Here is a 50,158-nt window from a genome sequence, read left to right as displayed (position 1 = left end):
CGGACTTCACATCGCGGGCATCTTCCTCTGGTCCGCCCGCTGATCCAAACGAAACCGCCTAGGGCCTGTCCGGCCCCGGCCCCCTCACCAGCGCACCGGCAGATGCCGCACGCCCCGGATGAGCATGCCCGGCAGCCACTGCAACTCGTCGGTCTGCACGTCGAGTTGGAGGTCCGGGGCCCGCTCCAGGAGGGTGCGGACGGCGATCCGGCCCTCCATCCGGGCGAGCGGGGCGCCCAGGCAGAAGTGGATGCCGTGGCCGAAGGCGAGATGGCTCTGCGGGGTGCGGCGGATGTCGAAACGGTCCGGCTCCTGGTGGCGCTCCGGGTCGCGGCCGGCCGAGGCGAGGGCGACCAGGGCGACCGCGCCGGCCGGAATGAGCGCGTCGCCGATCCGGACGGGCTCGCGCGCGAAGCGGTACGTGGAGGTCTCGACCGGGCCGTCGTAGCGCAGCATCTCCTCCACGGCGTTGTCGATGAGGCCGTCGAAGTCGGCCCGCAGCGCGTCCAGTTGGTCCGGATGGCTCAGCAGCGCGCGGACCCCGTTGGAGATGAGGTTGACGGTCGTCTCGTGGCCCGCGACGAGCAACAGGAAGGCCATGCCGATGAGTTCGTCCTGGGACAGCTGGTCGCCGTCCTCGTGCCGGGTGCGGATCAGGGCGCTCAGCAGGTCGTCGGCGGGGCCGGAGCAGCGCTTGTCCTCGATCAGCTCGGCCAGGTACACGCCGATCTTCCCGACGGCCTCGGGGCCTTCGGCGCCGTCCCGCGGCGCCACGGCCTGGTTGGACAGCACGCGGAAGGCCTCGCGGTCGAGGTCGGGCACGCCGATGAGCTCGCTGATGACGGTCATGGGAAGCGGGAAGGCGAGCGAGTCGATCAGGTCGGCGGCGCGTCCGGGGGCGGCCAGCATGGTGTCGAGGAGGCCGTCGGTGATCTCCTGGACGCGCGGGCGGAGCGCCTCGATCCGGCGCGGGGTGAACTCCCGCGCGACCAGCTTGCGCAGCCGGGTGTGCTGCGGCGGGTCGGTCTCCAGCATGTTCGAGCTGGCCGGCAGTTCTTCGTAGCCCGTCTCGGCCAGCGGCCGCCAGTCCTTCGCGAGGCGGGGGTCGGCGAGCGCGGCGCGCGCCGCCTCGTGGCCGACGATCAGCCAGACCTCCTCACCCATCGGCGTACGGACCAGATGTGCGGGGCCCGCGGCGCGCAGCTTGGCGTACACCGCATAGGGATCGGCGTTGAATTCCTCGGCGTGCTCGCTCAGATCGACCACCGTCATGGTCCCGCCCTCCGTTCGGTTGCCGTTCAGCCTACGTCGCCGTCCGGTTCGTCGAGCAGCCCGGCGTCGTGCACCAACAGGGCGATCTGGACCCGGTTGTTGAGGCCGAGCTTGGCCAAAACGCGCGAGACGTGGGTCTTCACGGTGGGCACGCTCAGATAGAGGCGTGCGGAGATCTCCGCGTTGGAGTGGCCGCGCCCGACGGCGACGGCGACCTCGCGTTCGCGCTCGGCGAGCAGCGCGACCCGCTCGCGGGCGCGGGCCGCCCGGTCGCCGGGCGCGGCCGTGCCGCCGGACACCTGGGTCATCAACTGCCGCATGACGGCCGGGGAGAGGACCGGGTCACCGTGCGCGACGCGGCGTACGGCGGCGACGATCTCGGCGGGCGGGGTGTCCTTGAGGACGAATCCGGCGGCTCCGGCGCGCAGCGCGCGCAGCACCTGTTCGTCGGCGTGGAAGGTGGTCAGGACGATCACCTCGGGTGCGTCGGGGCGGGCACGCAGCGTCTCGGTGGCGGTGAGGCCGTCGACGCGCGGCATGCGGATGTCCATGAGCACGACGTCCGGGCGCAGTTCCAGGGCGAGTTGGCCGATGCCGTGGCCGTCGGCCGCCTCGCCGACGATCTCGATGTCCTCGGCGCCGCCGAGCATGAAGGTGAGGCCCGCGCGGACCAGGGGGTCGTCGTCGACGATGAGCAGGCGGATGGTCATGAGGGCCACGGTAGCCAGGCCACCACCGCGAAGGAGCCGTCGGACCCGCGCCCGTGGTCGAGCCGGCCGCCGGCCAGGGTGGCGCGCTCGGTGAGCCCGATGAGCCCCTGCCCGGAGCCGGGGACCTCCGGGACCGGGCCCGGGGGCGGCGGGTTGCGGACCTCGACGGTGAGCCCGTCGCCGGGACGGCCGGTGACGGTGACGGTGACCTCGGCGCCGGGCGCGTGCTTGCGCGCGTTGGTGAGGGCCTCCTGCGCGATGCGGTAGGCGTTGCGGCCGGTGGCGGCGGGCACACCGTCCGCGTCCGGGATCCGGCTGTCCAGGGCGACCTTCATCCCGGCTTCGCGGGATTCGGCGACCAGCGCGTCCAGGGTGGCGAGGGTGGGCTGGGGCCGGTCGTCGGCGCCCTCTCCGGGGCTGCGCAGCACGCCGATGATCTGCCGCAGGTCCTGGAGCGCCTCGTGCGCGCTGTCCCGGATGACCCCGGCCGCGCGGGCGACCTGCGCGGGCGGCGCATCGGGCCGGAATTCGAGGGCCCCCGCGTGCACGGAGAGCAGCGTGAGCCGGTGGGCGAGCACGTCGTGCATCTCGCGGGCGATGGCCTCGCGGGCGAGCCGCTGCGCGTTCTCGGCCCGCAGCGCCGCCTCGGCCTCGGCGCGGGCGGCCCGCTCGCGCAGCGCGACGACGAGCTGGCGCCGGGAGCGTACGAGCATGCCCCAGCCGGTGGCGAGCAGGATGAGCACGGTGCCCACGACGGCGTTGGTGAGCAGGCTGGTGGTCGGGTCGGGGCGCAGCACCGGCTGGAACACCGAGCTGACCACGGCGGCGGTGCCCACCGCGAGCACCAGGGGCTTGAACGGCCGGTGCACGGCGAGGCTGAACAGGGCGACCAGGAACGCCCCGGAGGCGACCGGCGCGACCAGGGACACCGCGGTGAGCGCCAGCGCGAGCCCGGCCGGCCAGCGCCGGCGCAGCCACACCGCGCAGCAGGCGGCGGCGCCGACCAGCTGGTCGAGGACCATCACGGTGTCGGAGTAGCCGGGTGATTTGCCGAGGGTGTCCGCGGTGAGCATGCCGATGAGGGCGGCGGCGAGGAAGGCGCAGATGTCGACGGCCCAGTCGCGCACGGTGCGTCTGGGCCGGGCCCGGTCGCCGGGCAGCTCGGGGTCGGCCACCGCCGAGGGCAGCAGCCAGCGGAACTCGGGTCCGGCTCGTGTCATGTCGGCAAAGTTACGCAGCCGGGCGGCCCGGCGGCGCTTCGCGGGCGCGGGTCGCTACCAAAGTCGCAAGGCCGGAGACTTTGGACGCGGACGCGGTGTGCCGAAGGCCGAAGCGCCGGCGCGACCGGTTCGCACAGGCTCGGGACATGAGGAAATTCCTGGAGGTCGCCGGATTCCTGCTCCTCGTCCAGGGCATCGGCGGTCTGGTGCACGAGTGGACCGGGTGGTTCGACCTGTGGACGGTGGTGCACCGGCCCGACGCGCTTGAGGGGCACGAGGTGTTCGCGAGCATCGTGCTCGCGGTGGCGGGTGTGGCGGTGCTCATCGCGTCGGACCGGGTGGCGGAGAAGTAGCCGGCCGCGTGCTCGGTCCCCGGCCCTGCGTACCCGGCCGGTGCCGGCCGACGGGGGCTACGCGGCCCGACCGTCCGGAGCTGCGCGGCCTGACCGCCCCCGGCGCTCCGCACCGGAGCCCGCCCTCGAACGAGGGGGGGGGAAGACGGGCCGGGAAGAGAACGACGCGGGACACCCCGGTGCTGTCGGGTCGGGGTGTCCCGCGTCGGCGGGCGGGTGTCGTGCCGCCCTGTTCCGGGGAACCGGGACGGGGCCCGGTTCAGCGGACCGCGAGGGGCAGCCCCGCGATCCGCAGCGCTCAGCCGCCGAGTTCCTGGTGGCGGGCGATCAGACGGGACGCGCCCTCGGGGGTCAGGGAGCCGAAGAGGCGCAGGCGCGAGATGCCGCCGTCGGGGAAGATGTCGATCCGGACGTGCGTGCCGACGGCCGGCGCGTCCAGCAGGAAGCGGTGGTTCGTGTCGGGCTGCAACCGCGTACGGGGCAGCACCTCCACCCACTCCCCCGACTCGCCGTCACGGATGGAGAGCGCGGCCCAGCCGGCCGAGTTGCCCTTCAGATACGCCGTGTCGATCTCGACCGCACGCACCTCGGACTGGGCCGCGAGCCGGTAGCGGATCCAGTCGTTGCCCTTGTCGCGGCGGCGCCGGGTCTCCCAGCCGTCGTCCATCTTGCGGGAGCGGCCCGGCTGGATGGTGTTGGTGGCGGGCGAGTAGAAGCGGTCGGACGCGTCCTCGACCTGGCCGCCGTTCTCCAGCGCCGCGAGGTCGAGCGTGCCGAGCGCCGCCACCCAGCGCGGGTCGGGGGCGACCTCGCCGTAGACGCGCAGCCGGGCCACACCGCCGTCGGGGTGCTGGTTGAGCCGCAGGTGGGTGAAGCGCTGCTCCACGTCCACCGCGAAGCCGTTGGCCGCGTGGCCGCCAACTGCCGTACGGGGTATGAGAGTTGTCCACTTCACGTCGGCGGCGAGCAGCTCCTCGGGCGAGGGCGAGCCCGGCACCGAGGCGGCCTCGACGGAGACGGCCTGCGGGTAGTTGCCGCGGAAGTGGGCGGTGTCGACGACGATGCCGCGCACCACGCCGGGCGCGCCCAGGCGGATGAGCGCCCAGTCGTGGTCCTCGTCGGTGGGGTGCGGCTGGGCGGCCGAGACGCCGCGGCGGCGGCGGGTCTCCCAGCCGTCCATGATCTTGCCCTTGTGCCCGAAGTGCTCGGGGTCGAACTCGGCGGCCTCGGGCTTGAGCAGGTTCTCGCGCTCGGCGAAGAACTCGTCGTTCGCGGCGATCACACCCGCGCCCAGGCGCCGGTCGGCGAGGTCGACGTACTGGGTGAAGGAGAAGTCCGCGCTGCGGTAGTCCGCGTACGGGTCGCCGCCGCCGTAGGGGCTGGCGTCACCGGTGAAGGAGGGAAGGGTGCTCACGGTGTCAGTTGTTCCTTTCGAGCAGGCGGCCGGTGGGCTCGGCGATGACGCCGTGGTGCTGGATGCGCTCACCGCGCAGCCACGTGGACTTGACGACGCCGTGCAGCGTCTTGCCCGCATAGGCGGTGACGCGGTTGCGGTGCTGGAGTTCGGCCGGGTCCACGGTGAAGGTCTCGTCCGGGGCGAGCACCGCGAAGTCGGCGTCGCGGCCGGCCTCGATGGCGCCCTTCTGGGTCAGCCCGACGAGGTTCGCGGTCGCCGTCGACATCCAGCGGACCACGTCCTCCAGGGTGTAGCCGCGCTTGCGGGCCTCGGTCCAGATCGCGGGGAGGCTGAGCTGAAGGCCCGAGATGCCGCCCCAGGCGGTGGCGAAGTCGTCGGTCTTGAGGTCGGCGGTGGACGGCGAGTGGTCGGTGACGATGCAGTCGATGGTGCCGTCGGCCAGCGCGTCCCACAGCAGGTCGCGGTTGGCGTCCTCACGGATCGGCGGGCAGCACTTGAACTCGCTGGCCCCGTCCGGGACTTCCTCGGCGGTCAGGGTGAGGTAGTGCGGGCAGGTCTCGACGGTGAGCTTGACGCCCTCGCGCTTGGCGGCGGCGATCAGCGGCAGCGCGTCCGAGGACGACAGGTGCAGCACGTGCACCCGGGCACCGATCCGCTTGGCCGCGTCGATCAGGCCCTCGATCGCGGTGTTCTCCGAGACGCGCGGCCGGGTCGCCAGGTAGTCGGCGTACTTGGGGCCGGTCAGGTGCGGGGCGGCGTCGAGCTCGTGCGGGTCCTCGGCGTGGATGATCATCAGGCCGTCGAACCCGGCGATCTCGGCGAGCGACTGCGCGAGCTGCTCCTGGTTCAGCTCCGGGAACTCCTCGACGCCGGACGGCGAAAGGAACGCCTTGAAGCCGAAGACGCCGGCCTCGTGCAGGGGCCCCAGGTCCTTGACGTTGTCGGGCAGCGCGCCGCCCCAGAACCCGAGGTCGATGTGCGCCTTGGTCGCCGCGACCTCCTGCTTGACCCGCAGGTTCTCGACCGTGGTGGTCGGCGGCAGCGAGTTGAGCGGCATGTCGACGATGGTGGTGATGCCGCCGGCGGCCGCCGCGCGGGTGGCCGTCCAGAAGCCCTCCCACTCGGTACGGCCGGGGTCGTTCACGTGGACGTGGGTGTCGACGATGCCGGGCAGCAGCACGTCGTCGCCGAAGTCCTCCAGGCGCGCGCCGGCCGGGACCTCGGCCTCGTACGGCAGTACGTCCGCGATCTTCCCGTCGGCGACGGCGACCGTCGCCGGGCGCGTCCCCTCGGGGGTGATGACGCGCGTCGAGCGCAGTACCAGGTTGACGTCGGACACCCGAGCCCTCACTTCCCAGCGGAGTCTTTCCGTGCACCGGAACTTTTCCGTACACCGGAATTCAACGATCTGTTGAAGGAGTTTGCGCGCTGGCCGCGGAAACCGTCAAGGGTGGCCGAGGCGTGACGGCCGACACGGACGCGAGTCTTGGAGGTTTCCACAGAATGGAATTAGAATTTCGCCAAGCAGAATGTAGTTATCACCACGGGGCGCTGCCGACGAACGGACAAACCGCCTCTGACCGGCAGGGACACCTGACCTGTCCAGGGTAGGACGGACAACCGCCCGATAGGCTGCTCCTTCGCCTGCCAGTACCGAAAGGAACGCGCCGTGCCGACGTCAAGCGCCAGCACCACCGACGCCTCCAAGCCCTCCGCCGCCAGCGGAGGAGTCCAGTCTCTTGAGCGCGCCTTCGATCTCCTTGAGCGGATGGCCGACGCCGGGGGCGAGGTCGGCCTCAGCGAGCTCTCCGCGAGCAGCGGCCTGCCCCTTCCGACCATCCACCGGCTGATGCGCACCCTCGTGGCCTGCGGTTACGTACGCCAGCAGGCGAACCGGCGCTATGCGCTCGGCCCGCGTCTGATCCGGCTCGGCGAATCGGCGTCCCGTCTGCTCGGCACCTGGGCGCGGCCGTATCTGACCCGGCTCGTCGAGGAGACCGGCGAGACCGCGAACATGGCGCTGCTGGACGGCGACGAGATCGTGTACGTGGCGCAGGTGCCGTCCAAGCACTCCATGCGGATGTTCACCGAGGTCGGCCGGCGGGTCCTGCCGCACTCCACGGGCGTGGGCAAGGCGCTGCTCGCGCACACCCCGCCGGAGGAGGTGCGCGCGCTGCTCGCCCGAACCGGCATGCCGGCCGCGACGGAGAAGACGATCACCACGGCGGACGGTTTCCTCGACGCGCTGGAGCAGGTGCGGCGCGCCGGGTACGCGGTCGACGACAACGAGCAGGAAATAGGAGTGCGCTGCCTCGCGGTGTCGGTGCCCAACTCCCCCACCGCCGCGGCCATTTCGATCTCGGGCCCGGCCGGCCGGGTCACCGAGGCGGCCACCGACCGGATCGTCCCGATCCTCCAGGGCATCGCCCAGGAGCTCTCGACGGCGCTGGCCAACACGGGCGCCCAGACCTGAGCCGAACCCCGGCCCCGAAGCGACGAGGACCCCGGCGGTGCGGCACACCGCCGGGGTCTCGCGCGTGCGGGCCCTGGGTTCGGCCGAGTCGGACCGGGGTTCGGCCGAGTCGGACCGGGGTTCGGCCGAGTCGGACCGGGGTTCGGCCGAGTCGGACCGGGGTTCGGCCGAGTCGGACCGGGGTTCGGCCGAGTCGGACCGGGGTCAGACCGCTGCCGTGCGGGCCGCGCTCAGACGCCCGTCGGCCATCGTCACCACCGCGTCCATCCGCTCCAGATGCGTGCGGTCGTGGGTGACCAGCACCGTGGCCGTGGCCCGCTCGCGGGTGAGGGTGAGCAGCAGATCGAGCACGGCGGCCCCCCGCTCGTGGTCGAGGGCGCTGGTGGGCTCGTCGACGAGGAGCACGGCGGGCTCGTTCATCAGGGCGCGGGCGATGTTGATCCGCTGGCGCTGACCGCCGGAGAGCTGGTGCGGGCGGCGGTGGGCCTGGTCGGCGAGGCCGACGGCGGCCAGGAGCTCCCGGGCGCGCTCCCGTACCTCGCGCGGCTTGCGGCCCGCGAGGTGGGCCATCACCTGGAGCTGCTCGGCGGCCGTGAGCGCGGGCAGCAGGTTGGGCTGCTGGAAGACGATGCCGATGGAGTCGCGGCGCAGCGCCGCCTTCCGGGCCGGGCCGAGCCCGGCGGTGTCGGTACCGGCGACCACGACGCGGCCGCCGTCCGGGGCCACCAGGGTCGCGGCGACGGCGAGCAGGCTGGACTTGCCGGAGCCGGACGGCCCGACGCAGGCCGTCACCGTACCGGCGGGGACCGCGAGGGACACCTCGTCCAGGGCGGTGAGCCGGCCCTCGCCGTCCGGGTAGGTCAGGGTGACGCCGTCCAGGAGCAGGACCGGGTCCGCGGCGCGGGCCGGATTCGGGGCGGGGATCGGGTTCACAGGAGGGATACGGGGGGTCATCGGGCACTCCCGAGCGCGGTCAGCGGGTCGACGGCGGTGATGCGCCGGATGGACAGGGCGGCGCCGATCACGCCGAGGACGATCAGGACGGCGCCGGGCCCGAGCGTGGTGGCCGGGTCGAGCACGAAGGGCACCGCACCGCCGACCAGCGCTCCGGCGAACGCGGCGAGCCCGGTGCCGAGCAGGGTGCCGGCCGTCAGCATGACGACCGCCTGCCCGAGCGCGTCCTTGAGCAGATAGGGCGTCGAGGCGCCGAGCGCCTTCAGTACGGCGATGTCGCCGCTGCGCTGGATCGTCCACACCGTGAAGAACGCGCCGACGACCAGCGCCGAGATCACGAACAGGAAGCCGCGCATCAGCTGGAGCGAGCCGTTCTCGGCCTGGTAGGAGGGCAGCGCCGCGAGGGCGTCGGAGAGCGTCAGGCTGCGGGTGCCCAGCTCCTTGTCGAGGGCCGCCGGGTCCGCGCCGCCGGTGAGGCCGAGCGCGACGACGGTGGCGGGCGCGTCCTGCGCGAGCGCGGTCCACACGACGGGGGTGTGGCTGTAGGAGTCGGAGCCCGCGACCGCCGACACGGTCAGCGTACGGCCCCCGAGCGTCAGGGTGTCACCCGCCCGCGCGCCGAGGTCGTCGGCCGCACCCCGGGAGAGCACGACGGATCCGGCGCGCACCGCGGCCGGGGCGAGGTCCGAGCCGGGCGGCACCGCGAAGGAGGACACCGCGGCGGTGCGCTCGCCCGCCTTCGCGTTCAGCGTGGCGATGCCGAGCGGCTGGGCCTCGCGCACCCCGGGCGCCTGCTGCCACTTGTGCCAAGTACCGCTCGACACAACGGAGTTGGTGAAGGAAGCCGACTGCCCCGAGGGCGGCGCGGCGAAGGCGAGCCGGTCGGCCGGCAGGCCGCTGACGGCCGAGGTGTTGTCCCGGGCAAGACCGGCGGTCAGCCCGGAAAGCAGCCCCACCAGCAGGGTGATGAGCACCACCACCGCACCCATCAGCGCGAACCGGCCCTTGGCGAACCGGAGGTCTCTCCATGCGACGAACATGGGCTCAAGCCTGGTCGCGCGGGCCCGTCGCCACATCGCGCCGGAGCATGCTCCCCGGTATCGAAGGATGCATCCGCACATCAAACTTTCGGTTGACCGGGGCCGCCCACCTCCCCCGTACGCTGGAAGCCCTATGGATTCCGTACGCCCCCACACCCCCGTCGCCGCCCTGCTGCGCCTGTGTCTGCACGCGCTGCTCGGCGGGCTGCTCGCGCTGGCCGTGGTCCGCTCCCTCGGCGATCACGCGCCGCACGCGGGGGCCGTGCTCGTGGCGGCCATCGCCATGGCCGCGGTGTACGGCGTGGGGGTCGCGCTGCCCTCGGTGCGGCCGCGTACCGCGGCGGGGGCGGTATGGCTCGGGGCGCTGGGCGCGGCGTGGCTCGCGCTGCTCGTGGTCTCCCCCGACGCGCTGTGGGCGGCCTTCCCGCTCTACTTCCTGCTGCTCCACCTGCTGCCGCTGCGCTGGGCGCTGCCCGCGGTCCTCGCCACGGCGGGCGCGGCCATCACGAGCTTTCTGCTGCACGGGCAGCAGGTCACGCCGGGTGCGTTCATAGGTCCGCTGCTCGGCGCCGCGGTCTCCGTCGCCACCGTGCTCGGCTACGACGCGCTGTACCGGGAGAGCGAGCGGCGCCGCGAGCTGATCGACGAGCTGGTGGCGACCCGGGCCGAGCTCGCGGAGGCCGAGCGCACGGCCGGCACCCTGGCCGAGCGCGAGCGCCTGGCCCGCGAGATCCACGACACCCTCGCCCAGGGCCTGTCGTCGATCCAGCTGCTCCTGCGGGCCGCCGAGCGCGCGCTGCCGGCCGGTGACCCGGCCCGCGAACACGTCGAGCAGGCCCGCCGCGCCGCCCAGGACAACCTGGCCGAGGCCCGCCGCTTCGTGAAGGCGCTGACCCCGCCGGACCTGGAGCAGGGCTCCCTCTCCGGCGCCCTGGAGCGGCTGTGCGCGGCGGCGCCGGGCCCCGGCCCCGCCGTGCAGTTCGGCGTGAGCGGCACCCCGGTCGCGCTGCCGACGCCCTACGAGGTGGCGCTGCTGCGCATCGCCCAGTCGGCGCTCGCCAACACCGTGCAGCACGCGGCGGCCGGCCGGGCCGAGATCACCCTCAGCTTCATGGACACCTCGGTCGCCCTGGACGTCGTCGACGACGGGCGGGGCTTCGATCCGGCCGAGCCGCGGCCCCAGGAGACCAGCGGCTTCGGCCTGCCCGCGATGCGCTCGCGCGCCCACTCGCTCGGCGGCACGCTGAGCGTGGAGTCGGCGCCCGGCCAGGGCACAGCCGTCGCGATCACGCTGCCGCTGCCCGTGGCGGGTGCCCGATGAGCGCGGCGCCGATCCGGCTGCTGCTCGCCGACGACCACCCGATCGTGCGGGCGGGGCTGCGCGCGGTCCTCGGCACCGAGCCGGACTTCGCGGTGACCGGGGAGGCCGCCACCGCCGAGCGCGCGGTGGAGCTGGCCTCCTCCGGGGCATTCGACGTGGTCCTCATGGACCTCCAGTTCGGCGCGGGGATGCACGGCGCCGAGGCGACCGCCGCGATCACCGCCCGGCCGGGCGCCCCCCGCGTCCTGGTCCTCACCACGTACGACACGGACGCGGACATCCTCGCGGCGGTGGAGGCGGGCGCGGCGGGCTACCTGCTCAAGGACGCCCCGCCCGAGGAACTGGCGGCCGCGGTCCGCACCGCGGCCTTGGGCCAGTCGGCGCTCGCCCCGGCCGTGGCACACCGGCTCATGGACCGGATGCGGACACCCGCGGAGGCGCTGACCCGGCGCGAGCTGGAGGTGCTCCAACTCGTCGGCGACGGACTCTCCAACCAGCAGATCAGCAAGCAGTTGTTCCTGAGCCAGGCGACTGTCAAGTCCCATCTGGTGCACATCTACGCCAAGTTGGGGGTGGACTCGCGCACATCGGCGGTCGCCGCCGCCAGCGCGCGCCGTCTGATCCGCCAACCGGGCTGAGTGCTCCCACCACTTCCGACCGCGTCCCGCAAGCGCGGGTCGGCGGCACCCCGGGTCCGTCATGCTGCTGGCATGTCCCAGGCATGAACCGGACACTGTGGAGGCCCTCATGCCCCAGACCTGCCGCCAGTACTGGTGGAACCTGCAAGGGCGGTGCAGGCTCAACTTCAACTGGGCCGCGATCAACCACGATTCGACCGTCGTGGTGACCGCGTCCGAATACAGCGTGGACGGCAACGACCCGCGCCACAGCCCGCGTTTCATCGGCGCCGCGACCGTCACGGTCGAGAACATCAGTCCGCACTCACCGCCCTACGACCCCAACCACGGCGTCACCTTCGTCGTCAACGTCGACTGGGGTGCGCCCCTGCACATCGTCACCGACATCACGGTCCTGGACGGGCCGCCGGTCGACATCGAGTACCAGAGCGGCTGAGGGGGCCCGATGCCACGCACCGTGCGCCAGTACTGGCACGGCCTCAGCGGCCGTACCGTACTGAATTTCAACTGGAACGAGATCGACCACGACTCGACGGTCTGGGTCACCGTGTCCGAGTACTCGGTGAACGCGGCCGACGTGAAGCACAGCCCGCGCTTCGTGGGCGATGCCAACGTCCGGGTCGGCAACATCAGTCCGCACTCACCTCCCTACGACCCCAACCACGGCGTCACCTTCGTCGTCAGCGTCGACTGGGGCGCGCCCCTGAACATCGTCACCGACATCACGGTCCTGGACGCCAAGCCGGACTACCGCCTCTGGGACTACCAGCGGCTCGCCTTCAACATGCAGGCCCAGACCCAGAGCAACTGGTGCTGGGCGGCGGTGGCGACCAGCATCGCGCTCTACTACAACGCGGCCAGCACCTGGACGCAGTGCACGGTCGCCAACTCCCAGACCGGGCAGACCAATTGCTGCACACCGGCCGGCGCGGCCGGCACCGCCTGCAACAGCCAGCAGCCGCTGGACAACCCGCTGCGCATCGTCGGCCACCTGGACCGGATGGTGGGCAACCGGGTCGACTTCGCGGAGGTGGAGAACGAGGTCAAGGCGGGGCGGCCGCTCTGCATCCGGATCGCCTGGGCGGCCGGCGGCGGGCACTTCTGCACCGCCATCGGGGTGGACGCCCCGGCCGACCAGGCGATCGTGGCCGTGGACGACCCGATCTACGGCAAGTCCGACCAGGTGTACAACACCCTCGCCACCAGCTACCAGGGCAGCGGGACCTGGACCCACAGCTACTACACGAGGGCGTGAGGACCGACCATGGCACTCCAGTCACCACAGCCCCCCGAGCAGTCGCGCGAAGCGGCCGAGGCGGGCCTCCAACTCCTCGCGGGCCTCGGCCGGGTGCGCACCGCGACCCTGCTCCCGGCCGCCCCCGAGGACCTCCGCCTGGCGGACCCGGTCCCGATGTACACGCTCGCCCCCACCGGTTCGCTGGCCGACGCCCAGCCGGTCTCCTGGCGCTATCTGGTCCGGCACGGCGGTGAACCGGTGGCGCTCGCCGAGACGGTACGGGACGCGGCGGGCGAGCACGTCTTCAGCCAGCTGAACTACGGGCCGTTCGTGGCCGGTACGGCGGCGGCGCTCGATTCCGCACGCGCCGTCGCGGGCGAGCGGGCCGGGGATGCGGAGGTGCGGCTGCTGCACGTGCCGGCCGTGCATCTGATCGCGGTGTGGCTGCACGGCGACTTGGCCGACACCCTCGTTCCGGCGGCGCCGGCACCCTCGGGCATCGAGCCGGGGCGCCCCTACCCGGCGCCCCAACTCCTCTCCCTGGTGGCCGAGTTCACCCCACCTCTCCTGTCCCCCGACGACGACCGGGGAGGTGGCTGAGCCCCCACGCCAGGCTGGGCCGCCCCTGTGGTGCGGCCCAAGGCCTAGAGGCCCAAGGCCTAGAGGGGCGCGGGGAACTGCGTGAGCAACCACGCACGGCCCGCGACCCGCAGATCCGCAGATCCGCAGATCCGCAGCCGAACCACCTCTCCCCCGGCGAGTTCAGGGAAGGGGCGGGGTGGGGTCGAACCGGGGCCCGGGGCGGAGCCCCGGCATGCGGCGAGCCAGCCAGGCCCCGAACCCCCGTACCCAGGAGAGCGAAACGCCCCGCGGCCGCTCCTCGCACCGCCGCTGCATCTCCCGCTCGAACCGGTCCGTGACCGTCACATCGCGTCCCATGACAACTCCCCTTCCGTGGCCACTTCACCGGGCCAATGTGCCGACAGAACAGAGTCTGTAGGCTGATTGGCCTGGACGGCATGGCCAATTCGCGGAGGTTGGTATGGCAGAGATGCGGGTGGTCCGATCCCTGGACACCACGAGCAGCGCCATGAGCGGGACCGGCGTCGCGACCGGCAACACGCGCACCCTCGGCAGCCGCCAGCTCGCCGGGCAGGTCACCGCCATCACGGGCCCGCACCCCGGCTATCGGGCCCTCGCCCAGGGGGTGCGCGCCCTGCTGCTCGACGGCCGCATCCCGCTGCACACCCGGCTGCCCGCCGAGCGTGAACTCGCCACCGCCCTGGAGGTGAGCCGGGCCACCGTCACGGCCGCGTACGACCTGCTGCGCGAGGGCGGCTACGCGCTGAGCCGGCGCGGTGCGGGCACCTGGACCGGCCTTCCCGAGGGCGCGGCCCCGGCCAGCGTGGCCGGCTACCAGGCGCCCGACGGGGTCATCGACCTGGCGATGGCCGCGCCCAGCGCCCCGGCGGAACTGGCGGCCGCGTTCGAGCTGGCCGGCCCCGAACTGGCCTGCCACGCCACCACCAACGGCTACCATCCGCTCGGCCTGCCGGAGCTGCGGGCCGCCGTCGCCGAGCGGTACACCCGCCGCGGTCTGCCGACCCTGCCCGAGCAGATCCTGATCACCACCGGCGCGCAGTCCGCGGTGTCGCTGGTGGTGAACCTCCTGGGGCGCCCCGGCGACCGGGCCGTCGTCGAGAGCCCGTCCTATCCGAACGCCCTGGACGCCGTGCGGCACGCGGGGCTGCGGATCACCCCGGTGCCGGTGACCGAGGACGGCTGGGACGTCGAGCTCCTGGAGTGCACCCTGCGCCAGACCGCGCCCCGGCTCGCCTACCTCATCCCCGACTTCCAGAACCCGACCGGCGCGTTGATGAGCACCGAGCAGCGCACCCGGCTGCTCCGTGCGGCCCGGACCACCGGGACCTGGCTGCTCATCGACGAGACCATGGCCGAGATGGCACTGGAGGGGCCCGCACCGGCGCCCTTCGTGTCACTGGCCCACCCGGGCGAGGCCGAGCAGATCGTCACGGTCGGCTCCCTCAGCAAGACCCACTGGGGCGGTCTGCGGATCGGCTGGGTGCGGGCGGGCTCCCGGCTCGTCAACGAGCTGGCCGCCCTGCGCATCCACGTGGATCTGGCACCCTCGCTCGTCGACCAGGTGCTGGCCAAGACGCTGCTTCCCGGCATGGACGACGTCCTGCGCACCCGGCTGCCGCTGCTGCGCGAGCGGCGGGACGCGCTCGCCGACTCACTGAGCCGCCATCTGCCGGAGTGGCGCTGGCAGACACCGGTGGGCGGGCTCAGCCTCTGGGTCGACCTCGGCCGCCCGATCGCGGGAGCGCTGGCCCAGGCCGCGCTCGCCCACGGCGTGAACCTCCAGCCGGGCTCCCGCTTCGCCGCGGACGCGGGCACCCACGAACACCGTCTGAGGCTGCCGTTCGTGCACGAGCCGGAGCGCACACAGGAGGCGGTCCGCCGACTGGCCGCCACCCTGGACGCGGGCCTGCCCGCCGTCACGGGCGGCCAGAACCGCCCGCACTGGGTGGCGTGAACCGGCTTGCGGCCGGCGGTAGTTCACCCATCGCCGGTCAGGTGCGGCCCGGCGGCTCGCCGAACAGCTCGACCGCCTTCCGTACGTCCGTGACCGCGGCGGCCAAGGCGCTGACCGAGCCGATCGAGCCCGCGATCAGCAGCAGCGAGCGGCGCAGCCGCGGCACCTCGGGCACGCCGCTGACGGCCATCGCGGCCAGCGCCGCCAGCTCGTCCTCGGCGACGGCCCGGTCGGGAAACTCCGCCGGATGACCGGCCAGCTCCCGGCGCAGCCGGGACACGGCCGCCCGCAGCTCGCCCACTCTGGGGTCCTCACCACTGCCGGTCACGGCTCTCTGCTCCACGCCTCGCAACAAAAGTCCTCCCCCACGCACGTCCTTGTGCAGGTGTTCACAACCCGTGCAGCGAAGGTCAACTGCCGGGATTCGCGGGCCAGTTAACGCCATACGGTGTGTCGTGCGCCACTCCGGGGACGGAATTCGCAGGAAGCCCGGGGTATATCTGGGGCCATGACACAAGCGATGACAAATGCGGCACAGGTCACCGGGCTGCTCCTCGCGGCGGGTGGCGGCCGCCGGCTCGGCGGCCGCCCCAAGGCCCTGCTCCCGCACCGGGGCCGCCCCCTCGTGGAGAACGCGGTGCGGGTCCTGCGCGAGGGCGGCTGCGGCACGGTGTACGTGGTGCTGGGCGCCGCCGCCGAGGAGGTGCGGGCCCGCGCGGACCTGGCGGGCTGCGTACTGATCGACAACCCGGACTGGTCCGAGGGCATGGGCTCCTCGCTGCGGGCAGGGCTTGAGGCGCTGGTCGAGGCGGCGGCCGAGGGCGGCCAGGACGGCGGGGGCCGCGCCGCGCTGGTCTCGCTCGTCGACCAGCCCGGAATCGGCGCCGCGGCGGTGGCCCGGGTGCTGGCCGCCCACCGTTCGGGCGACTCCCTGGCGGCGGCGTCGTACGACGGAAAGCGCGGCCACCCGGTGCTCTTCGGCGCGGAGCGCTGGGCGGACATCGCGGCGAGCGCGACCGGCGACCGGGGCGCCCGGGCCTATCTGAAGGCCCACGGGGCGGAGATCGATCTCGTCGAGTGCGGGGACGTGGCGGAGCCGTACGACATCGACACGGAGGCGGATCTGAGCCGTCTCCAGTAGACCTGGAGTAGACGGGACGACATCGGGCAGCCACCGAAAACACGGAGTGAACGGGGTGGCACCCAGCGCCATGGTCCCTCGAACCGGAGAATCTCGACATCAACAAACCATTGAACTTCCACCATGAGGAAACTAGTATCCACTGTTCAGAAGCGCCCGTCAGATCAACCGGCGCCCGCAGTCGTACCTCGGAGCCCTGGCACTGAGTGCCATGCTTGGCGACCCGGCGGCCGTCAGGGCACCGCCCGCGAAGGAGTGACAGCTCATGTCCGCACCAGCGCCGTCTCCGCTGGCCATCGTCGATGCCGAGCCCCTGCCCCGGCAGGACGAGGTCCTCACCGACGCGGCCCTCGCCTTCGTGGCGGAGCTGCACCGGAACTTCACGGCGCGCCGTGACGAGCTCCTCACCCGCCGCCAGGACCGCCGCGCCGAGATCGCCCGCACCTCCACGCTGGACTTCCGCCCCGAGACCGCCGAGATCCGCGCGGGCGACTGGAAGGTCGCGCCGGCCCCGGCCGCGCTGAACGACCGCCGCGTGGAGATCACCGGTCCGACCGACCGCAAGATGACCATCAACGCCCTGAACTCGGGCGCGAAGGTCTGGCTCGCCGACTTCGAGGACGCCTCCGCTCCCACCTGGGAAAACGTCGTCCTCGGCCAGCTCAACCTGATCGACGCCTATGAGCGTCGCATCGACTTCACCGACCCCAGGTCGGGCAAGTCGTACGCCCTCAAGGACGCGGACCGGCTCGCGACCGTGGTGATGCGGCCGCGCGGCTGGCACCTGGAGGAGCGCCACCTCCAGTTCGACGGCCGCCCGGTCCCGGGTGCGCTGGTCGACTTCGGCCTGTACTTCTTCCACAACGCGCAGCGTCTGATCGACCTCGGCAAGGGCCCGTACTTCTACCTGCCGAAGACGGAGTCGTACCTTGAGGCGCGTCTGTGGAACGACATCTTCGTCTTCGCGCAGGACTACGTCGGCATCCCGCAGGGGACCGTCCGCGCCACCGTCCTGATCGAGACGATCACGGCCGCGTACGAGATGGAAGAGATCCTCTTCGAGCTCAAGGACCACGCGGCCGGCCTGAACGCGGGCCGCTGGGACTACCTCTTCTCCATCGTGAAGAACTTCCGTGACGGCGGCGCCAAGTTCGTCCTGCCGGACCGCAACGCGGTGACGATGACGGCCCCGTTCATGCGCGCCTACACCGAACTCCTGGTGCGCACCTGCCACAAGCGCGGCGCCCACGCGATCGGCGGCATGGCCGCGTTCATCCCCTCGCGCCGTGACGCCGAGGTCAACAAGGTCGCCTTCGAGAAGGTCAAGGCGGACAAGGACCGCGAGGCGGGCGACGGCTTCGACGGCTCGTGGGTGGCCCACCCCGACCTGGTCCCGATCGCGATGGCGTCCTTCGACGCGGTGCTCGGTGACAAGCCGAACCAGAAGGACCGGCTGCGCGAGGACGTCTCGGTGGCGCCCGGCGACCTGATCGCCATCGACTCGCTCGACGCCAAGCCCACCTACGGCGGCCTGGTCTCCGCCGTGCAGGTCGGCACCCGCTACATCGAGGCGTGGCTGCGCGGCCTCGGCGCGGTCGCCATCTTCAACCTCATGGAGGACGCGGCCACCGCCGAGATCTCGCGCTCACAGATCTGGCAGTGGATCAACGCCGGTGTCGTCTTCGAGAACGGCGAGAAGGCCACGGCCGAGCTCGCCCGCAAGGTCGCGGCCGAGGAACTCGCCGCGATCCGCGCGGAGATCGGCGAGGAGGCCTTCGCGGCCGGCAAGTGGCAGCAGGCCCACGACCTCCTCCTGAAGGTCTCCCTGGACGCCGACTACGCCGACTTCCTGACCCTCCCGGCGTACGACCAACTGGTGGGCTGACCCCACGCGTTACGCACTCGGCTCCGCCCCCGGTACCGCACAGCACCGGGGGCGGAGCCGTTTCACGTGAGGGCCGCGCCCGCGGCCACGAAGGCGCAGATCAGGACGAACAGGATCGCGAGCAGCGGGGCCACGAAGCGCAGGTACTTGTTGTAGCCGACCTTCGCCAGGGCCACACCGCCGATGGTGACGGCGGTGGTCGGCACCCACAGGTTCATCCATCCGCTGGCCGCCTGCCAGGCGGTGACCATCACCGCGCGCGAGACGCCCGCGAAGTCCGCCAGCGGGGCCAGGATCGGCATCGCGAGCGTGGCGTGCCCCGAGGTCGAGGGGATCAGGAAGGCCAGCGGCAGGTTCACCACGAAGACGAGCACGGCGAACAGAGCGGACGGGGCCCCGCGCACCACGCCCTCGATGGAGTGCAGCACGGTGTCGGTGATCTGCGAGTTGTTCATGATGACGGTCACGCCCCGGGCGAGCACGATGACGAGCGCCGGGGAGATGAAGTCCGCCGCGCCCTGGATGATCGTCGAGCTCAGCTCGGCCTCGCCGAGCCGGGCCGCGACACCCACCAGGACCGCCGCCACCAGGAAGAGCGCCGCCAACTGCGGGAAGGACCAGCCCAGTTCCCAGCCGTACGGGGTGGCGTCCGCCTTGCCCGTCAGGGCGCTGGACCACGGCACCACCGAGAAGATCATGAAGGCGAAGACGAGGGTGAGCAGGGTCAGCACCAGTTTGTGGGTGCCGGTCAGCTCCGGCGGACCGTCCGTGGCGGCAGGCGGCCCCGGTGCCGGATCCGCCTCGCGGGGTCCGCCCGTCCCGTCCGCAGGCGCCGGCTGCGCGTGGTCCCGGTCCCCCGGCAGGAAGCCCGTCAGGGACTTCGACGGGTCCCGTTGTACGCGCCGGCCGTAGCGGACCACGTACAGGATCGACACCGCCGTCAGGACCAGCCACATCACGAAGCGCAGCACGATGCCGTCGCCCAGGGAGATGTCGGCGGCGGACGAGGCCACGCCCGTCGCGAAGGGGTTGACCGTCGAGCACAGCACGCCGATGCCCGCGCCCACGATGATCGTGCCGGTTGCGACGAGCCGGTCGTAGCCGAGTGCCAGCATCAGCGGCACGATCAGTCCGTAGAAGCCGAGGGTCTCCTCCGCGAAGCCCTCGACCGTGCCGAGCACCGAGAACACCGTCATCACACCGGCGATCAGCAGCGCTCCGCGCTCGCGCAGCCGGTGGGCCAGCAGCCCGATGCCCCGGTCGAGCGCGCCGGTGGCGAAGACCACGGTGATGAACGCGCCGATGGCGAGCACGAAGAGGAACACCCCGGCGCTGCCGTACAGTTCACCGGCCAGCGAGGGGCCGACCCGGCCGGTCTTGGCGTCCTGGATGCCGTACAGACCGTTCACCGGGGAGAGGAAGAGGTCGTTGAGCCGGTCCACGAAGCTCTGGCCGCTGTCGACCCGGTGGTACGTGCCCTCGACGGGCGCCCCGTCGGCGTTGCGGTCGTACGCGCCGGACGGGATGACGAAGGCCAGGATCCACACGGCCACCGTGACGATCGCGAGGATCGTCAGGGCGCTGGGGAAGCGCAGTCCCGCCCTCTTGTGCGGTGCCGGTTCCTCGAACGGCGGCTCCGGGGGCGGGACTTGGGGCGGCGCCGTCACGACCCGCTCCCGAACGCCGCCGCGTACTCCCGTAGGAAGGCCGCCTCCGCGATGACCGCGCCGCGCAGTTCGGAGAACAGGACGCGTTCGTTCGGGGCGTGCAGCGCGCACAGGCTGTCCTGTGCGCCGAAGAGCAGCACCTCCGCGCCCGGCACCGCCTTCGCGAGACCGTTGACCAGCGGGATCGAGCCGCCGCTCGCCGCGAACGCGGGCTCCGCGCCCCAGCCCTCGCGCAGCGCGGTGAGCGCCGCGCGACAGGCCGGGCCGTCGGTCGCGGGCTCGAACCCGGGGCCAGTGTCGCCCGCGGTGACCGTGAGCCCGATTCCGAACGGCCGCTGTGCCTCCAGATGGGCGATCAGCCTGCCCTGCGCCTCCCTCGGATCCTGCTCGGGGTGGAAGCGGAGGTTCAGTTTGGCGCGGGCGTACGGCACCACCGCCGAGGCAGCGTGGTCGACGCCCGGGGCGTCGATGCCGATCACGGTGATCGCGGGACCGCTCCACAGCCGTTCGCCGAGGCTGCCGGTGCCGATCAGCGGGACCCCGTCACGCACCGCCGCGAGCTCGCGGAACTCGTCCTCGGTGTACGAGGTGCCGGACCAGGCCTCGCGGCGCAGTCCGGGCACGGCCACATCGCCGTCGGGGTCGTGCAGGGTGGCGAGCGCGTGCAGCAGGGCCAGGAGCGCGTCGGGGGCCGCGCCGCCGAACTCCCCGCTGTGCCGCGCCTCGGCCAGCGTGCGCACCTCGACGAGCACTTCGCTCGCGCCCCGCAGGCCGGTGGTGAGGGTGGGTGAGCCGGGTCGGATGTTACCCATGTCGGCGATGACCATCGCATCGCAGGCGAACCGTTCGGGGTCGGTGGGCGGGTAGTCGTCGAAGGCGCTGCCGTACTCCTCCTGGCCCTCGATCACGATCTTGATACCGGTCGGCGGACGGCCGCCGTAGGCCCGGAGCATGCCGAGGTGGACGATGATGTTGGACTTGTCGTCGGCGATGCCGCGGGCCCGCAGGCCGCCCTCGACCGGCGTCGGCTCGAACGGCGGCGAGTGCCACAGCGACTCGTCGCCGGGCGGCTGGACGTCGTAGTGGGCGTAGAGCAGCACCGTGGGGGCGTCCGGGTGCGGCGGGGGAATCTCGGCGTAGATGATCGGCGCGGTGTCGGGCAGGTCGAGCCGCTCCACGTGCTCGACTCCGGCGTCCTTCAGCAGCTCCACCACCAGGTCGTGCGCCTGGCGTACCGGTTCGGAAGGGAAGCCGGGGAAAGCGATCGAGGGGATGCGGGCCAGCCGTTCCAGGTCTGCCCGCAGCCCGTCCATCAGAGCGTCGACCGTCGCTCGCAGGTCCTGGTCCGCGTCCATGGGACTCAATGCACCACGCGGACAGCGCCCGCGCATCCGGTGCTCGGCCGGGTGCCGCATCCGGTGGCACCCCTGCGCGGACCACCGCTTGCCGCGAGGATCCCGCGGAGGCGTCCGCCGGGCCGGGGCCCACCCGACTGCCCCTCACCGCCGACCCGCCTCCGGCTCAGGGAACGATCACGGTCGGCTGGGCCGAGAAGTCACCCCACTTGCCGTCCGGCAGCCTGGCCCGGATCTTCACGCTGTAGCGGGTGCCGGGCGGGTCCGTCACGGTGAAGGCGTACGAGCTGAGGCCTTCGGGCGACGGGGTGCCGGGCACGATCGTGGTCGTCGGGGCGCCGTTGAGGAAGAGCTGGTAGGCGCCGATGTCCCCGCCGGTGCGCGGGGGCACCCAGTGCAGGGTGACGTCCGTACCGTTTCCGGACGCGGCCCGCGCGGCGGACGCCCGCAGTCCGGTGGGCGCGGTGCTCGGGGGCGCGCCGGGCGCGGAGGCGGTGGTGACGTCGACCGCGCCGCTGTCCGGTGAGGAGTTGTCCGCCGCGTCCCGGGCGCGCACGGTGAAGGTGTAGACGGTACCGGGCCGCAGACCGGTGACGTGCGCCGTGGTCAGGCTGCCGCCGACGCTGTGGATCCGGGCGCCCTCCTGATAGACGTCGTACGCCGTCACCCCCACGTCGTCCGTGGCCCGGCCCCAGCTCAGGACGGCAGCGCCGGTACCGTCCGCGCGGCCGGTCAGCCGGACCGGAGCGGTCGGCGGCCGTTTGTCGTCCGGGGTCGCGGCGGGGGTGGTGAGGGATGCGGGGGCGCTGGGGGCCGAGCGGTTTCCAGCGGCGTCCAGGGCCCGCACGGTGAAGCGGTACGCGGTCGAGGCGGTGAGGCCGTCGACGTCGATCATGTCGCGACCGGCGGGGACCGCCTTGGCCGTCGTGCCGTCCCGCAGGATCTCGTACCCGGTGACGGCCCTGTTGTCGGTGGACGGCCGCCACATGACGTGCACCGAGGTGGCGCTGCTCGCCTGCGCGGTGACCTCGCCGGGCACGGAGGGGCTCGTACGGTCCCTGTCGTCCCCGGCGCCGCACCCGACGAGCAGCAGCGACAGGACGACGAGAAGCCCGCAGCTCCCCGCGGCCCGGCGGCCGGCCCGCCCCATGGTTCGGCCGCGGGCTCGGCGGCTTGCTCCTCGGCGCACGGCGGGGCCCTCCGTCCCACGGAAAAGGTCCAGACCTGTATGACACGGTGACGCGTGCACGGCAAGAGTGCGAGCCGAGATCGTGGCCCGCGCCGATCCCGCCCGGCGTCGCCGCGCAAGGGCCGCCCGATCAACACCGCACCCGCGACACAGCTCGCCCACCGGCCCCGGCCCACCGATGAGTTCCCGGCGCCCGCACGGTCTCCCCTGCATGAGCAGCCAATCCGATACCCACGCACCCCTGCCCGACCTCGGCCCGGCCGCCGACGAGCTGTGCCGTCTGCTCGGGGGTGTGCGCGACGAGCACCTCGCCGGGCCGACGCCCTGCCCCCAGTACGCACTGCGGGAACTCCTCTCGCATGTGCTCGGGCTGAGCGTCGCCTTCCAGGACGCGGCGCACAAGAAGTCCGGCCCCACGACCGACACGCCTCCCGGCACCGTGGCGCCGCCCGAGCTGCCCGAGGACTGGCGAGCCGCCCTGCCCGAGAGCCTGGCCGCGATGGCCGCGGCCTGGCGGGAGCCGGCGACCTGGGAGGGCGTGACCCAGGTGGGTGGTCTCACGCTCCCGGCCACCGTCACGGGCCGCGTCGGCCTCGACGAACTGGTCGTCCACGGCTGGGACTTGGCGAGGTCCACGGGACAGGACTTCCGTGCGGCCCCGGGCGACCTGGAGATCGCCTACGCCTTCCTCGCCCCGTCGAAGGACGACCCGGCCGCCCGGGGCTCGGCCTTCGGCCCGCCCGTCGACGTCCCCGACGAGGCCCCGATGCTGGACCGCCTCATCGGCATGAGCGGCCGCGACCCGGGCTGGACCGCGGGGACCGCCCGCTGAGCGAACCGGCCCCCCGGCCGGCCGGCCCAGCCGGTGCGGCGTCAGCCCCCGTGACCGGCTGGCGCCTGTCCGGCGGACGGCCTGCCAGGGCCGCGCGTCCCAGACGGGATCCGTCGGGCACGCCCTAGCCCAACCAGTGCGCGGGGCGCGCCAGCGACGGCGGGATCCTGGTCGTCGCGTCGCCCTTCGCCGCGTTCAGCTGGGCCTGGGTCAGGAAGAACGCCTCGGTCAGATCGGCGCCCGAAAGACGTGCGTCGCGGAAGTCCGCGCCGATCAGATCGGCCAGGCGCAGATCCGCGCCGCGCAGATCGGCGGCGATGAGGAAGGCGCCCCGCAGGTTCGCGCCGCGCAGATCGGCGCCCTTGAGCCGGGCACCCATGAGGTCGGCACCCCGGCGGTCCTTCTTCCTGCCCGGGTACTCGGCCCGCACCAACTCGCTTGCGCGCAGCAGCAGTTGGTTCACCTTGTCCCGGTGGCTCGGCACGTCGAGCCCGGCCAGGGCATCGGGGGCGAGCGCCGTGAACGCCTCGGTCTCGGCCAGGACCGCGCGCAGCTCCGCGTGGACGGGCCGCGCCTTCGCCAGGGCGAGCGCCTCGGTGACGTACCAGAGCAGCTCGTGGAGCTGCCGCATCACCGGGAAGACCTCGAACATCGCCGCGGCCGTCTCCGGCGCCGCCCGCCAGTCGCGGCCCTGGAAGGTCTCCTGCGACACCTTCTGACCGGCCCCGAAGCAGTCGTACACCGTGCAGCCCTGGAAGCCCCGGCCCCGCAGCTCGCGGTGGATTCCGCAGCGGAAGTCCTGCTGGAGGTTGGGGCAGGGCTTGCCGGCCGGCTTGTCGATCGCGAAGTCGGCGGACGCCGAGTAGGCGAGCGAGACACAGCACAGGCCGAAGCAACTGCCGCAGTCGGAGACGAGGGTGAGGCGGGTCGCGCCCGGGGACGGGACGGCTGCCCCATGGTTCTCGGACAACGTGCGGTGCTCCTTCTGGCTGGCGTGCCGACCTGCGGTGACGGCGACCCGTCAGTCTAGTCGTGCGTCCGCCGCCGCGCGGGCCGGCCGGACCGGAGCGCCTCCCGCCCCCTCAACCCCCTCAACTTCCTTGTGCCGCAGGGGTGTACGGCCGCTTCCCGTTAATGGTAGGAAAGTTTCCTAACAGAACACCGGAGCGACGAACTTCCTCATGGAGGTCCAGGTGCACACCCCCCACCACAAGGTCACCGCACGTCGTACCAAGATCGCCGTACGCGCCCTGCTCGGCACCGCGCTCCTCGCGGTCCCGGTCACGGCGTACGCCGCGGAGAACCCGGCCGCCCCCACGGCGGACAATGCGTCGGTGATCAATGCCGCCGCGACCGGGCTCGACGACCCGGCGAAGAAGGACATAGCCATGCAGCTCGTCTCCAGCGCGGAGAACTCCTCGCTGGACTGGAAGGCGCAGTACAAGTACATCGAGGACATCAAGGACGGCCGGGGCTACACCGCCGGCATCATCGGCTTCTGCTCGGGCACCGGTGACATGCTCGACCTGGTCAAGCTGTACACGGCCCGCAACCCCGGTAACGTCCTCGCGAAGTACCTGCCGGCCCTGGAGAAGGTCAACGGGACCGACTCGCACAAGGGACTCGACCCGAACTTCACCAAGGACTGGAAGACCGCGGCCTCGGAGACGGCGTTCAAGCAGGCCCAGAACGACGAGCGGGACCGGGTGTACTTCGACCCGGCGGTCGGCCGGGGCAAGTCGGACGGGGTCGGCACACTCGGCCAGTTCATCTACTACGACGCCATCGTGATGCACGGCGACGGCAGTGACCCGACCAGCTTCAGCTCCATCCGCAAGCGGGCCCTCGCCAAGGCCAAGACCCCGGCCCAGGGCGGCAACGAGACGACGTACCTCAACGCCTTCCTCGACGCCCGGGTCTGGGCGATGAAGCAGGAGGAGGCGCACAGCGACACCAGCCGCGTCGACACCGAGCAGCGCGTGTTCCTGAAGAAGGGCAACCTCGATCTGAACACCCCGCTCGACTGGAAGGTGTACGGCGACCCGTACCACATCGGTTAACTCCCCCCACAGGAAAGGCGGTTACGGCGGCGGGCTGCTGCCGTAACCGCCTCTTGTGTGCCCGCCCGGCCCATCGGGTGGCTGGAATTGACCGAGTTCGCCCAACTCGCTTTACGGAACCTTTGCAGCCCGTACTCTCTTCTTCACCAGATCATTACAAGAACCACGATCGTCCGAGAGAGCCGCCGCATGCGCATATCAAGACCAGCCGTTCGCACCCTGCTCATCTCCGGCCTGCTCGGTGCGGTCGCCCTCACCACGGCCGGCTGCCAGGACGACTCGGCCAAACCCGCGAAGCCCGCGGCGAGCAGCCCGGCCGCGACGCCCACGCAGTCGCCCACGTCCTCCCCGTCGCCGTCGGACTCGCCGAGCCCCAGCGCCAGTCCGACCCCGACGCCGACGCCGACCCACAGCACACCACCCGCAGCCGCCGCGAAGCCTCCGGTGCCCAAGGCCCCGCCGAAGCCCAAGATGACGGCCCCGGTCCCGCCGCCGCCGATGGACGGCGGGGGGAACGAGGGCGGCAGCGACGTGTACTACAAGAACTGCACCGCCGCGCGGGCCGCCGGGGTCACACCACTGCACCGCGGAGACCCCGGCTACGCCCCGCACCTGGACCGGGACGGCGACGGCATCGCCTGCGAGCGCTGAGCCTCAGGCCGCGCGCTCCTGGGTGAGCCGCCAGGTCATCCAGTCGGCGCCGTCCGCGAACTGGGCGCTGGGGAAGGCGGCCGCGCCGCTGCGCACCCGGTGCAGCCGCCCCTCCGCTTCGAGGAGCGCCAGATCGCGGTAGACCGTCATCCGGCTCACCCGCAGCTCCCGGATCAGCTCGGCGATCGAGACATGCCCCTTGTACTCGACCCAGCGCGCGATCCGGGCCCGGCGCAGATCGGCGGTCAGCACGACGGGCACCTGCGGCCGCGGCCGCCGAGCGCCATCCGGTTCCAGGTGTGGCGCCGGCCGCGGATCGCGACGGAGTAGGAGTAGAGCAGCTCCGGGTCGCACATGCCGGGGATGAAGGAGTCCCCGAAGTGATGGGCGTCGACCCCTATCTCCTTTGCGGTGAGGGCGAGTTGCGGCACGACGTTGGCGTGCGAGCCCTCCTGGCTGGTGCCGATGGCGCCCAGCACCACCGCGCCCGCGTCCTGCACGGCCGCGACCGCCTCGGCGGCCAGCTCCTTGGTGACGCCGGGCATGGTCCCGGGCAGCGGCAGCACGACCCCGTCGGCCCCCGCCTCGACGAGCGAGGTGAGCCGGGCCGCGGTGACGCGCTCGGGGTGCCCGGCGTGGTGCATCTTGCCGCTCCACAGGGCCACGTCGTCCCCAAGTCCCTTGCGCAGCTGCTCCGTTACGCGCGCCAGGCCGTCGTAGGAACCGCCGGTGCCGGGGTTGGCGGTCAGGCACAGCATGGCCGCGCCCATGTCGACGAGCCGCTTGGCGTACTCGGGCTTGGCCCGCCGGATCTCCGGTACGTCACCGGGTTCGAGGTTGACGGCGACCGGGCGCCCGATGTGCGCCGCGAGGTCGGCGATCGAGGTGAAGGTGCCGAGGCCCGGCAGCGTCAACCGGCTTCCGTCCCAAGCCCGTTCGATGAGGTTGAGGACGACGAGGTCGGCGCCGAAGGCCGCGACCAGCTCCATGTTGTGGACGCCCCGGCCGTCGTCGCCCGGGATCAGCGCGGCCCGCTCGGCGAAGACCTCGGCGACCATGGTGCGGCCCTCCGCGGCCGCTACGGCGGCGGTGAGCGCGCGTCCGCGCAGCGCGGCGAGGCCCTCGCGGTCGAGGTCGAGGATGCGGGTGACCGGCTCGGCCGAGGTGTTCCACATGGTTGCTTTCCTCCATGGACTGGGTGTTGCCACGGCTGGGAGCGCAACATCCGAACGGGCCGCGGCCCCATGAGGGAGCCACGGCCCTTCCGTTCTACCATCGCGACCAGCGGAAACCGGGGCCGAGCGGCCCGGGGACGACCTAAGGCCCGGCAGGTGGTGCCACAGGTCCCGAGGGATCCCGTGGCCTGCCGGGCCGAAGGGACGAGCCATGGTGAGAGCGGCCGGTCGGTCGACGCCCGTTCGGTCACTCGGCCACCGGGTCAGTGCAGGGCGACCTCCGGTTCGGCTGCCTGGAGCACCTCGACCTCCGTCTCCTCCCGCTGCTTGCCGAAGTGGTTGAAGGCCAGATTGAGGACGATGGCCACCACGCAGCCGGTCGATATCCCGGAGTCGAGGACGACGAGGACCTGGTCGGGGAAGGCGTGGTAGAAGTCCGGCTTGGCGATCGGTATCAGGCCGATGCCGACCGCCGCGGCCACGATCAGCGCGTTCTCGCCCTTCTCCAGGGCCGCGGTCGACAGGGTCTGGATGCCGCTGGCGGCGACCGAGCCGAACAGGACGATGCCCGCGCCGCCGAGTACCGGCAGCGGCACCAGGGAGATGACCGAGGCCGCGACCGGGGACAGGCCGATCACGACGAGGATCAGCCCGCCGGTCGCGACGACGAACCGGCTGCGCACCTTGGTCATCGCGACGAGCCCGATGTTCTGGGCGAAGGCGCTGGCCATGAACCCGTTGAAGAGGGTGCTGAGGACCGATCCGAGGGTGTCGGCGCGCAGCCCGGCGGCGATGGTCTTCTGGTCGGCCGGGCGCTCGACGATCTTGCCGAGGGCCAGCATGTCGGCGGTGGACTCCGTCATACAGACCAGCATCACGATGCACATCGAGACGATGGCGGCGACGTCGAACTGCGGGGCGCCGAAGTGGAACGGCGTCGGGAAGCCGACGACGTCCGCGTTCTTGATGGCGTCCAGGCTGGTCTTGCCCATCGGGATGGCGATGATCGAGCCGGCCACCAGGCCGAGCAGGATCGCGATCTGCTGCATGAACCCGCGCAGCAGCTTGCGCAGCGCGAGCACGATGACCAGGGTGATCGCGGCGAGCCCGAGGTTGGAGAGCGAACCGTAGTCGGAGGCCTTGTCATTGCCTCCGGAGGCCCAGTTGAAGGCGACGGGAAGCAGTGAGACGCCTATCAGGGTGATCACGGTGCCGGTGACGACCGGCGGGAAGAAGCGGACGAGATTGCCGAAGTAGGGCGCCGCCAGGAAGCCGAGCAGTCCGGCGACGATGATCCCGCCGAGGATGACGGGGATGGCATTGGCGCCGTGTTCCTTGCCGATGGCGATCATCGGGCTGACCCCGGCGAACGAAACCCCGTTCACGAAGGGCAACTTGGCGCCGATCTTCCAGATCCCGAGGGTCTGGAGGAGCGTGGCGAGCCCCGCGGTGAACAGGCTCGCGGCGACCAGGAAGGCGGTCTCCTTGGTGTCGAGCCCCACGGCGGGGCCGACGATCATGGGCGGGGCCACCACGCCCGCGTACATCGCGGCCACGTGCTGGAGGCCACTGGTGAACATTTTCAGCGGGGGGAGCGTCTCGTCGACCGGGTGCTTCTCGCCGGTCTGGGCGGAGTTGACTGCGAAGTTGCGAAACCTGGGCTGTGCGGCCACGGCGGTTCCTCCGGTCGGTTACACGTCGGCGGTGGACGCGGGTGTCTTGGAGGTGGTGCGTTGTGGTGCGTTGAGCAGCTGGAACAGGTGGTGCGAGGCAGTACGGACAGCACGGCTCGGCTGTCGGATGGTGCGGGGTGGCGCCGGACGGTTGGGGATGGGACCGAACGGGTGCGGGTGGTACGGGCGTTGCCGGCCGCCGGATGGTTCTCCGGTCGGGCGGCGATCGCCGTCGAGGGTGCCGGACGGTGCGGACGGAGCGCGCACGGCGCCTCCGGTGGTGCTGGACCGGTCGGCGCGGCTGGCGTCAACTCGCGGTGTCCGTGCGGGGGTTGGCACGTCTCACCGTTCCGGGGGGTGCGTACGTCCTTGTAGTACGCACCCCCCGGTCCAGCTGCCGTGGGCCCCGCTCGGGTCCACGGCGACCGGCCGAGGGCCGTCCCCCTCGGCCGGACTCCTTGGGGTCAGGCCTGCGCGGCGATCCGGGCGAGGCGCTGGGCCTCTTCGCGGGTCGCGACGGCGATGGCGTCCTCGTCGACCGTGGTGAGACGGCTGTTCTCGACGATCTGCTTGCCGTTCACGAACGAGGCGGTGACCGGGGCCGCCGCGCCGAAGACGAGCGCGGTGACCGGGTCGGCGATGGAGGCGTGGGCGAGGGTGTCCAGCTTCCACAGCACGAAGTCGGCGAGCTTGCCCGCTTCGAGGGAGCCGATGTGGTCGGCGCGGCCGAGCACCTGGGCGCCGCCGTAGGTGCCCAGGCGCAGGGCCTGGCGGGCGTTGAGCGCGGCCTCGCGGTGCTGGGCGTTGAGGCGGTTGATGAGGAGCGCGTTGCGCAGCTCGGTGTGCAGCTCGCCCGACTCGTTGGAGGCGGTGCCGTCCACGCCGAGACCGACCGGGACGCCGGCCTTCAGCATGTCCGGGACGCGGGCGATGCCGGCGGCGAGGCGCGCGTTGGAGGACGGGCAGTGGGCGACGCCGGTGCCGGTGCGGGCGAAGGCGGCGATGTCGGAGTCGTTCATGTGGACGCAGTGCGCCATCCACACGTCACTGCCGAGCCAGCCGGTCGACTCGAAGTAGTCGGTCGGGCCCATGCCGAACAGCTCCTTGCAGAACTGCTCCTCCTCCACGGTCTCCGAGCCGTGGGTGTGCAGCCGTACGCCCTTGGCGCGGGCCAACTCGGCTCCCTGCTTCATGAGTTCGGTGGAGACCGAGAAGGGCGAGCAGGGGGCGACGGCGACCTGGGTCATCGAGCCGAAGGAGGCGTCGTGGAAGCGGTCGACGGTCTCGGCGGTCGCGGCGAGCGCACCGTCGAGGGTCTCGACGGCGAAGTCCGGCGGCAGGCCGCCGTCCTTGACGCTGCGGTCCATGGAGCCGCGGGCCAGCGTGAAGCGCACGCCCATCTCGGAGGCCGCGCCGATGATCGCGCCGGACAGGTCGCCGGAGTTCTGGGGGTAGACGTAGTGGTGGTCCATCGCGGTGGTGACACCACCGCGGGCCATCATCGCGAGCGAACCCTGGGCGGCGACGCGGCCCATCTGCTCGTCGATGCGCGCCCACGTCGGATAGAGGGCGACCAGCCAGTTGAAGAGGTTGTGGTCGGTGGCCAGACCACGCGTGATCCACTGGTAGAAGTGGTGGTGCGTGTTGACCAGGCCGGGGGTGACCAGGTGGCCGGTGCCGTCGATGCGGCGGACCACGTTTTCCAGGCCCTTCGGGGCCTGGCCGGCTCCGATCGACTCGATCTTGTTGTCGGCGACGACCAGGTAGCCGGAGGCGTACTCGGTGTCATTCGCGTCCACGGTGGCGATCGCACAGTTCTCGATGACGATGCGCTGGGGGGCTGCCGAAGGTGCCATGGTGCTTCCTTCTCGGTTCAGTGGCGGCTGTGACTTGGGCACGGCAGGACCCTACGAGGATTTGAGTGCCGGGACCGCGACGCGGCTCCGGGTGCCGAGATGGTGGAAGAAGAGGTTGAGCAGGACCGCGGTGAGCGCTCCCGCGCTGATGCCGGACCCGAGCACGGTCTGTGCCCAGGCGGGGAAGTCGGCGTAGAAGGTGGGCGCGGCGAGCGGGATGATGCCCGCCCCGAGTGCCACGGCGACCAGGATGATGTTGGAGCTGTCGTCGAGCCCGGCCTCGGAGAGGGTACGGATACCGCTCACCGCGATCGAGCCGAACAGCACGATTCCGGCGCCGCCGAGTACGGGCATCGGGACCAGGGAGACGACCGCGCCGAGCACCGGGAAGGCGCCGAGTACGAGCAGGGCGCAGCCCGCGACGGCGACAACGTACCTGCTGCGTACGCGAGTCAGCGAGACCACGCCCACGTTCTGGGCGAACGCGCTGGTGGGGAATCCGCCGAAGACGGGTCCGAGCAGCGTGGCGATGCCGTCGGTGCGCAGGCCGCGGGCGATGGTCCGCCCGTCGGTGCGGCGCTCGCAGATCTCGCCGATGGCGAGCATGCCGGCGCTGGACTCGGTCATCAGGACCAGCATCACGATGCACAGCGACAGGACGGCCGCCGGGTGGAACTCGGGGGCACCGAAGGAGAAGGGCGTCGGCAGGGCGGCGACGGGCGCGGACTTCATGGCCGCGAAGTCGGCCATGCCGAACGGGATCGCGGCGAGCGTGCCGATCAACAGGCCGAGCAGCAGGGCGACTTGGCGCAGGAAGCCGCGGCCGAAGCGCTGGAAGAGCAGGATCACGCCGAGCGTGAAGGCGGCGAGCGCCAGGTTCTTCATGGACCCGAAGTCGGCGGCGGTCTTGTCGCCGCCCTGGGCCCAGGAGACGGGTACGGGCATCAGCGTGACGCCGATGAGCGTGATCACGACACCGGTCACCAGCGGCGGGAAGAAGCGCAGCAGCCGGCCGAAGAAGGGGCCGACCAGGAGGCAGAAGACTCCGGCGACCATCACCGCGCCGTAGATGGCGGGGAGTTGATGGCCCTTGGCGCTGGTCTCGGCTATCGCGAGCATGGGCGCGATGCCGGCCGACGAGGCGGCGTTGACGAACGGCAGCCGGTTCCCGGCGAAGTTCGCGAGGCCGATGGTCTGCAGGACGGTGGCGAGCCCGGCGATGAGCAGGCTGGCCGCGATCAGACGGGTCTGTCCCGCGGTGTCCAGGCCGACGGCCTGGCCGATGATGAGCGGAGGGGTGACGACGCCCGCGTACATGGCGGCGATGTGCTGGAGCGCGGCGGGGACGAGCCGCGAGGCAGGAAGCTTTTCGTCCACCGGGTGCACGGCACCTTCAGGTGGGGTGGGACATGGGCCGTCGGCTGGTGCCGGCCCCATTGCAGGCTGTGCCATGAGATTCCCTCCGGTCTGGCCGGCCCCCGCCCGACTGCGGGCGGGCGGGGGCGGGCTCAGTGCCGCGTCAGAGGTTGGTCATGTCGACCGGGATCTGCGGCTCGACGCCGTCGCGCAGGACGGTCGCCTCGATCAGACCGTACGGACGGTCGGCCGCGAAGTAGACCTCGTTGTCGTTCTTGAGCCCGAACGGTTCGAGGTCCACCAGGAAGTGGTGCTTGTTCGGCAGCGAGAATCGAACCTCGTCGATCTCGGACCGGTTGTTGATGATGCGCGAACCCATCTGGTACAGGGTCTGCTGGAGCGAGAGCGAGTACGTCTCGGCGAAGGCTTGGAGCATGTGCTTGCGCACCTGCTCGTAGGACTTCTCCCAGTTGGGCGCCTTCTGCTCGTCGTCGCTCCAGTTGAAGCGCCAGCGGGCGGAGACCTGGGTGGCCAGGATGCGGTCGTACGCCTCCTGGAGCGTCGTGTACTTGTCCTTGACGTAACCCCAGAACTCGGAGTTCGTCGAGTTCATCACGACCAGGTCCTTGAGGCCCGAGATGACCTCCCACTTCTCACCGTCGTAGGTGATCTGGGTGACTCGGGTCTCCTGGCCCTTGCGGACGAAGGAGTGCTTGACGTCGTCGGAGCCGATGAACTTCGAGTTGGCCTCGGAGGTCGCGATGCGCTCCCAGGAGTACTCCTCGATGCGGATGCGCGCGACCTTGATCGGCTCCTGCGAGGTCACGAAGTGCCGCGCGAGGTGGATGCCGAACTGCTCGGCGGACTCTATGCCGTACTCCTTGGCGAACGCGTACACCGTGTTCTTGGTGGTGTCCGTCGGAAGCACGTTGGCGTTCGAGCCGGAGTAGTGCACGTCCTCCATGTCGCCGGACAGGGCGACCGAGACGTTCAGGTCCTTGATGTGGTGCGTGTCGCCGTCCCGCGTGATCTTGACGACGCGGTTCTCTGCTTTGCCGTACTGGTTCTGGCCGAGAATCGTGGGCATGTCTGCTAGCTCCCTCGGTAAACGGAGTAGCCGAACGGGTTGAGCAGCAGCGGTACGTGATAGTGCTCGCCCGGGGTGACGGCGAAAGTGATCGCCACCTCCGGGAAGAACGCACCGCTGTCCCTTACGCGGGGGGCGTCCTGCTGCGCCTCGGCTTGCTTCACTGGCTTGATTGAACGCGTGAAGTACTGCTCGACCTCGAAGTCGAGCCGTACGTGGGTGGTGCCTTCCGGCAGGGCCGGCAAGTCCTTGCAGCGCCCGTCCGCGTCGGTCGCGGAGCCACCGAGCGCGGTCCACTGGGCGTCGGAGCCCGAGCGGGCCGCGAGCTTGATGGCGACACCCTCGGCGGGGCGTCCGATGCTGGTGTCCAGGATGTGCGTGGACACCGAGGCGGTGGTCGCGGTGCTCATCAGTCCTTGTCCTCTTCTACGAGACGGGTCAGCCGGATTCGGTTGATCTTCCCGAGTTCGGTGCGCACGATCTCGCGCTCCTCCTCGGCGGTGTTGCCGATCCGGGTCTTTACCGCATCGCGCATCTGCTCGCCGGTGGCACCGGTCGCGCAGATCAGGAAGACATGACCGAACTTCTCCTGGTAGTCCAGGTTCAGTTCGAGCAGCTCGGCCTTGAGAGCCTCGGAGGCCCCGGCCATTCCGCGCTGTTCACGTGCGGAGGTGGGGTCACCGGGCTTCGGCCGGCCGATCGGCGGGTGCCCGGCCATCGCCTCTTCCAGGTCCTCCGCGGTCAGCTCGGCCAAAGCGGCGTCACTGGCGCTGAAGAGGTCCTCCGCGGTGGCGTACGGGCGCTGGGCGAGCAGCTTGCTCCCCCACGCCGAACTGGCGCACACCTCGTGGAGCGCGGCGAGGGCCGCACTGTCCTGTGAGGTGTTGAACCGGGCGAGGCCCGGTGTCGAAGTCGAAGTCACGGCGGCCTCCGTGGCCTTGGTGCTGAACGGGCTGCGGATAGCTAACGCCCTCCGAAACATCCCGTCAACACTTTGTTGAAAACTTGGGGTTACAAAAACCGCCGCCCGGTGTCCGGACGGCGGTTTGTTGCGTTCGAGGGGTGCCCGAGCGGGTACCCAGCGTGCTCGTTCAGTCGCCCTTGGCGGTGTTTTCCCTGTTCAGATCCCTGTTCAGGTAGTTGTACACGGTGAACCGGCTGACCCCGAGGGCCGAGGCGACGGTCTCCACACCGTGCCGCACGGAGAAGGCGCCGCGCGCCTCCAGGGTCCGTACGGCCGACTGCTTGGCCTTGCGGTCGAGGGAGGCGAGCGGCATCCCGTGCCGGCGCTCCATGGCGGCCAGGATGTGGTCCAGGGAGTCGGAGAGCTGCGGCAGCCGCACCGCCACCACGTCCTCACCCTCCCAGGCGAGCACCACGTCGTCGGGGGCGGCGTGGCCCGGCGGCAGGATCTCGGCGCCCATGGCGTCGACGAGCGGCTTGACCGCCTGGATCAGCGGGTGCTCGCCGGAGCGGGCGGCCCAGGGCGGGCCGGCCGGAGCGGCGTGAGCGGGGGGCTCGGCCGGAGCGGCGGCCCCGGGAGGCTCGGTCGGAGCGGCGGCCCCGGGAGGCTCGGTCGGAGCGGCGGGAGTGGTGGGTTCGGTCACTTCTCGTCCTCCCCGATCACATTGACCTGGAGCGAGACCCGGGTGGCGCCGGCCGCGAGCGCGCTGCGCAGCAGCTCGTCCACGGCGGTCAGCACCTCGTCGGCGCCGCCTTCCGCGGTGTTGCCGAAGGGGCCGACGTCGACCGCGTCGAGCCGGGCCGCCTGGATCACATCGCGGGCGACCACGGCATGCGGCGGCGCCTCGTCGAGATCGAAGGGCTCGGTCGTGAACTCCACTCTCAATCGCACGCGCTCAACCTACTGCGAGCAGGACGAAATCCGGGAGGCCCCCTTGACAAGCCCGCCGGTCCCGCTGCAACCTTCCATCAAGCAGAAAACAACTTCCGCAATACGGAAGGAGCGCACACCCCTCATGGGATACTCGGACCAGCGCTTCGATGTGAACCTCTCGATCCTCTTCACGGAACTCCCGCTCCTGGAGCGTCCCGCGGCCGCGGCCGCGGCGGGCTTCACCGCGGTCGAGCTGTGGTGGCCCTGGATCGAGACCCCCACCCCCGCCCAGGCCGAACTCGACGCCCTCAAGAAGGCGCTCGACGACGCCGGCACCCAGCTGGTGGGACTCAACTTCTACGCCGGCGCCCTGCCGGGGCCCGACCGCGGCGCGCTGTCGATCCCCGGTGCGGAGTCGGACCGCTTCCGCGCCAACATCGAGGTGGCGGCCGACTTCGCCGCCTCGGTCGGCTGCAAGGCGCTCAACGCGCTCTACGGCAACCGCGTCGACGGCGCGGACCCGCAGGTGCAGGACGCCCTCGCCCTGGAGAACCTCGTCCTGGCGGCCCGCGCGGCCGACCGGGTCGGCGCGATCCTCCTCGTCGAGACCCTGAACAAGCCGGAGTCGCCGCTCTACCCGCTGGTGAGCGCCCCGTCCGCGATCGAGGTCGTGGACAAGGTCAACGCCGCGACGGGTCTGGGCAACGCCAAGTTCCTCCTCGACATCTACCACCTGTCGATGAACGGGGAGAACGTCGCCGAGGTCATCGAGGCGTACGCCGACAAGACCGGCCACGTGCAGATCGCCGACAACCCGGGCCGTGGCGCGCCGGGCACCGGCTCGCTGCCCCTCGAAGAGCTGCTCGACCAGCTCAAGAAGGCCGGTTACGACGGCTGGGTCGGCCTGGAGTACAAGGCCGCCGACGCCGCCGCGTCCTTCGAGTGGCTCCCCGCCGAGGCCCGCGCGGCCCGCTGAGGCCGCCCGCCGGGCCTCAACTTCTCGACGCATTAAAGCTTTTAGGAAGGCAGCACCCTCATGAGCAACCTCCCCAAGATCGCATGGGTCGGCCTCGGGATCATGGGCTCCCCCATGTCCGAGAACCTGATCAAGGCCGGCTACTCGGTCACCGGCTTCACCCTGGAGCAGGACAAGCTGGACCGCCTCTCGGCGGCCGGCGGCACCGCGGCCGGCTCGATCGCCGAGGCGGTCGAGGACGCCGACGTGATCATCACGATGGTTCCGGCGTCCCCGCAGGTGGAGGCCATCGCGTACGGTGAGGCCGGCATCCTGGCCAACGCGAAGAAGGGCGCGCTGATCGTCGACATGTCGTCGATCACCCCGCAGACCTCGGTCGACCTCGCGAAGAACGCCGCCGAGAAGGGCCTGCGCGTCCTGGACGCCCCCGTCTCCGGTGGCGAGGCCGGCGCCATCGAGGCCGTTCTGTCGATCATGGTGGGTGGCGAGCAGGCCGACTTCGACGCCGCGCTGCCGATCCTGGAAGCCCTCGGCAAGACCATCGTCCTGTGCGGTCCGCACGGCTCCGGCCAGACGGTGAAGGCCGCCAACCAGCTCATCGTCGCGGTCAACATCCAGGCCTGCGCCGAGGCCGTCGTCTTCCTTGAGAAGTCCGGCGTGAACCTCGCCGCCGCCCTGGACGTCCTCAACGGCGGTCTGGCCGGCTCGACCGTGCTGACCCGCAAGAAGGACAACTTCCTGAACCGGGACTTCAAGCCCGGCTTCCGGATCGACCTGCACCACAAGGACATGGGCATCGTCACCGACGCCGCCCGCAACGTGGGTGCCGCCCTTCCGGTCGGCGCTGTCGTCGCCCAGCTGGTGGCCTCGCTGCGCGCCCAGGGCGACGGCGGCCTGGACCACTCCGCCCTCCTCCGTGCCGTCGAGCGCCTCTCGGGCTCGCAGGTCTGACCCTTCCGGGTCCCCCAGATTTCCGGGCGGCGGCGGCGCTGACACCTGTCCTGTCGCGCCCAGGCGCCGCCGCCGCCCGGAAGCTCACACTTCATTTTCAACAAACTGTTGACGTTCCGTTCCGGACGAATTTACGCTCACGGAACCGCGGAACAGTCAGCGGTGCAGCTCCAGTACGGAAGGTCACGATGTCGAAGCGCGTGCTTACGACCGAGTCCGGCGCCCCCGTCGCCGACAACCAGAACTCCGCCACCGCCGGCGTCGGTGGCCCCATCCTGCTTCAGGACCAGCACCTCCTGGAGAAGCTCGCGCGCTTCAACCGTGAGCGCATCCCGGAGCGTGTGGTGCACGCCCGCGGCTCCGGCGCGTACGGCTACTTCGAGGTGACCGACGACGTCACCGGCTTCACGAAGGCCGACTTCCTCGGTGAGGTGGGCAAGCGCACGGAGACGTTCATCCGCTTCTCCACCGTGGCCGACTCGCTCGGCGGCGCGGACGCGGTCCGCGACCCGCGCGGCTTCGCGCTGAAGTTCTACACCGAAGAGGGCAACTACGACCTCGTCGGCAACAACACCCCGGTGTTCTTCATCAAGGACCCGATCAAGTTCCCCGACTTCATCCACTCCCAGAAGCGCGACCCCTTCACGGGCAAGCAGGAGCCGGACAACGTCTGGGACTTCTGGGCGCACGCCCCCGAGGCCACCCACCAGGTCACCTGGCTCATGGGCGACCGCGGCATCCCGGCCTCGTACCGTCACATGAACGGCTACGGCTCGCACACCTACCAGTGGACGAACGCACAGGGCGAGGCCTTCTTCGTCAAGTACCACTTCAAGACGAACCAGGGCGTCCGCAGCCTGTCCTCCGAGCAGGCCGCCGAGCAGGTCGGCAAGGACGCGAACAGCCACCAGACGGACCTGCTGCAGGCCATCGAGCGCGGCGTGAACCCGTCCTGGACGCTGTACGTCCAGATCATGCCCGCCGCCGAGGCCGCGGACTACCGCTTCAACCCGTTCGACCTCACCAAGGTGTGGCCGCACAGCGACTACCCGCTCCAGCGCGTGGGCCGTCTGGTCCTCGACCGCAACCCGGACAACGTGTTCCAGGAGGTCGAGCAGTCGGCCTTCTCCCCGAACAACTTCGTCCCCGGCATCGGCCCGTCGCCCGACAAGATGCTCCAGGGCCGCCTGTTCGCCTACGCGGACGCGCACCGCTACCGCCTGGGCGTCAACCACACCCAGCTGCCGGTCAACTCCGCGAAGGCGGCCGAGGTCGACAACTACGGCCGTGACGGCCTGATGGCGACCCGCAACGGCCGCCGCACGGACAAGAACTACGAGCCCAACTCGTACTCGGGTCCGGCCCAGACGGACGCCGCCCTGTCGGCCCCGCTGGCCATCCACGGCTACACGGGCACGCACGCCGCCCCGGCCCACGTGAAGGACGACGACTTCTTCCAGGCCGGCGAGCTCTACCGCCTGATGTCGGACGACGAGAAGGCGCGCCTGATCGCGAACATCGCCGGCGGCCTGTCGCAGGTCTCCCGCGACGACGTCATCGAGAAGAACCTGGCCCACTTCCACGCCGCGGACGCCGAGTACGGCAAGCGCGTCGAGGAGGCCGTCCGCGCCCTGCGCGAGGACTAGTCGTCCGGTTCAACCTCCAGACCGTGCAAGGGATTTGACGGGAGGTCAGATTCTTTGCACAGTCCGATCCGCCGACCCGGATGAGGGGTGGTCGGCGGATATGGACACCCTGAGGATCGCGGCGGTACGGCGATGCCAGTGCGGTGGTCAAGGTGTGTGCGTCCCCCTTCCTGACCTGAAGGAAGGGACCCGTCGCCCACGCCAATCGCCCACCGCCGCGATCCCAGAACCTCCCCCAAGTACTCCGCCCGGCGGTGCGAACGTCCTGTCGCGCCAGCCTCGTTCCGCCGGGCGGTAACAACTCCACAGCCAGGACGCTGGGTTCGGTTTACGGTCCCGAACCGAGCGCCCGATGATCAAGGCCCTACCTGCACGTTCAGGTGGGGCCTTGATCTTTGCCCGGAGGGCCCTCCAGTACATCGAGGACCTGGATCGGAGTCCGTGTAGGCATAGGCCGTGTCATAGGCGTGGGCGACGTTCTGAGGCAGCGACGGCGAGTCTGCCCGCTCCCAGCGCCCGTACACGGGCTGGTGCTGCGGCCGGGAAACCTCACCAGGATCGTGTTCCAGCTCGTTCCATACGTAGCACCAGGAGCAGAACCACCGCTCCTTGACTCGCAAGTCGCACGCCATTCGCGGTTCCGCTGCCGCTGCCTGCCGCATCTCGTGTCCACACACATGGCATGTCACAGCTGGATCCTGTCATGGTGACTCCACGCGTACCGTCGGCAGCAGCATCCCGAGCCAACCCGCATTCCGTTAGGGGTTCTAAGCCGCCCCGGCCGCGCCCCGGGCCCTTACCGCCGCTGCCCACTCGACAAGCAGCCGCTCGTACTCCGCGCGCTCGGCATCCGTCCACGGCCCCCGCGCCGCGAGCTCCCGCATCTCGTCATTGATCACCGAGGCAGGCCGTGCGGGGCCACGGTCGGCAGGAGTCGGAGGCATAGGCCAAGGCTACCGAGCAGCCCCCGCCCGCCACCGCCTAGGATCCGGCCATGACGATTCGCGCAGTGGTATTCGACGTAGGTGAGTGCCTCGTAGACGAGACCCGCGAGTACGGCACATGGGCCGACTGGCTCGGCGTACCCCGCCACACCTTCGCCGCCATGTTCGGCGCCGTCATCGCCCAAGGGCGCGACTACCGCGAGGTGTTCCAGGAGTTCCGGCCCGGCTTCGACCTGTACGAGCAGCGCCAGGCGCGCGCGGACGCCGGCCGGCCAGAGCACTTCGACGAGACCGACCTTTACCCAGACGTCCGGCTCGCGCTCGCGCAGCTCCGCGCCGACGGCCTGTGGCTTGGCATCGCCGGGAACCAGACCGTACGCGCGGGCGGCATCCTCCGGGACCTTTTCACCGAGGACGTTGACCTGATCGGCACCTCGGACGACTGGGGCGCCAGCAAGCCCGACATCGAGTTCTTCCACCGCGTGGCCGCGGTCGTGCCGTTCACCACCGACGAGATCTTGTACGTCGGTGACCGCGTCGACAACGACCTCCGCCCCGGCAAGCTGGCGGGCATGCACACCGCGCTCATTCGGCGCGGGCCGTGGGCCACGATCCAGTGGAACACCGAGGAAGCGAAGAGCCTGCCGACGATGCGCGTCTACAGGCTCACCGAACTCCCCGAGTTGATCGCGAAGTTCAACGCAGAGCGCTGACCGTCGTCGTCCACCCGTACAGCTTGTCGTCGAGGTCGCGGACGCACTGCTCGTGCTGGTGCGGAGCCAGCGTGCGCCGCACCTCACGGATCCGGTCCATGCCCGTGGCGTACCAGGTGATCCCGAGCTGGTCGAGGGCCAGGCCCGCATACCGGCACGCCTCCTCAGGCCGGCCGGCCGCAGCCTCCACCGCCGCGAGGTCACCGAGGATCACGGTGCGCTGCTTGTCCGACTCCGGCGGCAGGTCTTCCAGGACTCGGGTGAGCGTCTCGCGGGCCTGCGGCACGTGCCCGGCTTTCAACTGGGTGTTGCCCTTGAACGCGGCAAGACGGGCGGCACTGAACCAGTCCAGCCAGTCCGGCGACGCGTGCTCCGATCCGGCCGTAAGTACGTCCTCGCCGTGGCCGATGAGGTGCAGCGCGGTCCGCGTGTTCCCGCACAGGGTCTCGCACTCCGCCTCGACCGCGTCCAGCCAGGCCAGGAGTTCCGCGCTGGCCGGGCCGCGCCGCGCGTAGGTCCTCGCTGCGATCATCCGCTCGACGGCTTTCTCTCGCTCGCCTGCCCACCCGGGGATGAACGCAGTGTGCGCTAGGACGGCAGCGCCGAGGAGCGGATCGTCTGCCTCCCCCGCTGCCTGGAGTGCGCGCAGGAGGGTGGAGTCGGCGGAGTCCGGGGCACGCAGGTCGAAGAACTCGACGCGTCCGGCAAGGAGGTAGCTCTCGGCGAGCGCCACGGCTACCGCCCTGCGGGTGTCCCCCGCCGTCTCGGCGAGCAGGGCGCAGCCGAGCCGGGCATGAGCGAGTACCGACGGGTGCAGTTCAGCAGGGGCAACGGACCAGTACATACGGCGGTGCGACCGAGTGACGGCAGCGAAGTCGGCTGCCACGGTGGCCGGTTGCATGGCCGCCTGCGCCTGCGCCGGAACGGTGGCGAGGCCGAGCGCGGCGATCGCGCCGCCGACGACTACGCGCCGCGAGGGATCGGGGCGCGCCTCGTCGCGTCCGTCGGGCGGAGTGAAGCCGAGTGCCTGCATGTCCTGGCCCAGGAGGCGCGTGAGCGCGCGTTGGCAATCCGGGTGTGGCCAGGGCGGGTTGGTCGATTCCCAGCGTCGCAGCTGGCGGGTGCCGACCGACAGGCCGAGCTTGGTGAGGGCATCGGCGAGGGCTTGCTGTGAGTTGTATCCGGCTGCCACGCGGGCGGCTCGGAGTCGTGTGTTGCCGGCGGAGCGCGGCACGGTTCACCTCCGGTGCGTTGGTGCCTTCAGTGTCGTCACAGGTCCGGTTGATGGCTAGGTCTCACCCGGATGAGTTCACGAAGGTCCGCTTTCGTGAGCGCGAAAGCCCCTTAAAAGTCCTCGTGTTGACCCGGATCCGGGGCCACTCTGGTCTCTCGCCCGGACAGGGGACGAAGCGAGGAGCCAAACCGATGGACACCATTCCGACAGGGCCGCCCGCCGTAGGTGGGTGTGCACTCCATGCCGCGGGCGTCGACTGGGACGCGGTCCGCGTGCCTCGTGTCCTCGGCCTCACTGCTCTCGACATCATCGGACCCCGATCCGGTGCCGCCATCGACGACGGGCACGGCCCGTACTGGTTCCTCCCGTCCGGCGCGGGCCACGACTGGGACGGACAGAGCACCCGGCTCCTGGCCCGCGGCAGTTCACTCACCGTCCCCCCTGCCCGTCGGACGCAGGGGCCGGGCCCCACTGGCGGATCTGCCCGGGTGACACGAACTGGCACACCGAGCCTGCGGCTCTGCGCCGCCCTTGAGGACGCGCTCGACACGGGAACGCGTGCCAGGAGCGCGAAGCAGGAGGCGTCGTGAGCACCACAGCCGATGGCACCCAGAGAGAATCTGTCGCTACCTGGCTGGCCGAGAGCCTCAACACTCCCGGCAACGCCCACCGTCAGTGGGCGCAGACCACAGTTGCCGGCCTCGCACTCGGCCGGCGGTTCGCCGCTGTGCGGCTGGCGGATCAGCTGGTGTGCGCGGTGGCGGTACGCGCGCCGGCCATGACGACGCCATCCGCCGTACTAGGCGCCCTGGGCGGCCCCGTCATCCACGCTCCGCACAGCCGCCGGTTCTACGCCCTGGTCCCCGCCTCTCCACCCGGGCACGTCCTTGGCCCGCACGCCGAGTACCTCGGCCTCGGCTGCTTCCTCGGCGTGCCGCGGGTAGGCGACGACCAGCCCGACGAGCTCGCGAGCTACTGGTTCGTCCCCATGGCCAGGCCGGGCGCCCTGTGTGATCCGATCCGCGTGCTCGACTTGGTCGAGACGGGTACGGCCGTGCTCAGCAAGATGGCCGAGGCATGAGCCAGACACAGACACCCAGCGCCTACGTCACCCCGGAGTGCCGCGAGGCCCGCACCCTCTTCTGGCGCGACGGACACCTACTCTGCCCCGGCCCGTTCGAGGTACGGCCATCGCCGAATGCCGTCGCCATAGAGGTTCTGCGCTGCGCCTGCTCCTGCCACGACGGCAAGCACTGACTCCCCGCCCCAGCTGAAACTGCCTGGCAGGACCGTGGCCGGGACGGGGCCAAGCACCTCCCCTCAACCAACGGAGGCATCACGTGCACCAGATGACAGCACGAACCCTTCTCTCCGACGCTCAGTTCAACGAGGTCCGAGCGACGATCCTCGACAACAACCCGGGCATGGAGCCCGACCTCGCGTCCCGCATCCTCACCGACGCGCTCGCATTCGTCGCGGCTGCATCCGCACGCGGCGGCCGCGGCATGGTACCGAGCCGCGTCGTCGACGAAGGCTGGCACGCCCTGATCCTGCACACCGGCCTCTACCAGAACCTCTGCGCACTACTCGGCGGATTCGTCCACCACACCCCCGAACGCCCCGACCCGGGCCGCTTCGACTCGGCCGTTCTGGCGCGGACCATCGCCGCGATCGAGAGCGCCGGGTACAGCGTGGACACCGATCTGTGGGGCGCGCCCGACGCAGAACTCGTCTCGGTGGCTGCCAAGTGCCAGCACTCCGACGACGGCGGTCCGATCGTCATCATCCCCAAGCCCAAGGGCTGACACCCCCTACGCTGTGCGGCAGGAGGTAGGCATGGACAATCAGGAGTGGACGGACCCTCGGTACGCCGAGCTCGTCGAGGACTGGCGACGCGCCCAGCCGGATCGCCGTCCAGCCAGGAGCTGGCGACGGACGCAGGACGAAGAGCCGAGTCCTGTTCGGGGCTTCCTCGTACCGAGGTCCGAAGCCTGACGATCATCTGCCCCGGCCACTAGCGCCCACTCGGTGTGGCCGGGGATTCCTACTGCCTCACGAGGTCTGCGAGTGGGACGCCGATCGCGTCGGCGATGAGGACGAGGGTGTCGAGGACGGGGCTCGCGTGACCCTGCTCGATAGGTGGGTATCAGCCACAGATCCCCCATAGAGCGGCCCTCTTGGTCCAGCCCCCCCAGACGAACGGGAGTGGCCAACGGTGCCCCTGCCGAACGGCGGTGGCACCGGCATGTTCCCATGTGCGCGAACAGGCCGATTCGCACTCATGCGTTGGGGCGCCTGGGCACCGCCAATCCGCCGTGTTCCCACGGGAACAGCGGTCCGCAGTCGGGGGCTTCGGGCGTCATTGGACGTCATCGAACTGCACCGCGATGTCAGCGTTTTCGGCATAACCGCAGGTCACAAAGGGGTCAAAAAAATCTAGTTACGGTCCCGAACCGAGCGCCCGATGATCAAGGCCCCACCCGGTTGGTACGGGTGGGGCCTTGATCTTTGAGCGCCCGACCGCACCCGGGCACCCCCGGGGAGAGCGACCGCGTCACCACTTCGGGGTATTCCGTCGCGAGCCGCGGATGCCGGGCGTGCCGGTGGGCTCAGTCTGGTCCCCGGGGCTCACCCCACGGTGCCGCCCGTTCCGAACGACCACCCCCGGAGGGGTCTTGAAGACCGAGTCGTCCAAACGCCTTGCTCTGCCGCTGGCTTGGGGGCTGGGGGCGGCGGCCCTCGTCACCGTCGCCGCGCCCGCCGCCGCGCAACCGCACCTCGCGCCGGCGCGGGCCGCGGCCAAGCGCGTGGTGCTGACGAACGCCGACGACGGCCGGAGCGTTGTCCTGGCGGCCGGTGACGACGTGGAGGTCAGGCTCACGGGGGCGCGCTCCCAGGGGCTCACCCATGCCTGGAGCGTTCCGCAGGCCAAGGACGCCGACACGCTGCGGCGGACCGTCGGCGGCGCGTCACCGGGAGGCGGCGCCCAAGCCGTGTTCCACGCGGAGAAACAGGGCGTCACCACGCTGACCGCCGCCCGCTCCTGCCGCCCGGACCCCGGACGCGTATGCCCCACGGTCGTCGTGCCCTGGAAGGTGACCGCCGAAGTGAGGTGAGACCCGGCGCACCCGGGCCGCGCACCCGGGCCGCGCACCTCCCCGCACCCCGGCCGCGCACCCCGGCCGCGCACCTCCCCGCGCCCGGTGGCCTCGCCGTCGCACCCCGGCCCCCGCCCGCCGCGTCGGGGCGCCCCAACCTTCCGCCTCTACAACCCAGTTGAGCCCTCGTCAAACGGGCGGCAGCACAGTGCGGCGCCATGCACAATGAGGCATGACCACGAAACTTGTGTCCGCCGCCGCCCTGCCCCTTGTCGACGCCCAGCCCGTTGTCGCGGCGCTCCCGGTCGGCCACCGCCGCAGAGGACTCGCCGCCCGGGCCGCCGCCCAGCACGCCGGCCGCACCCCTGAGGCCCTCCGCCGCGTCACCCTGACCGCCGACACCGTGCCGTCCGCTTCCGCATTCCAGTCCGCGCTGTAGTGGCGTCGGACCGATATGTCCGGTCGAGCGCCTAGGATCGGCCTCGATGATTGAGACCATCGTCCTCGACATAGGCGAAACACTGGTGCGCGACGACCGCTACTGGGCGTCCTGGGCCGACTGGATCGGCGTCCCGCGGCACACGCTCGCCGCGCTCGTCGGCGCGGTCGTCACCCAGGGCGGCGACGCGGCGGACGCCCTGCGCATGCTCAAGCCCGGCATGGACGTGCGCGAGGCCCATCTGGCGCGGGAGGCCTCGGGGCGGGGTGAACACCTCGACGAGACCGACCTGTACGACGATGTGCGGCCCGCCCTGGGCGGGCTGCGCAAGCTCGGTGTCCGCGTCGTCGTCGCCGGGAACCAGACCGTCCGGGCCGGCGAGCTGCTGCGGGGCCTCGACCTGCCCGCCGACCTGGTGGCGACCTCCGACGAGTGGGGCGTCGACAAGCCCCGGCCCGGCTTCTACGAACGGGTGTTGGAGGCGGCCGGGTCGGCGCCGCACCGGACCGTGTACGTCGGCGACCATCCCGTGAACGACCTGTTCCCCGCCAAGGCGGCGGGACTGCGCGTCGCCCATCTGCGGCGCGGGCCGTGGGGACACTGGTGGGCGGACGACCCGAAGGTCGTCGCGGCGGCGGACTGGCGGATCGATTCCCTCACCCAGCTGGCGTCCATCGTCGCCGACGAGGCATCGGACACCGACTCGCCGGGCTCCTAGGGCCGGTACGAATGGCGAGGCGGCGGGACCGGTCGCCCCGGCCCGCGCACGGCCGAGCGGCGCGCGGCGGTTCCCCGTACGCCCCCCTCGGAGCCTCGCGCGGGATTCACCCGGACGGGCAGCCCGCAGGAGGGTTCGCGCGGGTGCCCAAGGGGGCTCGGACACGCCCCCGGGCCGGACCGCGTGTGCGGTCCGGCCCGGGGCTCTCCCCTGGGGGCGAGGTCTAGAGCTTGTCCATGCGGGTATACGGACTCACGATTCGGGCCTGGCGGGAGCCGAAGTCGACGAGCATCGCGACGCCGTCCTCGACCCCAATGATGGTGCCCAGGCCGAACTGGTCGTGTGTGACCCGGTCTCCTAGGACGAAGTGCTTGGCCGCCGGGGCGTCCGGGGCTTTGAAGGGGCTGGTGGGCAGGTGGCGCCGGGGCGCGGATGGCTTCGTCATCGTCACCCCAGTATGCGCCGCGAAAGGGCCCGAAGGGCAGGCCCGCCGGGTGACGATGGGGAATCGATCCGATATCTCCGTGCACCAGAACGCCTCCCGGTGCGAAAATCGTCATGAATTGACACGCAACCACGGGGTTGCCAGTGTGGTTGCCGAGGTATGCCACCGACGACCCCCCATCGGCGCACGAGAACTGCCGGGCGTCCCGGGAAGCCCTCCGGAGGTGCGCGTGGACGACGTCTTCAGGGCGCTGGCCGACACCAGCCGGCGACGCCTGCTCGACCGGCTCCGGACGCGGAACGGGCAGACGCTCCGGGAGCTGTGCGAGGGGCTCGCCATGTCGCGGCAGGCGGTCAGCAAGCACCTCGCGGTCCTTGAGGCGGCCCGTCTGGTCACCTCGGTGCGGGGCGGCCGGGAGAAGTTCCACTACCTCGACCCGGCCCCGATCCGGGAGCTGTCGGAGCGCTGGATCGGCCAGTACGAGAGCGGCGGGCCCAACCGGCCCGCCCGATGGAAGCGGAGCCTGGAGGAGAAACCCCTCATGGACAAGGCCGAGTTCGTCTACGAGATCTATATCGAGACCACCCCCGAGCGCCTCTACGAGGCCCTGACCGACGCCGAGTTCGCCCAGCGGTACTTCGGCGGCTGGGGGCCCAGGTCCGACTGGCGGGTGGGCTCGCCGGTGCTGTGGAAGATGGGTCCGGAGGGGGCGTACGAGGATCTGGGCCAGGCGGTGATAGAGGCGGTGCCGGGCCGCAAGCTGGCGTACACCTGGCATCGATTGCAGCCGATGCACCGTCAACTCTTCGACAGCGAGGAGGAGTTCGAGAGCGCGCGCACCGAGCAGTCCCAGGTCGCCTTCGACATCCTGCCCGCCGATCCGGCCTCCCTCGGCGTGAAGCTGACCATCACGCACGACGGATTCGAAAGCGCGGAGAGCGAGATGCTCAAGGGGGTCAGCGACGGCTGGGTGATGATCCTCTCCACGCTCAAGACTCTGGTCGAGCGCGAGGCGCGGTAGCCGTACGGTCGGGCGGCACGGGCGGGCGGGAAGGCGTCAGGTCGCACGTCCGGCCTCCGCTCCCCAGTGCGGGGGAACGGAGGCCGGACCGTTTCATGGGTGGCTCCGGGGTCCCGGCCCGAAGGCCCTGACCCCGGGAGCCGCGGCTCAGGAAGCCGTCAGGGGGCGGATCGCGGTCGGGGCGTGGCCCGGCTCGGTGGCCAGCTCCTCGAACTCGCTGATGTCGCTGATGTCGTTGGTGCGGCTCATCGAGATGTTCGTGATCCGCTCCAGGATCGCCTCGACGACGACCGGGACACGGAACTCGGCGGCCAGCTTCTTGGCCTCCTCGAACGCGGGCAGCAGCTGGTCCGGCTCGGTGACCCGGATGGCCTTGCAGCCCAGGCCCTCGACGACCTTGACGTGGTCGACGCCGTAGACGCCCAGCTCCGGGGAGTTGATGTTCTCGAACTCCAGGTTGACCTGGAAGTTGATGTCCAGGCCGATCTGCGCCTGACGGATCAGGCCCAGGTAGGCGTTGTTCACGAGAACGTGGACGTACGGGATCTTGTGCTGCGCGCCGACCGCCAGCTCCTCCAGCATGAACTGGAAGTCGTAGTCGCCGGACAGGGCGACGACCGGGACCTCGGGGTCGGCGGTCGCGGCACCGAGCGCGGCCGGGATGGTCCAGCCGAGCGGGCCGGCCTGGCCGCAGTTGATCCAGTTGCGCGGCTTGTAGACGTGCAGCATCTGCGCGCCGGCGATCTGCGAGAGGCCGATGGTGGTGACGTAGCGCGTCTCCGGGCCGAAGGCCTTGTTCATCTCCTCGTAGACCCGCTGCGGCTTCATCGGCACGTTGTCGAAGTGGGTGCGGCGCTGGAGCGTGGACTTGCGCTCCAGGTGGGATGCGACCCAGGCCGAGCGGTCGGGCAGCTTGCCGGCGGCCTTCAGCTCCTTGGCGACCTCGACGAAGAGCTCCAGGGCGGCCTTGGCGTCGGAGGCGATTCCGTAGTCCGGCGCGAAGATCTTGCCGATCTGGGTGGGCTCGATGTCGACGTGGACGAACTTGCGGCCCTGGGTGTAGACGTCGAGCTTGTAACCGGTGTGGCGGTTGGCCCAGCGGTTGCCGATGCCCAGGACGAAGTCCGACTCCAGGAACGTCGCGTTGCCGTAGCGGTGCGAGGTCTGGAGGCCCACCATGCCGGCGTTCAGCTCGTGGTCGTCCGCGATGGCGCCCCAGCCCATGAGGGTGGGGATGACCGGAGTGTTGGTGATCTCGGCGAACTCGACCAGCAGGTCGGAGGCGTCCGCGTTGATGATGCCGCCACCGGCGACGATCAGCGGGCGCTCGGACTCCAGGAGGAAGCCGATGGCCTTCTCGATCTGGGCCCGGCTGGCGGCCGGCTTGTAGACCGGGAGCGGCTGGTAGGTCTCCGGGTCGAAGTCGATCTCGGTGAGCTGGACGTCGATCGGCAGGTCGATGAGGACCGGGCCGGGGCGGCCGGAGCGCATCAGGTGGAAGGCCTGCTGGAAGACGCCGGGGACCTGCGCGGCCTCCAGGACGGTCGTCGCGGCCTTGGTGACCGGAGCCGCGATCGAGGCGATGTCGACCGCCTGGAAGTCCTCCTTGTGGATCACCGCGACCGGGGCCTGGCCGGTGATGCAGAGGATCGGGATCGAGTCGCCGATCGCGGAGTACAGACCGGTGATCATGTCGGTGCCCGCGGGGCCCGACGTGCCGATGCAGACCCCGATGTTGCCCGGGTTGGAGCGCGTGTATCCCTCCGCCATGTGGGAGGCGCCTTCGACGTGGCGGGCGAGCGTGTGGTCGATGCCACCGCCCTCCTTGAGCGCCCGGTAGAAGGGGTTGATCGCCGCGCCCGGCACGCCGAAGGCGTGGCTGACGCCTTCGAGCTTGAGGATCTCAACTGCCGCTCGGGCAGCGGTCATACGAGGCATGGGGTGCTCCTGCTTCGGCCGGCGAAATCGGCTCGGGCGCGCCGCCTGGCCGCGCCACCTTCAAACCGAATTCCGTAATGCGGAAGTTTCATTCTGCTATGTGGAAGCAATGTAGGACGGCTTCGCCAGCGCGTCAAGGGAGGGCCGGGATGCGCGAATCGGCCACACCGCGGACGCGGTTGATGGACCATGGACGGCGGAGCCCCTGGAAGAGCCACCGGGGACTCCGCCCGGCGTGGAGCGCGAGCCGTGCGGTGACCCCGCACGGCGGCCCTCGCGCGGGCCGCGTCGTCAGAGAGGTGGGGGCCGGTGAACGGGGACGGCGTGCCGCTGCGGTGCCCCGCCTGTCGGCGCGATCACGTCTATGTGCCGCCGGCCTACCCCTGCGCCTGCGGAGCCCCGCTCGCGCCGCCGATCCAGCGCGGCGCCGCACCCTTGCCGATCACCCATCGCACCTGGACGGACACCTGGGTCACCGTGCGCTGCCGGGCGTGCGGGCGCCAGAGCCAGTGGCCGCAGCCCGAGCTCGGCTGCTCCTGCGGGACGGTCCTGAGAGTGCCGGTCCGCCCGGTCACGGCGCCGCCCGGACCGACGGCCGCGGAGCGGGGGGCACGGACCGGCCGCCCCGCGGGGGTGCCGGTCCGTGCGGCGTTCCGGCCGCTCACGATCCGTACCGCGCGCGACGCGGTGACCGCGGCCGGGCTCTATCTGACCTGGCTCGGCTTCGGCGACGTCCTGCACGCCGAGCCGCCCCCGGCCTCCGGCATCGACCTGCGCGGACGGGGTCTGGTGGCCCAGGTGGACCCCACGACCCGGCCGGCCTCGCTCAAGGCCGTCGAATGCCTGTGGCTGCACGCCATGACCATCCCGGCCCGCAGCGTCCACTTCTCGCTCGCGGGATACGCGCCGGACGCCCGCCGCCGCGCCGACGAGCTGCACGTCCCGCTGTTCGTCCTGGACCTCACGGGCACGCCGCAGCCGGTGAACGGCGCGGCCCGGGATCTGGTCTCGACGGGCGCCTAGGCCGTGTCCGTAAAGTCGATGGTTCGTTGCTCCGTTCGTGGTGCGTCGACATGAAC

General features: G+C 71.3%; 52 protein-coding genes. 26 read left to right on the top strand and 26 right to left on the bottom strand.

The window, feature by feature from the left end:
• Window positions 1-84: 84 nt before the first annotated feature.
• The 3 genes from CG740_RS38615 to CG740_RS38605 are packed head-to-tail and all read right to left on the bottom strand — an operon-like array spanning window position 85 to window position 3,202.
• Entirely contained in the window at window positions 85-1,272 is a 1,188-nt protein-coding gene (locus tag CG740_RS38615) for a cytochrome P450 family protein (protein ID WP_100580000.1), read from the bottom strand.
• Window positions 1,273-1,298: 26 nt separating this feature from the next.
• On the bottom strand, window positions 1,299-1,982 hold the full coding sequence (locus tag CG740_RS38610) for a response regulator transcription factor (RefSeq protein ID WP_100580007.1): 684 nt from the start codon (window positions 1,980-1,982) through the stop codon (window positions 1,299-1,301).
• Window positions 1,979-3,202 carry a sensor histidine kinase gene (locus CG740_RS38605; RefSeq protein WP_100579999.1) on the bottom strand — a complete coding sequence of 408 codons (1,224 nt, stop codon included), beginning with the start codon at window positions 3,200-3,202 and terminating at the stop codon, window positions 1,979-1,981. Before CG740_RS38605 ends, CG740_RS38610 begins: the two co-directional genes overlap by 4 nt.
• A gap of 146 nt (window positions 3,203-3,348) precedes the next feature.
• Here CG740_RS38605 and CG740_RS38600 point away from each other — a divergent pair, with 146 nt between their 5' ends.
• Window positions 3,349-3,555, top strand: coding sequence for a hypothetical protein (locus CG740_RS38600; protein WP_100580006.1), 207 nt, complete (start codon window positions 3,349-3,351; stop codon window positions 3,553-3,555).
• A 298-nt stretch (window positions 3,556-3,853) separates the two neighbouring features.
• Here the strand turns inward: CG740_RS38600 and alc are convergent, their stop codons facing one another.
• Together alc and allB are read right to left on the bottom strand one after the other, a co-directional pair.
• Window positions 3,854-4,969, bottom strand: coding sequence for an allantoicase (gene alc, locus CG740_RS38595; protein ID WP_100579998.1), 1,116 nt, complete (start codon window positions 4,967-4,969; stop codon window positions 3,854-3,856).
• Between the two features lie 4 nt (window positions 4,970-4,973).
• Entirely contained in the window at window positions 4,974-6,311 is a 1,338-nt protein-coding gene (allB, locus tag CG740_RS38590) for an allantoinase AllB (RefSeq protein WP_100579997.1), read from the bottom strand.
• 330 nt (window positions 6,312-6,641) lie between these two features.
• Here allB and CG740_RS38585 point away from each other — a divergent pair, with 330 nt between their 5' ends.
• Entirely contained in the window at window positions 6,642-7,445 is an 804-nt protein-coding gene (locus CG740_RS38585) for an IclR family transcriptional regulator (protein ID WP_100579996.1), read from the top strand.
• 204 nt (window positions 7,446-7,649) lie between these two features.
• Here the strand turns inward: CG740_RS38585 and CG740_RS38580 are convergent, their stop codons facing one another.
• Window positions 7,650-8,399 carry an ABC transporter ATP-binding protein gene (locus tag CG740_RS38580; protein ID WP_100579995.1) on the bottom strand — a complete coding sequence of 250 codons (750 nt, stop codon included), beginning with the start codon at window positions 8,397-8,399 and terminating at the stop codon, window positions 7,650-7,652.
• Complete coding sequence (locus CG740_RS38575) at window positions 8,396-9,439, bottom strand: ABC transporter permease (protein ID WP_100579994.1); 1,044 nt, start codon at window positions 9,437-9,439, stop codon at window positions 8,396-8,398. Before CG740_RS38575 ends, CG740_RS38580 begins: the two co-directional genes overlap by 4 nt.
• Window positions 9,440-9,572: 133 nt before the next feature.
• Between CG740_RS38575 and CG740_RS38570 the strand changes: the two genes are divergently transcribed.
• From CG740_RS38570 to yczR, 6 genes are all read left to right on the top strand, one after another.
• Complete coding sequence (locus CG740_RS38570; protein WP_100579993.1) at window positions 9,573-10,760, top strand: sensor histidine kinase; 1,188 nt, start codon at window positions 9,573-9,575, stop codon at window positions 10,758-10,760.
• Window positions 10,757-11,398 (top strand): response regulator, encoded by a 642-nt coding sequence (locus CG740_RS38565; protein WP_100579992.1) that lies wholly within the window; start codon window positions 10,757-10,759, stop codon window positions 11,396-11,398. Before CG740_RS38570 ends, CG740_RS38565 begins: the two co-directional genes overlap by 4 nt.
• 109 nt (window positions 11,399-11,507) lie before the next feature.
• Window positions 11,508-11,834 carry a hypothetical protein gene (locus tag CG740_RS38560; RefSeq protein WP_100580005.1) on the top strand — a complete coding sequence of 109 codons (327 nt, stop codon included), beginning with the start codon at window positions 11,508-11,510 and terminating at the stop codon, window positions 11,832-11,834.
• A gap of 9 nt (window positions 11,835-11,843) precedes the next feature.
• Window positions 11,844-12,653, top strand: coding sequence for a papain-like cysteine protease family protein (locus CG740_RS38555; RefSeq protein ID WP_100579991.1), 810 nt, complete (start codon window positions 11,844-11,846; stop codon window positions 12,651-12,653).
• 9 nt (window positions 12,654-12,662) lie between these two features.
• A complete protein-coding gene (locus CG740_RS38550; RefSeq protein ID WP_100579990.1) occupies window positions 12,663-13,235 on the top strand; it encodes a hypothetical protein in 573 nt (190 codons plus the stop codon).
• Between the two features lie 442 nt (window positions 13,236-13,677).
• Complete coding sequence (gene yczR / locus CG740_RS38545; RefSeq protein ID WP_100579989.1) at window positions 13,678-15,192, top strand: MocR-like transcription factor YczR; 1,515 nt, start codon at window positions 13,678-13,680, stop codon at window positions 15,190-15,192.
• 37 nt (window positions 15,193-15,229) lie between these two features.
• Here yczR and CG740_RS38540 read toward each other — a convergent pair whose 3' ends face one another.
• Entirely contained in the window at window positions 15,230-15,547 is a 318-nt protein-coding gene (locus tag CG740_RS38540; protein WP_199846711.1) for a DUF5955 family protein, read from the bottom strand.
• A 165-nt stretch (window positions 15,548-15,712) separates the two neighbouring features.
• Between CG740_RS38540 and CG740_RS38535 the strand changes: the two genes are divergently transcribed.
• Window positions 15,713-16,333, top strand: coding sequence for a nucleotidyltransferase family protein (locus CG740_RS38535; protein WP_100579987.1), 621 nt, complete (start codon window positions 15,713-15,715; stop codon window positions 16,331-16,333).
• A gap of 265 nt (window positions 16,334-16,598) precedes the next feature.
• The gene (gene aceB / locus CG740_RS38530; protein ID WP_100579986.1) at window positions 16,599-18,218 is read left to right on the top strand and encodes a malate synthase A; all 1,620 of its coding nucleotides are present in this window, start codon (window positions 16,599-16,601) and stop codon (window positions 18,216-18,218) included.
• Window positions 18,219-18,280: 62 nt separating this feature from the next.
• On the opposite strand, the gene CG740_RS38525 is transcribed toward aceB, so the two are convergent.
• From CG740_RS38525 to CG740_RS38515, 3 genes are all read right to left on the bottom strand, one after another.
• Entirely contained in the window at window positions 18,281-19,885 is a 1,605-nt protein-coding gene (locus CG740_RS38525) for a YfcC family protein (protein ID WP_100579985.1), read from the bottom strand.
• A complete protein-coding gene (locus CG740_RS38520) occupies window positions 19,882-21,240 on the bottom strand; it encodes a M20/M25/M40 family metallo-hydrolase (protein WP_100579984.1) in 1,359 nt (452 codons plus the stop codon). The genes CG740_RS38525 and CG740_RS38520 overlap by 4 nt, the downstream gene beginning before the upstream one ends.
• Before the next feature lie 166 nt (window positions 21,241-21,406).
• Window positions 21,407-22,390, bottom strand: coding sequence for a fibronectin type III domain-containing protein (locus CG740_RS38515; RefSeq protein ID WP_100579983.1), 984 nt, complete (start codon window positions 22,388-22,390; stop codon window positions 21,407-21,409).
• A gap of 250 nt (window positions 22,391-22,640) precedes the next feature.
• Here CG740_RS38515 and CG740_RS38510 point away from each other — a divergent pair, with 250 nt between their 5' ends.
• A complete protein-coding gene (locus tag CG740_RS38510; RefSeq protein ID WP_100579982.1) occupies window positions 22,641-23,261 on the top strand; it encodes a TIGR03086 family metal-binding protein in 621 nt (206 codons plus the stop codon).
• Window positions 23,262-23,385: 124 nt separating this feature from the next.
• Here CG740_RS38510 and CG740_RS38505 read toward each other — a convergent pair whose 3' ends face one another.
• Complete coding sequence (locus CG740_RS38505) at window positions 23,386-24,231, bottom strand: pentapeptide repeat-containing protein (protein WP_100579981.1); 846 nt, start codon at window positions 24,229-24,231, stop codon at window positions 23,386-23,388.
• A gap of 223 nt (window positions 24,232-24,454) precedes the next feature.
• Here CG740_RS38505 and CG740_RS38500 point away from each other — a divergent pair, with 223 nt between their 5' ends.
• Together CG740_RS38500 and CG740_RS38495 are read left to right on the top strand one after the other, a co-directional pair.
• Window positions 24,455-25,321, top strand: a complete 867-nt coding sequence (locus CG740_RS38500) for a chitosanase (protein ID WP_234376750.1) — start codon at window positions 24,455-24,457, stop codon at window positions 25,319-25,321.
• A gap of 189 nt (window positions 25,322-25,510) precedes the next feature.
• On the top strand, window positions 25,511-25,972 hold the full coding sequence (locus CG740_RS38495) for an excalibur calcium-binding domain-containing protein (RefSeq protein WP_100579979.1): 462 nt from the start codon (window positions 25,511-25,513) through the stop codon (window positions 25,970-25,972).
• A 3-nt stretch (window positions 25,973-25,975) separates the two neighbouring features.
• Here CG740_RS38495 and CG740_RS38490 read toward each other — a convergent pair whose 3' ends face one another.
• The 10 genes from CG740_RS38490 to CG740_RS38445 form a co-directional block, all read right to left on the bottom strand.
• Window positions 25,976-26,224, bottom strand: a complete 249-nt coding sequence (locus tag CG740_RS38490; protein WP_234376749.1) for a DeoR family transcriptional regulator — start codon at window positions 26,222-26,224, stop codon at window positions 25,976-25,978.
• Window positions 26,218-27,147: a DUF7916 family protein gene (locus tag CG740_RS38485; protein ID WP_100579977.1), complete on the bottom strand. Its 930-nt coding sequence runs from the start codon at window positions 27,145-27,147 to the stop codon at window positions 26,218-26,220. The genes CG740_RS38490 and CG740_RS38485 overlap by 7 nt, the downstream gene beginning before the upstream one ends.
• A 263-nt stretch (window positions 27,148-27,410) precedes the next feature.
• Window positions 27,411-28,820, bottom strand: coding sequence for a nucleobase:cation symporter-2 family protein (locus tag CG740_RS38480; RefSeq protein WP_234376748.1), 1,410 nt, complete (start codon window positions 28,818-28,820; stop codon window positions 27,411-27,413).
• 464 nt (window positions 28,821-29,284) lie between these two features.
• Window positions 29,285-30,676: an 8-oxoguanine deaminase gene (locus CG740_RS38475; protein ID WP_100579976.1), complete on the bottom strand. Its 1,392-nt coding sequence runs from the start codon at window positions 30,674-30,676 to the stop codon at window positions 29,285-29,287.
• Between the two features lie 51 nt (window positions 30,677-30,727).
• Window positions 30,728-32,128: a nucleobase:cation symporter-2 family protein gene (locus CG740_RS38470; RefSeq protein WP_100579975.1), complete on the bottom strand. Its 1,401-nt coding sequence runs from the start codon at window positions 32,126-32,128 to the stop codon at window positions 30,728-30,730.
• 67 nt (window positions 32,129-32,195) lie between these two features.
• Window positions 32,196-33,119: a factor-independent urate hydroxylase gene (pucL, locus tag CG740_RS38465; RefSeq protein ID WP_100579974.1), complete on the bottom strand. Its 924-nt coding sequence runs from the start codon at window positions 33,117-33,119 to the stop codon at window positions 32,196-32,198.
• Between the two features lie 5 nt (window positions 33,120-33,124).
• The gene (uraH, locus tag CG740_RS38460) at window positions 33,125-33,529 is read right to left on the bottom strand and encodes a hydroxyisourate hydrolase (protein WP_100579973.1); all 405 of its coding nucleotides are present in this window, start codon (window positions 33,527-33,529) and stop codon (window positions 33,125-33,127) included.
• Entirely contained in the window at window positions 33,529-34,041 is a 513-nt protein-coding gene (uraD, locus tag CG740_RS38455) for a 2-oxo-4-hydroxy-4-carboxy-5-ureidoimidazoline decarboxylase (RefSeq protein WP_199846710.1), read from the bottom strand. Before uraD ends, uraH begins: the two co-directional genes overlap by 1 nt.
• Before the next feature lie 169 nt (window positions 34,042-34,210).
• Window positions 34,211-34,543 carry a helix-turn-helix domain-containing protein gene (locus CG740_RS38450; RefSeq protein WP_100580003.1) on the bottom strand — a complete coding sequence of 111 codons (333 nt, stop codon included), beginning with the start codon at window positions 34,541-34,543 and terminating at the stop codon, window positions 34,211-34,213.
• Between the two features lie 179 nt (window positions 34,544-34,722).
• Window positions 34,723-34,974 (bottom strand): hypothetical protein, encoded by a 252-nt coding sequence (locus tag CG740_RS38445; protein ID WP_100579971.1) that lies wholly within the window; start codon window positions 34,972-34,974, stop codon window positions 34,723-34,725.
• A 124-nt stretch (window positions 34,975-35,098) separates the two neighbouring features.
• Between CG740_RS38445 and CG740_RS38440 the strand changes: the two genes are divergently transcribed.
• From CG740_RS38440 to CG740_RS38430, 3 genes are all read left to right on the top strand, one after another.
• Window positions 35,099-35,932 carry a TIM barrel protein gene (locus tag CG740_RS38440; protein ID WP_100579970.1) on the top strand — a complete coding sequence of 278 codons (834 nt, stop codon included), beginning with the start codon at window positions 35,099-35,101 and terminating at the stop codon, window positions 35,930-35,932.
• Window positions 35,933-35,992: 60 nt separating this feature from the next.
• On the top strand, window positions 35,993-36,883 hold the full coding sequence (locus CG740_RS38435) for a 2-hydroxy-3-oxopropionate reductase (protein ID WP_100579969.1): 891 nt from the start codon (window positions 35,993-35,995) through the stop codon (window positions 36,881-36,883).
• Between the two features lie 188 nt (window positions 36,884-37,071).
• Window positions 37,072-38,529: a catalase gene (locus CG740_RS38430; RefSeq protein WP_100579968.1), complete on the top strand. Its 1,458-nt coding sequence runs from the start codon at window positions 37,072-37,074 to the stop codon at window positions 38,527-38,529.
• Window positions 38,530-39,296: 767 nt separating this feature from the next.
• Here the strand turns inward: CG740_RS38430 and CG740_RS40635 are convergent.
• Window positions 39,297-39,473: a hypothetical protein gene (locus CG740_RS40635; RefSeq protein ID WP_199846709.1), complete on the bottom strand. Its 177-nt coding sequence runs from the start codon at window positions 39,471-39,473 to the stop codon at window positions 39,297-39,299.
• A 50-nt stretch (window positions 39,474-39,523) separates the two neighbouring features.
• Here CG740_RS40635 and CG740_RS38425 point away from each other — a divergent pair, with 50 nt between their 5' ends.
• Window positions 39,524-40,186 (top strand): HAD family hydrolase, encoded by a 663-nt coding sequence (locus CG740_RS38425; RefSeq protein WP_100579967.1) that lies wholly within the window; start codon window positions 39,524-39,526, stop codon window positions 40,184-40,186.
• On the opposite strand, the gene CG740_RS38420 is transcribed toward CG740_RS38425, so the two are convergent.
• Window positions 40,170-41,420: a transcriptional regulator gene (locus CG740_RS38420; RefSeq protein WP_100579966.1), complete on the bottom strand. Its 1,251-nt coding sequence runs from the start codon at window positions 41,418-41,420 to the stop codon at window positions 40,170-40,172. The genes CG740_RS38425 and CG740_RS38420 overlap by 17 nt on opposite strands.
• Before the next feature lie 191 nt (window positions 41,421-41,611).
• On the opposite strand from CG740_RS38420, the gene CG740_RS38415 reads away from it, so the two are divergent.
• The 7 genes from CG740_RS38415 to CG740_RS38385 all read left to right on the top strand — a co-directional run bounded on the left by CG740_RS38415 (window position 41,612) and on the right by CG740_RS38385 (window position 45,675).
• Window positions 41,612-42,010 (top strand): hypothetical protein, encoded by a 399-nt coding sequence (locus CG740_RS38415; protein WP_234376747.1) that lies wholly within the window; start codon window positions 41,612-41,614, stop codon window positions 42,008-42,010.
• Entirely contained in the window at window positions 42,007-42,501 is a 495-nt protein-coding gene (locus CG740_RS38410; RefSeq protein ID WP_100579965.1) for a hypothetical protein, read from the top strand. Before CG740_RS38415 ends, CG740_RS38410 begins: the two co-directional genes overlap by 4 nt.
• Entirely contained in the window at window positions 42,498-42,677 is a 180-nt protein-coding gene (locus CG740_RS40125) for a hypothetical protein (protein ID WP_159030552.1), read from the top strand. The genes CG740_RS38410 and CG740_RS40125 overlap by 4 nt, the downstream gene beginning before the upstream one ends.
• Window positions 42,678-42,769: 92 nt before the next feature.
• Entirely contained in the window at window positions 42,770-43,225 is a 456-nt protein-coding gene (locus CG740_RS38405; protein ID WP_100580002.1) for a hypothetical protein, read from the top strand.
• Between the two features lie 870 nt (window positions 43,226-44,095).
• Entirely contained in the window at window positions 44,096-44,536 is a 441-nt protein-coding gene (locus CG740_RS38395; protein WP_100579964.1) for a hypothetical protein, read from the top strand.
• A 214-nt stretch (window positions 44,537-44,750) separates the two neighbouring features.
• Entirely contained in the window at window positions 44,751-44,957 is a 207-nt protein-coding gene (locus CG740_RS38390; RefSeq protein ID WP_100579963.1) for a hypothetical protein, read from the top strand.
• A 46-nt stretch (window positions 44,958-45,003) separates the two neighbouring features.
• Complete coding sequence (locus CG740_RS38385; protein ID WP_199846708.1) at window positions 45,004-45,675, top strand: HAD family hydrolase; 672 nt, start codon at window positions 45,004-45,006, stop codon at window positions 45,673-45,675.
• 223 nt (window positions 45,676-45,898) lie between these two features.
• Here CG740_RS38385 and CG740_RS38380 read toward each other — a convergent pair whose 3' ends face one another.
• The gene (locus tag CG740_RS38380; protein ID WP_100579962.1) at window positions 45,899-46,120 is read right to left on the bottom strand and encodes a hypothetical protein; all 222 of its coding nucleotides are present in this window, start codon (window positions 46,118-46,120) and stop codon (window positions 45,899-45,901) included.
• A 229-nt stretch (window positions 46,121-46,349) separates the two neighbouring features.
• Here CG740_RS38380 and CG740_RS38375 point away from each other — a divergent pair, with 229 nt between their 5' ends.
• Window positions 46,350-47,141: an ArsR/SmtB family transcription factor gene (locus CG740_RS38375; RefSeq protein ID WP_100579961.1), complete on the top strand. Its 792-nt coding sequence runs from the start codon at window positions 46,350-46,352 to the stop codon at window positions 47,139-47,141.
• A 147-nt stretch (window positions 47,142-47,288) separates the two neighbouring features.
• Here the strand turns inward: CG740_RS38375 and gcl are convergent, their stop codons facing one another.
• Window positions 47,289-49,079 (bottom strand): glyoxylate carboligase, encoded by a 1,791-nt coding sequence (gene gcl / locus CG740_RS38370; RefSeq protein WP_100579960.1) that lies wholly within the window; start codon window positions 49,077-49,079, stop codon window positions 47,289-47,291.
• Window positions 49,080-49,388: 309 nt separating this feature from the next.
• Between gcl and CG740_RS38365 the strand changes: the two genes are divergently transcribed.
• On the top strand, window positions 49,389-50,102 hold the full coding sequence (locus tag CG740_RS38365; RefSeq protein WP_100579959.1) for a hypothetical protein: 714 nt from the start codon (window positions 49,389-49,391) through the stop codon (window positions 50,100-50,102).
• Window positions 50,103-50,158: the final 56 nt, after the last annotated feature.

The organism is Streptomyces sp. CB01201, assembly GCF_002803085.1.
In the GTDB taxonomy this organism is placed as follows: Bacteria; Actinomycetota; Actinomycetes; order Streptomycetales; family Streptomycetaceae; genus Streptomyces; species Streptomyces hundungensis.
Note: the sequence above shows the minus strand (reverse complement) of the source record. Positions and strands in the feature narration are given on the sequence as shown.

Excerpts from the sequence above, each read along its gene's own strand:
- CG740_RS38550 (WP_100579990.1), top strand. The coding sequence starts at position 12,663 with ATGGCACTCCAGTCACCACAGCCCCCCGAGCAGTCGCGCGAAGCGGCC.
- CG740_RS38475 (WP_100579976.1), bottom strand. The coding sequence starts at position 30,676 with ATGGCACCTTCGGCAGCCCCCCAGCGCATCGTCATCGAGAACTGTGCG.
- CG740_RS38610 (WP_100580007.1), bottom strand. The coding sequence starts at position 1,982 with ATGACCATCCGCCTGCTCATCGTCGACGACGACCCCCTGGTCCGCGCG.
- CG740_RS38510 (WP_100579982.1), top strand. The coding sequence starts at position 22,641 with ATGAGCAGCCAATCCGATACCCACGCACCCCTGCCCGACCTCGGCCCG.
- CG740_RS38405 (WP_100580002.1), top strand. The coding sequence starts at position 42,770 with ATGACAGCACGAACCCTTCTCTCCGACGCTCAGTTCAACGAGGTCCGA.
- CG740_RS40125 (WP_159030552.1), top strand. The coding sequence starts at position 42,498 with ATGAGCCAGACACAGACACCCAGCGCCTACGTCACCCCGGAGTGCCGC.
- CG740_RS38415 (WP_234376747.1), top strand. The coding sequence starts at position 41,612 with ATGGACACCATTCCGACAGGGCCGCCCGCCGTAGGTGGGTGTGCACTC.
- CG740_RS38440 (WP_100579970.1), top strand. The coding sequence starts at position 35,099 with ATGGGATACTCGGACCAGCGCTTCGATGTGAACCTCTCGATCCTCTTC.
- CG740_RS38600 (WP_100580006.1), top strand. The coding sequence starts at position 3,349 with ATGAGGAAATTCCTGGAGGTCGCCGGATTCCTGCTCCTCGTCCAGGGC.
- CG740_RS38615 (WP_100580000.1), bottom strand. The coding sequence starts at position 1,272 with ATGACGGTGGTCGATCTGAGCGAGCACGCCGAGGAATTCAACGCCGAT.
- CG740_RS38485 (WP_100579977.1), bottom strand. The coding sequence starts at position 27,147 with ATGTGGAACACCTCGGCCGAGCCGGTCACCCGCATCCTCGACCTCGAC.
- CG740_RS38575 (WP_100579994.1), bottom strand. The coding sequence starts at position 9,439 with ATGTTCGTCGCATGGAGAGACCTCCGGTTCGCCAAGGGCCGGTTCGCG.
- CG740_RS38520 (WP_100579984.1), bottom strand. The coding sequence starts at position 21,240 with ATGGACGCGGACCAGGACCTGCGAGCGACGGTCGACGCTCTGATGGAC.
- CG740_RS38470 (WP_100579975.1), bottom strand. The coding sequence starts at position 32,128 with ATGGCACAGCCTGCAATGGGGCCGGCACCAGCCGACGGCCCATGTCCC.
- CG740_RS38430 (WP_100579968.1), top strand. The coding sequence starts at position 37,072 with ATGTCGAAGCGCGTGCTTACGACCGAGTCCGGCGCCCCCGTCGCCGAC.
- CG740_RS38535 (WP_100579987.1), top strand. The coding sequence starts at position 15,713 with ATGACAAATGCGGCACAGGTCACCGGGCTGCTCCTCGCGGCGGGTGGC.
- CG740_RS38425 (WP_100579967.1), top strand. The coding sequence starts at position 39,524 with ATGACGATTCGCGCAGTGGTATTCGACGTAGGTGAGTGCCTCGTAGAC.
- pucL (WP_100579974.1), bottom strand. The coding sequence starts at position 33,119 with ATGCCCACGATTCTCGGCCAGAACCAGTACGGCAAAGCAGAGAACCGC.
- CG740_RS38385 (WP_199846708.1), top strand. The coding sequence starts at position 45,004 with ATGATTGAGACCATCGTCCTCGACATAGGCGAAACACTGGTGCGCGAC.
- CG740_RS38515 (WP_100579983.1), bottom strand. The coding sequence starts at position 22,390 with ATGGGGCGGGCCGGCCGCCGGGCCGCGGGGAGCTGCGGGCTTCTCGTC.
- CG740_RS38580 (WP_100579995.1), bottom strand. The coding sequence starts at position 8,399 with ATGACCCCCCGTATCCCTCCTGTGAACCCGATCCCCGCCCCGAATCCG.
- CG740_RS38435 (WP_100579969.1), top strand. The coding sequence starts at position 35,993 with ATGAGCAACCTCCCCAAGATCGCATGGGTCGGCCTCGGGATCATGGGC.
- CG740_RS38560 (WP_100580005.1), top strand. The coding sequence starts at position 11,508 with ATGCCCCAGACCTGCCGCCAGTACTGGTGGAACCTGCAAGGGCGGTGC.
- CG740_RS38380 (WP_100579962.1), bottom strand. The coding sequence starts at position 46,120 with ATGACGAAGCCATCCGCGCCCCGGCGCCACCTGCCCACCAGCCCCTTC.
- CG740_RS38605 (WP_100579999.1), bottom strand. The coding sequence starts at position 3,202 with ATGACACGAGCCGGACCCGAGTTCCGCTGGCTGCTGCCCTCGGCGGTG.
- aceB (WP_100579986.1), top strand. The coding sequence starts at position 16,599 with ATGTCCGCACCAGCGCCGTCTCCGCTGGCCATCGTCGATGCCGAGCCC.
- CG740_RS40635 (WP_199846709.1), bottom strand. The coding sequence starts at position 39,473 with ATGCCTCCGACTCCTGCCGACCGTGGCCCCGCACGGCCTGCCTCGGTG.
- yczR (WP_100579989.1), top strand. The coding sequence starts at position 13,678 with ATGGCAGAGATGCGGGTGGTCCGATCCCTGGACACCACGAGCAGCGCC.
- CG740_RS38570 (WP_100579993.1), top strand. The coding sequence starts at position 9,573 with ATGGATTCCGTACGCCCCCACACCCCCGTCGCCGCCCTGCTGCGCCTG.
- CG740_RS38450 (WP_100580003.1), bottom strand. The coding sequence starts at position 34,543 with ATGGGCGCCGAGATCCTGCCGCCGGGCCACGCCGCCCCCGACGACGTG.
- CG740_RS38555 (WP_100579991.1), top strand. The coding sequence starts at position 11,844 with ATGCCACGCACCGTGCGCCAGTACTGGCACGGCCTCAGCGGCCGTACC.
- gcl (WP_100579960.1), bottom strand. The coding sequence starts at position 49,079 with ATGCCTCGTATGACCGCTGCCCGAGCGGCAGTTGAGATCCTCAAGCTC.
- CG740_RS38495 (WP_100579979.1), top strand. The coding sequence starts at position 25,511 with ATGCGCATATCAAGACCAGCCGTTCGCACCCTGCTCATCTCCGGCCTG.
- uraH (WP_100579973.1), bottom strand. The coding sequence starts at position 33,529 with ATGAGCACCGCGACCACCGCCTCGGTGTCCACGCACATCCTGGACACC.
- CG740_RS38565 (WP_100579992.1), top strand. The coding sequence starts at position 10,757 with ATGAGCGCGGCGCCGATCCGGCTGCTGCTCGCCGACGACCACCCGATC.
- CG740_RS38390 (WP_100579963.1), top strand. The coding sequence starts at position 44,751 with ATGACCACGAAACTTGTGTCCGCCGCCGCCCTGCCCCTTGTCGACGCC.